Annotated in this window: 52 protein-coding genes (1 of these 52 running past the window's edge); 24 read left to right on the top strand and 28 right to left on the bottom strand. The window is 70.0% G+C overall.

Annotated features, from left to right (window positions below; all coding sequences use genetic code 11):
- Together AB0L53_RS51630 and AB0L53_RS51625 are read right to left on the bottom strand one after the other, a co-directional pair.
- Positions 1–392: the 5' portion of a methyltransferase domain-containing protein gene (locus tag AB0L53_RS51630; protein ID WP_364011931.1), read on the bottom strand. The gene continues 238 nt to the left of window position 1, outside the view; the window shows 392 of its 630 coding nt (coding positions 1–392); it begins with the start codon at positions 390–392; its stop codon lies off the left edge, out of view.
- 35 nt (positions 393–427) lie between these two features.
- Entirely contained in the window at positions 428–1,291 is an 864-nt protein-coding gene (locus AB0L53_RS51625; protein ID WP_364011928.1) for a methyltransferase domain-containing protein, read from the bottom strand.
- Positions 1,292–1,359: 68 nt separating this feature from the next.
- Here AB0L53_RS51625 and AB0L53_RS51620 point away from each other — a divergent pair, with 68 nt between their 5' ends.
- The 4 genes from AB0L53_RS51620 to AB0L53_RS51605 all read left to right on the top strand — a co-directional run bounded on the left by AB0L53_RS51620 (position 1,360) and on the right by AB0L53_RS51605 (position 3,681).
- Positions 1,360–1,746 (top strand): BlaI/MecI/CopY family transcriptional regulator, encoded by a 387-nt coding sequence (locus tag AB0L53_RS51620; protein WP_364011925.1) that lies wholly within the window; start codon positions 1,360–1,362, stop codon positions 1,744–1,746.
- Positions 1,743–2,540, top strand: a complete 798-nt coding sequence (locus tag AB0L53_RS51615) for a M56 family metallopeptidase (protein WP_364011922.1) — start codon at positions 1,743–1,745, stop codon at positions 2,538–2,540. The genes AB0L53_RS51620 and AB0L53_RS51615 overlap by 4 nt, the downstream gene beginning before the upstream one ends.
- A complete protein-coding gene (locus AB0L53_RS51610) occupies positions 2,537–2,671 on the top strand; it encodes a hypothetical protein (protein ID WP_364011920.1) in 135 nt (44 codons plus the stop codon). Before AB0L53_RS51615 ends, AB0L53_RS51610 begins: the two co-directional genes overlap by 4 nt.
- A 98-nt stretch (positions 2,672–2,769) precedes the next feature.
- Positions 2,770–3,681, top strand: coding sequence for a CAP domain-containing protein (locus AB0L53_RS51605; RefSeq protein ID WP_364011918.1), 912 nt, complete (start codon positions 2,770–2,772; stop codon positions 3,679–3,681).
- Positions 3,682–3,700: 19 nt separating this feature from the next.
- Here AB0L53_RS51605 and AB0L53_RS51600 read toward each other — a convergent pair whose 3' ends face one another.
- Positions 3,701–4,012, bottom strand: a complete 312-nt coding sequence (locus tag AB0L53_RS51600) for a hypothetical protein (RefSeq protein ID WP_364011915.1) — start codon at positions 4,010–4,012, stop codon at positions 3,701–3,703.
- 166 nt (positions 4,013–4,178) lie between these two features.
- Here AB0L53_RS51600 and AB0L53_RS51595 point away from each other — a divergent pair, with 166 nt between their 5' ends.
- Positions 4,179–4,649 carry a hypothetical protein gene (locus AB0L53_RS51595; RefSeq protein ID WP_364011912.1) on the top strand — a complete coding sequence of 157 codons (471 nt, stop codon included), beginning with the start codon at positions 4,179–4,181 and terminating at the stop codon, positions 4,647–4,649.
- A 25-nt stretch (positions 4,650–4,674) separates the two neighbouring features.
- Here AB0L53_RS51595 and AB0L53_RS51590 read toward each other — a convergent pair whose 3' ends face one another.
- The 3 genes from AB0L53_RS51590 to AB0L53_RS51580 are packed head-to-tail and all read right to left on the bottom strand — an operon-like array spanning position 4,675 to position 6,793.
- Positions 4,675–5,313 carry an alpha-ketoglutarate-dependent dioxygenase AlkB gene (locus AB0L53_RS51590; RefSeq protein WP_364011909.1) on the bottom strand — a complete coding sequence of 213 codons (639 nt, stop codon included), beginning with the start codon at positions 5,311–5,313 and terminating at the stop codon, positions 4,675–4,677.
- Positions 5,310–6,110 carry a hypothetical protein gene (locus tag AB0L53_RS51585; protein WP_364011907.1) on the bottom strand — a complete coding sequence of 267 codons (801 nt, stop codon included), beginning with the start codon at positions 6,108–6,110 and terminating at the stop codon, positions 5,310–5,312. The genes AB0L53_RS51590 and AB0L53_RS51585 overlap by 4 nt, the downstream gene beginning before the upstream one ends.
- Positions 6,107–6,793 (bottom strand): 2OG-Fe(II) oxygenase, encoded by a 687-nt coding sequence (locus AB0L53_RS51580; RefSeq protein ID WP_364011904.1) that lies wholly within the window; start codon positions 6,791–6,793, stop codon positions 6,107–6,109. The genes AB0L53_RS51585 and AB0L53_RS51580 overlap by 4 nt, the downstream gene beginning before the upstream one ends.
- A gap of 137 nt (positions 6,794–6,930) precedes the next feature.
- On the opposite strand from AB0L53_RS51580, the gene AB0L53_RS51575 reads away from it, so the two are divergent.
- Positions 6,931–8,160, top strand: coding sequence for a transposase (locus AB0L53_RS51575; protein WP_364011901.1), 1,230 nt, complete (start codon positions 6,931–6,933; stop codon positions 8,158–8,160).
- A 12-nt stretch (positions 8,161–8,172) separates the two neighbouring features.
- Here the strand turns inward: AB0L53_RS51575 and AB0L53_RS51570 are convergent, their stop codons facing one another.
- Positions 8,173–8,646 (bottom strand): methylated-DNA--[protein]-cysteine S-methyltransferase, encoded by a 474-nt coding sequence (locus AB0L53_RS51570; RefSeq protein ID WP_364011899.1) that lies wholly within the window; start codon positions 8,644–8,646, stop codon positions 8,173–8,175.
- A 107-nt stretch (positions 8,647–8,753) separates the two neighbouring features.
- Between AB0L53_RS51570 and AB0L53_RS51565 the strand changes: the two genes are divergently transcribed.
- Complete coding sequence (locus tag AB0L53_RS51565; RefSeq protein ID WP_364011897.1) at positions 8,754–9,155, top strand: hypothetical protein; 402 nt, start codon at positions 8,754–8,756, stop codon at positions 9,153–9,155.
- Between the two features lie 11 nt (positions 9,156–9,166).
- On the opposite strand, the gene AB0L53_RS51560 is transcribed toward AB0L53_RS51565, so the two are convergent.
- Complete coding sequence (locus AB0L53_RS51560; protein ID WP_364011895.1) at positions 9,167–9,730, bottom strand: TetR/AcrR family transcriptional regulator; 564 nt, start codon at positions 9,728–9,730, stop codon at positions 9,167–9,169.
- Positions 9,731–9,798: 68 nt separating this feature from the next.
- On the opposite strand from AB0L53_RS51560, the gene AB0L53_RS51555 reads away from it, so the two are divergent.
- From AB0L53_RS51555 to AB0L53_RS51540, 4 genes are all read left to right on the top strand, one after another.
- Positions 9,799–10,968, top strand: coding sequence for an FAD-dependent monooxygenase (locus AB0L53_RS51555; RefSeq protein ID WP_364011892.1), 1,170 nt, complete (start codon positions 9,799–9,801; stop codon positions 10,966–10,968).
- Positions 10,969–11,147: 179 nt separating this feature from the next.
- Complete coding sequence (locus AB0L53_RS51550) at positions 11,148–12,056, top strand: thiamine pyrophosphate-dependent dehydrogenase E1 component subunit alpha (RefSeq protein ID WP_364011889.1); 909 nt, start codon at positions 11,148–11,150, stop codon at positions 12,054–12,056.
- Positions 12,053–13,033 (top strand): transketolase C-terminal domain-containing protein, encoded by a 981-nt coding sequence (locus AB0L53_RS51545; protein WP_364011887.1) that lies wholly within the window; start codon positions 12,053–12,055, stop codon positions 13,031–13,033. The genes AB0L53_RS51550 and AB0L53_RS51545 overlap by 4 nt, the downstream gene beginning before the upstream one ends.
- Complete coding sequence (locus tag AB0L53_RS51540) at positions 13,026–14,081, top strand: 2-oxo acid dehydrogenase subunit E2 (protein ID WP_364011884.1); 1,056 nt, start codon at positions 13,026–13,028, stop codon at positions 14,079–14,081. Before AB0L53_RS51545 ends, AB0L53_RS51540 begins: the two co-directional genes overlap by 8 nt.
- On the opposite strand, the gene AB0L53_RS51535 is transcribed toward AB0L53_RS51540, so the two are convergent.
- The 4 genes from AB0L53_RS51535 to AB0L53_RS51520 are packed head-to-tail and all read right to left on the bottom strand — an operon-like array spanning position 14,055 to position 28,586.
- Complete coding sequence (locus tag AB0L53_RS51535; protein WP_364011881.1) at positions 14,055–19,427, bottom strand: amino acid adenylation domain-containing protein; 5,373 nt, start codon at positions 19,425–19,427, stop codon at positions 14,055–14,057. The genes AB0L53_RS51540 and AB0L53_RS51535 overlap by 27 nt on opposite strands.
- Entirely contained in the window at positions 19,427–25,693 is a 6,267-nt protein-coding gene (locus tag AB0L53_RS51530) for an amino acid adenylation domain-containing protein (RefSeq protein WP_364011878.1), read from the bottom strand. The genes AB0L53_RS51535 and AB0L53_RS51530 overlap by 1 nt, the downstream gene beginning before the upstream one ends.
- Complete coding sequence (locus tag AB0L53_RS51525) at positions 25,690–27,174, bottom strand: condensation domain-containing protein (protein WP_364011876.1); 1,485 nt, start codon at positions 27,172–27,174, stop codon at positions 25,690–25,692. The genes AB0L53_RS51530 and AB0L53_RS51525 overlap by 4 nt, the downstream gene beginning before the upstream one ends.
- 2 nt (positions 27,175–27,176) lie before the next feature.
- Positions 27,177–28,586 carry an AMP-binding protein gene (locus tag AB0L53_RS51520; RefSeq protein WP_364011874.1) on the bottom strand — a complete coding sequence of 470 codons (1,410 nt, stop codon included), beginning with the start codon at positions 28,584–28,586 and terminating at the stop codon, positions 27,177–27,179.
- 145 nt (positions 28,587–28,731) lie between these two features.
- Between AB0L53_RS51520 and AB0L53_RS51515 the strand changes: the two genes are divergently transcribed.
- From AB0L53_RS51515 to AB0L53_RS51505, 3 genes are read left to right on the top strand one after another with little or no spacing between them, the layout of a single operon-like run.
- A complete protein-coding gene (locus AB0L53_RS51515; protein WP_357942352.1) occupies positions 28,732–28,971 on the top strand; it encodes an acyl carrier protein in 240 nt (79 codons plus the stop codon).
- The gene (locus tag AB0L53_RS51510; protein ID WP_364011870.1) at positions 28,964–30,208 is read left to right on the top strand and encodes a condensation domain-containing protein; all 1,245 of its coding nucleotides are present in this window, start codon (positions 28,964–28,966) and stop codon (positions 30,206–30,208) included. Before AB0L53_RS51515 ends, AB0L53_RS51510 begins: the two co-directional genes overlap by 8 nt.
- Positions 30,205–32,034 (top strand): N,N-dimethylformamidase beta subunit family domain-containing protein, encoded by a 1,830-nt coding sequence (locus AB0L53_RS51505; RefSeq protein ID WP_364011867.1) that lies wholly within the window; start codon positions 30,205–30,207, stop codon positions 32,032–32,034. The genes AB0L53_RS51510 and AB0L53_RS51505 overlap by 4 nt, the downstream gene beginning before the upstream one ends.
- Positions 32,035–32,042: 8 nt before the next feature.
- Here AB0L53_RS51505 and AB0L53_RS51500 read toward each other — a convergent pair whose 3' ends face one another.
- From AB0L53_RS51500 to AB0L53_RS51490, 3 genes are all read right to left on the bottom strand, one after another.
- Positions 32,043–32,450, bottom strand: coding sequence for an ester cyclase (locus tag AB0L53_RS51500; protein ID WP_358426609.1), 408 nt, complete (start codon positions 32,448–32,450; stop codon positions 32,043–32,045).
- A 236-nt stretch (positions 32,451–32,686) separates the two neighbouring features.
- Positions 32,687–34,516 carry an NAD-dependent epimerase/dehydratase family protein gene (locus AB0L53_RS51495; RefSeq protein WP_364011863.1) on the bottom strand — a complete coding sequence of 610 codons (1,830 nt, stop codon included), beginning with the start codon at positions 34,514–34,516 and terminating at the stop codon, positions 32,687–32,689.
- A 17-nt stretch (positions 34,517–34,533) separates the two neighbouring features.
- Positions 34,534–35,466: a methionyl-tRNA formyltransferase gene (locus AB0L53_RS51490; protein WP_364011860.1), complete on the bottom strand. Its 933-nt coding sequence runs from the start codon at positions 35,464–35,466 to the stop codon at positions 34,534–34,536.
- Positions 35,467–35,603: 137 nt separating this feature from the next.
- Between AB0L53_RS51490 and AB0L53_RS51485 the strand changes: the two genes are divergently transcribed.
- Positions 35,604–36,833 carry a transposase gene (locus AB0L53_RS51485; RefSeq protein ID WP_364011857.1) on the top strand — a complete coding sequence of 410 codons (1,230 nt, stop codon included), beginning with the start codon at positions 35,604–35,606 and terminating at the stop codon, positions 36,831–36,833.
- Here AB0L53_RS51485 and AB0L53_RS51480 read toward each other — a convergent pair.
- Complete coding sequence (locus AB0L53_RS51480; RefSeq protein WP_364011854.1) at positions 36,816–37,496, bottom strand: PIG-L family deacetylase; 681 nt, start codon at positions 37,494–37,496, stop codon at positions 36,816–36,818. The two genes, AB0L53_RS51485 and AB0L53_RS51480, sit on opposite strands and share 18 nt — an antisense overlap.
- A 10-nt stretch (positions 37,497–37,506) precedes the next feature.
- Positions 37,507–38,628, bottom strand: coding sequence for an NAD-dependent epimerase/dehydratase family protein (locus AB0L53_RS51475; RefSeq protein ID WP_364011851.1), 1,122 nt, complete (start codon positions 38,626–38,628; stop codon positions 37,507–37,509).
- A 90-nt stretch (positions 38,629–38,718) separates the two neighbouring features.
- On the opposite strand from AB0L53_RS51475, the gene AB0L53_RS51470 reads away from it, so the two are divergent.
- Positions 38,719–39,528: a lysophospholipase gene (locus AB0L53_RS51470; protein WP_364011848.1), complete on the top strand. Its 810-nt coding sequence runs from the start codon at positions 38,719–38,721 to the stop codon at positions 39,526–39,528.
- 25 nt (positions 39,529–39,553) lie between these two features.
- Here AB0L53_RS51470 and AB0L53_RS51465 read toward each other — a convergent pair whose 3' ends face one another.
- The 5 genes from AB0L53_RS51465 to AB0L53_RS51445 all read right to left on the bottom strand — a co-directional run bounded on the left by AB0L53_RS51465 (position 39,554) and on the right by AB0L53_RS51445 (position 43,243).
- Complete coding sequence (locus AB0L53_RS51465) at positions 39,554–39,943, bottom strand: hypothetical protein (protein ID WP_364011845.1); 390 nt, start codon at positions 39,941–39,943, stop codon at positions 39,554–39,556.
- 255 nt (positions 39,944–40,198) lie between these two features.
- Entirely contained in the window at positions 40,199–40,540 is a 342-nt protein-coding gene (locus tag AB0L53_RS51460) for a hypothetical protein (RefSeq protein ID WP_364011842.1), read from the bottom strand.
- 126 nt (positions 40,541–40,666) lie between these two features.
- Positions 40,667–41,149, bottom strand: a complete 483-nt coding sequence (locus tag AB0L53_RS51455; protein WP_364011840.1) for a hypothetical protein — start codon at positions 41,147–41,149, stop codon at positions 40,667–40,669.
- A gap of 249 nt (positions 41,150–41,398) precedes the next feature.
- Positions 41,399–41,545, bottom strand: coding sequence for a hypothetical protein (locus AB0L53_RS51450; RefSeq protein ID WP_364011838.1), 147 nt, complete (start codon positions 41,543–41,545; stop codon positions 41,399–41,401).
- Between the two features lie 69 nt (positions 41,546–41,614).
- Complete coding sequence (locus AB0L53_RS51445; RefSeq protein WP_364011835.1) at positions 41,615–43,243, bottom strand: CocE/NonD family hydrolase; 1,629 nt, start codon at positions 43,241–43,243, stop codon at positions 41,615–41,617.
- 356 nt (positions 43,244–43,599) lie between these two features.
- Between AB0L53_RS51445 and AB0L53_RS51440 the strand changes: the two genes are divergently transcribed.
- Positions 43,600–44,250, top strand: coding sequence for a hypothetical protein (locus tag AB0L53_RS51440; RefSeq protein ID WP_364011833.1), 651 nt, complete (start codon positions 43,600–43,602; stop codon positions 44,248–44,250).
- Between the two features lie 8 nt (positions 44,251–44,258).
- Positions 44,259–45,017, top strand: a complete 759-nt coding sequence (locus AB0L53_RS51435; RefSeq protein WP_364011830.1) for a hypothetical protein — start codon at positions 44,259–44,261, stop codon at positions 45,015–45,017.
- Positions 45,018–45,170: 153 nt separating this feature from the next.
- Here AB0L53_RS51435 and AB0L53_RS51430 read toward each other — a convergent pair whose 3' ends face one another.
- Together AB0L53_RS51430 and AB0L53_RS51425 are read right to left on the bottom strand one after the other, a co-directional pair.
- Positions 45,171–45,788, bottom strand: coding sequence for a hypothetical protein (locus AB0L53_RS51430; RefSeq protein ID WP_364011827.1), 618 nt, complete (start codon positions 45,786–45,788; stop codon positions 45,171–45,173).
- An 82-nt stretch (positions 45,789–45,870) separates the two neighbouring features.
- The gene (locus tag AB0L53_RS51425; protein ID WP_364011824.1) at positions 45,871–46,863 is read right to left on the bottom strand and encodes a helix-turn-helix domain-containing protein; all 993 of its coding nucleotides are present in this window, start codon (positions 46,861–46,863) and stop codon (positions 45,871–45,873) included.
- Positions 46,864–47,317: 454 nt separating this feature from the next.
- On the opposite strand from AB0L53_RS51425, the gene AB0L53_RS51420 reads away from it, so the two are divergent.
- Both AB0L53_RS51420 and AB0L53_RS51415 read left to right on the top strand, forming a co-directional pair.
- Positions 47,318–48,007: a maleylpyruvate isomerase family mycothiol-dependent enzyme gene (locus AB0L53_RS51420; protein ID WP_364011821.1), complete on the top strand. Its 690-nt coding sequence runs from the start codon at positions 47,318–47,320 to the stop codon at positions 48,005–48,007.
- A 36-nt stretch (positions 48,008–48,043) separates the two neighbouring features.
- Complete coding sequence (locus AB0L53_RS51415; RefSeq protein WP_364011817.1) at positions 48,044–48,640, top strand: helix-turn-helix domain-containing protein; 597 nt, start codon at positions 48,044–48,046, stop codon at positions 48,638–48,640.
- Positions 48,641–48,966: 326 nt separating this feature from the next.
- Here AB0L53_RS51415 and recQ read toward each other — a convergent pair whose 3' ends face one another.
- Entirely contained in the window at positions 48,967–50,775 is a 1,809-nt protein-coding gene (recQ, locus tag AB0L53_RS51410; protein WP_364011814.1) for a DNA helicase RecQ, read from the bottom strand.
- A gap of 4 nt (positions 50,776–50,779) precedes the next feature.
- Positions 50,780–51,973: an MFS transporter gene (locus AB0L53_RS51405; protein ID WP_364011811.1), complete on the bottom strand. Its 1,194-nt coding sequence runs from the start codon at positions 51,971–51,973 to the stop codon at positions 50,780–50,782.
- Positions 51,974–52,028: 55 nt separating this feature from the next.
- Here AB0L53_RS51405 and AB0L53_RS51400 point away from each other — a divergent pair, with 55 nt between their 5' ends.
- From AB0L53_RS51400 to AB0L53_RS51390, 3 genes are all read left to right on the top strand, one after another.
- The gene (locus AB0L53_RS51400; RefSeq protein ID WP_364011808.1) at positions 52,029–52,577 is read left to right on the top strand and encodes an SDR family oxidoreductase; all 549 of its coding nucleotides are present in this window, start codon (positions 52,029–52,031) and stop codon (positions 52,575–52,577) included.
- A 28-nt stretch (positions 52,578–52,605) separates the two neighbouring features.
- On the top strand, positions 52,606–52,851 hold the full coding sequence (locus AB0L53_RS51395; protein ID WP_219526926.1) for a type B 50S ribosomal protein L31: 246 nt from the start codon (positions 52,606–52,608) through the stop codon (positions 52,849–52,851).
- A gap of 85 nt (positions 52,852–52,936) precedes the next feature.
- Positions 52,937–53,170, top strand: a complete 234-nt coding sequence (locus AB0L53_RS51390; protein WP_364011805.1) for a DUF3040 domain-containing protein — start codon at positions 52,937–52,939, stop codon at positions 53,168–53,170.
- 115 nt (positions 53,171–53,285) lie between these two features.
- On the opposite strand, the gene AB0L53_RS51385 is transcribed toward AB0L53_RS51390, so the two are convergent.
- Together AB0L53_RS51385 and AB0L53_RS51380 are read right to left on the bottom strand one after the other, a co-directional pair.
- Positions 53,286–53,993 carry a maleylpyruvate isomerase family mycothiol-dependent enzyme gene (locus AB0L53_RS51385; RefSeq protein WP_364011802.1) on the bottom strand — a complete coding sequence of 236 codons (708 nt, stop codon included), beginning with the start codon at positions 53,991–53,993 and terminating at the stop codon, positions 53,286–53,288.
- A 153-nt stretch (positions 53,994–54,146) separates the two neighbouring features.
- On the bottom strand, positions 54,147–54,752 hold the full coding sequence (locus AB0L53_RS51380) for a hypothetical protein (protein ID WP_364011799.1): 606 nt from the start codon (positions 54,750–54,752) through the stop codon (positions 54,147–54,149).
- 324 nt (positions 54,753–55,076) lie between these two features.
- Here AB0L53_RS51380 and AB0L53_RS51375 point away from each other — a divergent pair, with 324 nt between their 5' ends.
- A complete protein-coding gene (locus AB0L53_RS51375; protein ID WP_364011796.1) occupies positions 55,077–55,949 on the top strand; it encodes a sugar kinase in 873 nt (290 codons plus the stop codon).
- The last annotated feature ends 216 nt before the right edge of the window (positions 55,950–56,165 follow it).

Genomic DNA, 56,165 nt, shown 5'->3' with positions numbered 1-56,165 from the left:
ATCTCGGCGATCGCTCGCCGATCATCAGGGATCGCACAAAGGGAAAAGGTGCCGACAACCGTGTCGAAGCTCTCGTCCGGAAAGTCGAGCGCCTGAGCATCCCCCTCACGCAGGTCCACCTCCCGGCCCAGGGAGGCGGCCTGGCGCCGGGCGATGTCCAGCATGGCCGGGCTCCAATCGATGCCGGTCAGCCGTACGTCCTCCGGGTAGAGGGGGAGGTTCAGGCCCGTCCCGATGGCGACCTCAAGGGTGTCGCCGCCGGCCTGCCCGCAGATCCACGAACGGGTGTCTCCGAACACCTTCCGGTCGAGGAAGGTCATCTGCTTGTCGTAGGAGCCGGAGTGCTTGTCCCAGTAGCGGCGCAACCGTTCGTCGCGTGGCCTCGATTCCATCCATCTCACCTCTCGCCGGTCTCAATATCGGGAGCTCATCCGGGGCGTCGAGCGGTGACCAGCCAGGCCGCGCTCCTGAGGAAGACTCCGGCCGCCGTCTCGTGCGAGGCGAGGCGCTCATGGAGGGCGTGGAGCATCTTGGCTCTCGTCTCTTCGTCGGCCTTGTCGAGCAGGCTGCTGACCAGGCCCATCTGGGAGACGAAGTCCAGCACGTCGTTCGCGTCGTCCCCGAGTCTCATGGCCTCGTCCACAGGGTCCACGCTGATCTGGGTGTAGCCGGCTGTATGCAGGAGATCGGTGATCCGACTGGATGCCGCCAGGGAGAAGGGCCCCGGGCCGTCGTTGTCGAGGGAACCGGACAGGGGGACGTACGAGGCCAGGACCGCGCCCAGTTCGGTGATCCATTCGTTGTCGAGCGGCTTCCGCCAGCACAGGAACGCCAGACGCCCATCGGGGCGAGTCGCCCGTGCGATGTTGGTGAAGGCCGCCACAGGATCGTTGAAGAACATCACCCCGAAACGGCTGATCACCACATCGACGCTCGCCGCGGCGAAGGGGTGAACCTGTGCGTCGGCCAGTTCGAAGCGCGTGTTGACGAGGTTCTCGCCCTTGGCTCGGTGCCGGGCCTCCTCCAGCAGGGGAGCGGACACGTCGATGCCGAGTGCCTGGCCGTCCTGCGCGCCCCGAGCGGCCGTGCAGGTGGTCTGGCCGCTTCCGCACCCGATGTCGAGCACGTGGTCCTCGGGGGCGATGGCGGCCGCCTCGAACAGGTGGGAGCTGATCCTTTCCATCATCTCGTCGTAGCGATCCCGGTGGGCGACCCAGTGCCGGCCGTCGCCCTCGTTCCACGCCTTGGCCTGCTCGGGGTTGGCGACAGACGCACGTTCGGTGCGCGACATAGAAGCTCCTCTGGTTGGATGATCTACTATTCATAGATAGTACTCACAGTGGATAGTAGTATGACGTCGTGCAGGATGAACTGGATCGGGCGGTCGCCGTTCTCGGCCCGCTGGAGGGCCGGCTCATGCGGGCCGTGTGGACTGGAGCGGTCACTGAGCCGTTCGTGGTCCGGGACGTGCAGGGATTGGTGCCGGAGCTGGCCTACACCACCGTGATGACCACGTTGCGACGGCTGGCCGACAAGGGAATGCTGGCGGCTCACGCCGAGCCGGGTCGCCGAGCCCATGAATACCGGGCCGCGGTCACGCCCGCTCAGTTCCTCTCCCAGTCGAGCCGGCAGGCCGCCGCGGGCTTCGTGGACAAGTACGGCGACGCCGCACTGGTCGCCTTCGCCGCCCACCTCGACGGCCTGCCGCCCGAGCAGCGGCGCCGCCTGCGGGAGCTGACCGAGTGATCGTCTACCTGTGGCGGCACAACCGCATCGGCCTGGCAGTGCTGGCCGGACTGATAGGCGTCCGCCTGGTGTGGCACCCCAGCGTTTCCGCCGGGATGACGATGGCCCAGTGCTGGCTCGTCTCCATCGCCGTCGTGGCCGGGGCGAGCCTGCTGGCTGTCGCCGCCCGCGCCACCTGGCTCGGCGTCGCCGCCGCCCGCAGTCTGGCCGCACTCCCGCGGGCGGCCGAGCCGGCCGATCTTGAGGCCGCGGTGCGGCGAAGCGGCGTTCCAGGTGTCGTCTGTCTGGCCGGTGCGAATCCGGCGGCCTTCTGTGCTGGAGTGCTGCGGCCACGCCTCTACCTCACCGCCGGGGCCGCCGGGGCGATCCCCGCCGAAGAGCTCGACGCGATCCTCGTCCACGAGGCCGCACACGCGCGGCGCCGTGACCCGCTGCGCCGTCTCATGCTCCGCGCCGCCGCTGACGTCCTGTTCTTCCTGCCGTTGGCGGGATGGTGGTTCGGGCGGCAGAGCGAACGGGCCGAGCTGTCAGCCGACCGGGCCGCGATCGACCGGCTGGGCGCCAAGGCGGTGGCACGGGCACTGACCCGGATGGACGGCGCCGGCCCCGCGCCGGCGACAGCCGCGGCTTTCGACGGCGCCGCCGAGGCCAGGATCGCTCAACTGCTGGGCGACGACCTGCCGATCCGCAAACCGTCCAGGGCCGGAGTGATCTTCTCCCTGACCGGTCTCGTCGTGGTCGTCAGCCTGGTCATGTGCATCGGGCAGGCATTGTGGGGCGCCTTGACGGCGTGACGGCACCCGTGCGGGCGCTGCCGCAGGAGGCCATCACCGTGCTCCGCGCCCACGCCCATTTGGGCAACACCGTCGCCGTCAGACTGCTGGCCGACCGCGATGTCATGCCTGAGCGAAGGCCAATCGCTTGACATTAATCACAAGGGGAAATGTCCAGTTTTGCGTGACAAGTCCGGTAATGGGGCGACAGAATGCGGGACCACCAGCCGCTCCGCCACTGGAGGAACCCATGCTGAGACCCCTGGGGGTACTCGCCACTGTCGCCAGCCTCGCCGCCTGCACCCCGTCCGCCGACCTGCCGCCGGGCGGAGCGGCCGGAGCGGTGCCCGAGGCGACCGTGCCCGCGGACGGCGCGGCACCGGCGTCGACGCCGGCGCAGCCGGTTCCCCGGCCGACCCCTGGATCGGACGAGTGCCACGTGAGCGTGGTCAGGCCGGACGTCTCCGCGCTCAGGATCCGGACCTCGGCCGCCCGCCGTGGCTGTGTGCACCCGGCACTGTTGCGCATCCGAGTCAAGCGCGCCGTCCCCGGCGCCGATCCGGTGGTCAAGAGCGGCGCCACCAGGAAGGGCCGCATCGCCCTGCAACTGCCCTGCGCGCCGGGTACGTACTACGCGGTCGCCACGGACTACCGGGGCGGCACAGCCAGGTCCAAGGCCGTACGGCTGGCGTGCGTCACCCCCACCCCCACCCGCGCAACGCGGGAGACGAAGGCGCCGACGGTTCCTGAGGGAAAGGCGTCCATCGCGTCCGTCGGCACGGCACTAGAGAACGACGTCGTCCGGCTGACCAACGCCGAGCGGGCCAAGGGCGGCTGCCACCCCCTCAAACACGACGCGCGACTGCGCAAGGCCGCGTTCGGGCACTCAGCCGACATGGCGAAGAACGACTACTTCGACCACGACTCTCAGGACGGCCGCGACATGGTCGACCGCATGCGCGCGACCGGCTTCACCGGCTCGTCCTGGGCCGAGAACATCGCCATGGGTCAACGATCGGCGGCCGAGGTGGTCAAGACCTGGATGAACAGCGCCGGCCACCGGCAGAACATCATGAACTGCTCGTACACCCTCATCGGGGTGGGCGCGGTCAAGGACGCGCAGGGACAGGTCTACTGGACGCAGGACTTCGCCGCCCGCTGACGCATGGGCGTTTCCGGGGTCAGACGGCGAGGGTCGAACCGCGTACGACAAGTCTGGTGGCGAGTTCGATGTGGCTGGATTCGATTTTCTCGCCGGCGGCCAGGCGCAGCGCGGTGCGCAGGGCGACCGCGCCCATCTCGCGCAGCGGCTTCACCCGGTTGCCTGGTAGGCGGTGGTCCAGAAGTCGCGGTGGAGGCGGGGCGTGTGGACGGAGTCCATCGCGCCTGCCCCACGACACCCACCGGAGATAGGCGGCCTCCAGGCCGTCCCAGAGATTACGGGGTCCGCGCTGTAGTGCTGCCACGCCCTTGTAGTCGTGGGCATAGTGCATCTGAGCGTCGGAATCATCCGACCACGGCGACAGATGAAATTCACGCCTTCTTGGTTTTCGTGCGTGCCGTACAAATCCGGCAGCATTCCCGCGATGGCGGCATCCGCGCAACCACCGGTGCGGGTTGTTGAATGGTGATCACCAGACGAGCTTTCTGGAGGATGGCATGGTCCTGATCGAGGCAGCTCCAGAGGCGTTACCGAAACAGCGAAGCAGGTGGCCGTTCTTCGTGGGCCTGGCGCTCCTCGCCTCCGTCGTCGCCTACGTCCTGGTGTTCGAGGTCCCCGAGTGGCGCAACGACGAGAAGCTGGCCCGGCTGGAGGAGCGGGTGAGCATGCTCCCGCTCCCGCCCGACACCGAGCAAGGTGATCCCAGCGTGCAGGGCACGGTGGGTATTCAGTCGGGCAACAGCAATCATTGCGACTATCTGGTCCGCATGTCCCTGCTCACCAAGCTGCCGGACGCCGAGATCGCGCGCTTCTACGAGTCCGCTGCGGTCGAGGGTGTCGAGGGTCGCGAGCTCTCCGGCACGGTGTACGTCAACCCGAGCGGATCATGGCGGGACGGGTATAAGGGCGTCATCGTGGAGTTCTTCGACGGATATCACGAAGCCGGGTTCGACATGCGCTGCCATTGACGGAAAGCGCCCTGGCAGCACTCCGTCATAGACCGGTCACCCGCATGGTGATGTTGAGGCGGCCCGAGGTCAGTCCGGTGGCGGGGTCTCCGGTGCCTGGGTAGACCTTGGGCACGCCGTGGTAGGCGAAGCGCGAGGGGCCGCCGAAGACGAACAGGTCGCCGCTGCCGAGCCGCACGTCGGTGTACGGCCTGCCGCGCGTCTCCGTGTTGCCGAAGCGGAACAGGCAGTCGTCGCCGATGCTCAACGACACCACCGGGGCGGCGGATCGTTCGTCCTTGTCCTGGTGCATGCCCATTCTGGCCTGGTCGTCGTAGAAGTTGATCAGTGCCGTGTCGGGTGTGTAGTCGTCGCCGGGTTCGCCGTACGCCGCTGTGAAGGCGCGGCGGCCCAGGGCGACCATCCAGTCGGGGAAGTCGGCGACCGGGAGGCCGTTCACGTCGCCCGCCACGCGCGTGTACTTGTACGGCTGCCAGTGCCAGCCGACGCATACCGTCTGCACCGACATGACGCCGCCTCGGGGGAGCACGGTGTGCCGGATCGGCACCGGGCCCACCGCCCATTCGCGGCACGCCCGTACCAGGTGTCGCTGTTCGTCGAGCGTCAGCCAGCTGGGCACATGGACCGCGCCTGGCGCGACCTCCCGCATCGGCAGCGGCATCATGCGGGCTCCCGGTGGATCAGGTTGCGGCCGATTCGCCAGGTGGTGCCGTCGGTGTCCGCTCCGCGCATGCCCTCCAGTGTTCCAGGCGGGGCCAGGGCGACGGCTTGCGCGGTGGAGGCGAAGCCGAACGTACGGCCGGGGTCCCAGTCGGTGCTCTGACGGAGGCGTTCGCTCATCCGGGCCCAGCCCAGCGGCGCCCCCGCCACCACCCACGCGTCCGGCGGGCCCGCCACGAACCGCCTGGCCTGGCGAAGCCACGACGCCGCCTCCTCCGGCCAGTCGACCACCGCGAGCACGGTCCCTTCCCACGCGATGTCCATTTGTGCGCCGCCTTGCCACGGGCTGCCTGTCTCTGCGGCGCCTTCCCACGGGCTGCCTGGCTGCGGGCCGCTTTCCCACGCGGCGGCCAACGCCTTCGCGGAGAGGGCGGCGTCGCGGCCGTGACCGATCACGATGGCCGTCACGCGCGGCCGGGCCGCGGCCAGCTGGCTGAGCAGCCCGGCAAGCTCGGCCGCCGTATGACCAGCCATCGCCTGTTCGGCCGCTGTCTGTTCGGTCTTCCATACCTGGTACGCCTGCGGCAGACAGACCGCGCACGGCCGGTACCCCGCCGCGATGGCCGTGACCTCGTCCGCGAAGAACACCCGCTCCCGCACGTACCCCCCACGTGAGATCGCCCGCAGCGCCGACGGGCAGTCCAGCCGCCCGTACAGCCGCGCCCGCCGATGCCCGCCCAGCGTCCCGGGCAGCACGCTGACGTACGGCCAGCCGTCGGCCCCGATCAGCGTGTACGTCACGAGGCGTCGTGGAAGACGAGGCCCAGCGTGTGCCGCAACCCCGAGCGGACGGTGCTGACCCCGTGCCGCACCGGCGACGCCGACCACCCGCGCGAGGACCGCACGGGCCGGTCCCGGGTGGTGAAGATCAGCCCGTGTCCCTGCGGCAGCAGGGTCACCGTCCCGCGCGACTGCGCCCGGGGGCGCTGCTCCACCAGTAGGAACTCGCCCCCGGTGTAGTCGTCGCCCGGCTTGTCGAGCCCGATGACCACCTGCAGCGGGAACACCAGGTCCCCGTACAGGTCGCGGTGCAGGGCGTTCCAGTCGCCCTCCTGGTAACGCAGCAGGATGGGCGTCGGCTTGGTCTGCCCGGCTTCGTGGCACATGTCCAGCCACTCGGCGAAGTCGTCCGGCCAGGGCGCGGGCTGTCCCAGGCGGGCGGCCCAGTCGCGGGCGATGGGCAGCAGATGCGGGTAGAACGCCGCCCGCAGCTCCGCCACCAGCGACGGGAAGGGCTCGCGGAAGTAGCGGTACTGCCCGCGGCCGAACCGGTAGCGCTCCATGTCGATCGTGGAACGGAACCGGCCGACCTCGCCGTACAGGTTCGCGATCTCCTTGCAGTCGGCCGGAGAGAGGACCGGTGGCGTCAGCGCGCAGCCATACGCGTTGACCTCCTCGGTCAGGGCCGTCCAGTCAGCCTTCATCTGAATGGTGGCGCGGAGACCCGGTCCTTCAGGGCCGGGAGGAGGCGCCACTCCTCCTTTCGAAAACAGTATGGAAAGTCTCGGTCACGTTCGGTAATGTGTGCGGTGGGTGAGGCCACTGTGACAGGAGGTGCGCGATGGCGATCCGCCGCTCCGCCACCAAACGACACGGCCTGCCCACGGTCGTACAGCTGCGGCTCGCACCCGCCCCGGCCCAGGGCGACGCTCTGGCCGCAGCGGTGCGGCTGTGTAATGAGGCGGCTACTGTCGTCTCCCGTCTGGCCTGGGAGCATCGCACTTTCGCTGTGGTGGAGTTGCATCGGCTGGCCTACTACGAGGTGCGTGGGCAGGTGGCCGGGTTGGGCGCGCAAGCGGCCGTGCGGGCGATCGCCCGGGTCGCCGGCGCCTATGCCAACCGGCGCGCCAGCAAGAAACGCGCGCACATCTTCCGCCCGCGCGGCGCCGTCCCTTACGACGCCCGGTTGATGAGCTTCAACCGTGACGCCCGCACGGTGTCGCTGTGGACCCCCACCGGCCGCGTCACCATGCCCTACACCGGCAGGCCAGAAGACCTGAAAGCCGTGGATACGCTGCCGGTGGGAGAGGCCGACCTGATCTGCCGACGCGGTGTGTGGCTGCTGCAGGTCCCCGTAACCCTGCCCCAGCCGGTGGTGCGTGAACCGGTCAGCGGGTTTGTGGGGGTGGATCAAGGGGTGGCGAACCTGGCGGTCACCTCCGATGGCGCGGTGCTGCCCGGCCCGGCACTGCCTGGCCCAGTCGGCGGTAACGGCCACGTCTGCACCCTGCGGGAGCGGCGCCATCGCCAACGCCGCCGATTGCAGAAGAAGGGGACTTCTGCGGCGCGGCGGGTGCTGCGTCGCCTGTCCGGTCGTGAGCACCGGATGATGACCGACCTCAACCACCAAATCTCGACGTTCGTGGTGCGTGAAGCCGAACGCACCGGCCGTGGGATTGCCCTGGAGGATCTTCAGGGCATCCGCGGCCGGGTAAGGGCTCATCGGTTCCAGCGGCGCACCCTGCACGGCTGGGCGTTCGCCCAGCAGATCGCCTTCACCCGCTACAAGGCCGCCCGAGCCGGGATCGCCTTCCTGCTGGTCGACCCCGCGTATACGTCGCAGGTGTGTCCGGAGTGCGGGCATGTCAGCCGGGCGAATCGGCCGGCGCGGGGCCGGTTCGTCTGCACCAGGTGTGGCCTCGCTGGGCACGCCGACCACATCGCGGCCCGCAACATCGCCACACGCGCCGTCGCGGGCTGGGCTGCCATCAACCAGCCACACGCTACCGGCCTCCCTTCAGCCAGACGGGACCGTGAGAGCGAACCACCAGCTTCAACCGGTGGTAGTTGATGATGACCTCCATCAGATGAGCTGCGGCTGCAGCGCGCCTTCGAGCGTGAGCAGCGCGTGCTTGCGCTCGACGCCGGCCGCGTAGCCGGTCAGGGAGCCGTTCGCGCCGACGACGCGGTGGCAGGGGCGGATGACGAGCAGCGGGTTCGCGCCGATGGCCGCGCCGACCGCGCGGATCCGGTCGCGTGTCACGCCGATGCTCGCGGCGAGCTCGCCGTACGTCGTGGTGGTCCCGTACGGGACGGCGTCCACGGCGGCCCAGACCCGCTCCTGGAAGGCGGTGCCGCCGGAGGCGCGGTCCAGGTCGAAGGCGGTCCGCTCGCCCGCGAAGTACTCGCGAAGCTGACGCTCGGCCTCGGCGAACGCGCCAGGCTCGCGCTGCCACTCGGGACGTACGGCACCACCGAACGCCACACGGGTCAGTACGGGGTCGCCTACGAGCAGGATCTCGCCCAGCGGGCTGTCGATCGTTGTGTAGATGCTCATACTCTCTACAACACCGTCGCCAGCCAGAAAGTCAGCGGTTTTCGGACCTTTGGGCATACCGATGCCCGCACGTTCGCAGGCATGGACGGGGACGGTATGTTACGCGCGTGCCCTCCACATCGCGTCCGGACGACCGCGTCGCATCCGCCTTCCGATTCGCCACTGAGCTGGTCGCCTGGGTCGCGACTCCGTGGGCCCTGGCCGCCCATTCGGTGCCGCTGGCCGTGCTGTCGGTGGTGGTGCTGATCGGGTTGCCGACGCTGTTCTCCACTCCGGGTGACAAGCGGAATGTGATCGTCGCGGTGCCGGGGGCGGTGACGATCGCGCTGGTCGTCCTGCAGGTCGTGGCCGCTGTGGTGGCGGCGTGGGTCGCCTGGCCGGTGTTCGTCGCCGTGCTGGTCTCCGTGCTGGCCGTGGTCACCGTAGTGCTGGAGCTGCCGCGCTGGCGGTGGCTCGTCTCAAACGCTCGCGTTCACGGCGCTGTTGATGATGGCGGTCGTGAACGGTGAGGGCGAGGCCGTCAAGGGCGGAGTCCGTCCAGCAGGACGGTGAGGTAGGCGTCGGCGAGCTCCTGGGACGGCGGCTGAGTACGAGCGACCGCTAGGGCGGTCTGGCCGATCAGAGCCGTGATGATGGCGGGGTCGATGTCGGTGCGGACCGCGCCGTCGCGGCGTGCCCCGTCGATCATCTCCTCGACGGCGCGGACGAGGTCGGCGCGCAGGGCCGTGGTGGCGGGTAGGTCCAGGCCACCTAGCTGGTCGTTGATGGCGTAGTGCGCGGCCTGGAAGGCGATCAGCTCGCGGAGGAAGATCCGCAGGGCCTGCGTGGGCGTGGTCTCGGCGAGGAGGTCGCGGGCGTGCTGCACCACCGGTTCAAGGAGCCGGGACACAGCGGCGTCCAGGAGTGCGTCCTTGCCGCCGAAGGCGCGCACGACAGTCGCCGCCCCCAGGCCCGCCTTCTTGGCGATGGCCTCGACGGTTAGCGATACGCCCGGCTCGGTCAGTAGCGCGGTGGCCGCGTCCAGGGCGAGCCGGCGATTGCGAACGGCGTCGGCCCGGCGCGGGGGTTCAGTGGATGTTGACAACTGGAATGCTCATTTCACATAATCAAATGGAACGTCCATTTCAGTTATCGTAGCGCGAAGGAGCCCCCATGAACGAGCGGATCCTGATCTCCGGCGCGAGCATCGCCGGCCTGACCCTGGCCCACTGGCTGGCCCGGCACGGCTTCAAGCCCACCGTGGTCGAGCGCGCCCCGGCGCTGCGCCCCGGCGGCAACGGGGTGGACGTGCGCGGCAACGCCGTCGAGGTGATCGAGCGGATGGGACTCCTGCCACGGGTCCGCGAGCTCGCCACCGACGTACACGGCATGAAGTTCGTCGACGCCGCCGACCGGGCCGTCGCCCGGATCGATACCCGGGATCCGGCCTCCGTCGAGATCATGCGCGGCGACCTGGTGGCCCTGCTGCACGAGGTGACCGACGCCGAGTACTTGTTCGGCGACTCCATCCTCGGCCTGCGGCAGGACGACGACGGGGTGACGGTCACCTTCGAGCACGCGCCTGCCCGCCGCTTCGACCTGGTCGTCGGCGCCGACGGCATGCACTCCAACGTCCGCCGTCTCGCCTTCGGCACCGAAGAGCAGTTCGTCCAGTTCAAGGACCACTACTTCGCCTTCGCCAATGCCGACGCCTCGCTCGGTGAGGACCGCTGGGTGACGATGTTCAACACGCCGGGCAAGATGACTGGAATCTACCGATCCGGCAACCACGCTCAGGCCAAGGCGTATTTCATCTTCCGCTCCGCGCCGCTGGAGTTCGACCACCGGGACGTCGCCGAGCACAAGCGACTGATCGGCGAGGCGTTCGGGGACGACCCGTCCTGGCGGGCCGGGGAACTGCTCGACACGGCCCTGGCCGACCCCGACTTCTACTTCGACGCCCTGGGCCAGGTGCGGATGGACTCCTGGTCCAGCGGCCGCATCGCGCTCGTCGGCGACGCCGCCTGGTGCGCGTCCCCCGCCTCGGGCGCGGGCGCGGAACTGGCACTGGTCGGTGCCTACCGCCTCGCCGGAGAACTCGCCGCCGCAGGCGGCGACCACCGCATCGCCTTCACCCGCTATGACCTCGCCCACCGTCCGCTGGTCGACAACAAGCAGCAGATCGGTCCTAACGTCCGCCTCATGGTGCCCAAGACCGAAGGCGGCCGGTGTGTCCGCGACGTCGTCGCCCGCCTGCCGTTGATGAAGGCGATCGGCGCGGTGGAGCGCCGGGTGCAGGCCAGGAACGCCCGGCCTCTGCCGGAGTACGCCCCAGCCCGCTAGGTGGTGTGGCTGCGGTCGGGCTGGCCTGGCGGCCCAGGGGGCGCCGGCCGCCGCTGTCATCGGGGATATGGCCGAGCTTTGACGTCTACGGCCTTTCGGTTCGCCACTGAGTAGCCGTAGACGTGATATGTCGCTGTTGTATAGCCTTTCTGGAGGTTCTCCCGGGACTCAAGGGGCCTATGAACAGGCTGGCTGACGAGGACTTGGCGCTGCTGCTGCTGATCCGGTCCTTCGAACGGAAGCTGCTCGCGCTCTTCGAGCGGGGCGAGCTCAACGGCACCACCCACACCTGCCTCGGGCAGGAGTACGTCCCCGTCTCCCTGCGCCCGCTGCTGCGTGACGGTGACTGGGTCTTCAGCAACCATCGCGGTCACGGCCACTATCTGGCCCGGTTCGAGGATCCCGAAGGGCTGCTGGCCGAGATCATGGGCCGGAAGGGCGCCGTGTGCGACGGTGTGGGCGGCAGTCAGCATCTGCGCCGCGACCGCTACCTGTCGACCGGGGTACAGGGGCAGAGCCTGCCGGTGGCCACCGGGGTCGCCCTGCACCTGAAGCGGCGCGAGCCCGGCGGGCTCGCCTGCGTCTACATCGGTGACGGTACGTGGGGCGAGGGGGCGGTGTACGAGGCGTTGAACATGGCGCAGCTCTGGCGGCTGCCACTGCTCGTGGTGGTCGAGCACAACGGCATCGCCCAGTCCACGCCGACGGAGCTCCAGATGGCGGGGACCATCGCGGGGCGGGCGGCGGCCTTCGGGATCGAGCACACCCGGGTGACTAGCTTGGATATTTCCGAAATAAGGCGGCATCTCGCGCCTTTGGTGGAGACGGTCAGGGGAGGTGCGCCGTTGGTGGTGGAGTTCGCCACACACCGCCTCGGCCCGCACAGCAAGGGCGACGACACCCGCCCGCCGGACGTCGTACGGCCCGACTGGTACGCCGCCTACCAGGCCGAACACCCCGAACAGTCGGCCGGCCTCGAAGCGGCGGCCCGTGCCCGCGTCGACATGATCGCCGAAGAGGTGGCCGCCCGGCCCCCAGCCGTCTGGAATCCCACCGCCCGGCCCTCAGCCGTCGGGACGCCCGCGTGAGGGTCGGTGAGAACCTCAACCAGGCCCTGCACGGTCTGCTCGGCGACGACCCCGCCGTCTACATGCTTGGCGAGGACCTTCTGGACCCCTACGGCGGCGCCTTCAAGATCACCCGTGGCCTGTCCACCCGCTTCCCCGACCGCGTCCTGACGACGCCGCTGAGCGAGGGCGCGATCGTCGGCGCCGCCTCCGGCCTCGCGCTGGCGGGGGAGAAGGCCGTCGTCGAGATGATGTTCGGCGACTTCGCCGCGCTCGCCTTCGACCAGATCGTGAACTTCGCCGGCAAATCGGTCTCCATGTACGGCCATCGCGTCCCGATGCCGCTGGTCATCCGCTGCCCCTCGGGCGGCAACCGCGGCTACGGTCCCACCCACAGCCAGAACCTCCAGAAGCACTTCATCGGCGTGCCCGGCCTCTCGCTGTTCGAGATGTCGCCGTTCCACGACAACCGCGCCGTCCTCGACCGCATGCTCGCCCTGGAAGAGCCCTGCCTGCTCTTCGAGGACAAAGTCCTCTACACCCGCCGGATGTACGAGGTGGACGAGCTGTTCTCCTGGGACCTGGTCGAGGACGTGGCCGTGGTGCGGTTCGACGGTGACCTCGACTACGTGGTGATCGCCCCTGGCGGCGTGGCGCACCGGGCCATCGCCGCCATGCGCACGCTGCTGCTCTCCCACGACCTCGCCGGGGCGGTGCTCGTCCCGTCGCGCCTGTACCCGTTCGACCCAACCGCCGTGCTGCCGCTGCTCGGTCAGGTGGGGCTAGTCTGCGTGGCGGAGGACGGCAGCGCGGGCGGCACCTGGGGCAGCCACCTGGCCGCCGACCTGCACACCAGGCTGTGGGGCTCGCTCCGGCGGCCGATCCGCCTGGTCAGCTCGGCCGACAGCGTGATCCCCACCGCCTCGCACCTGGAGCGTGCCGTGGTGCTGCAGGACAGCACGATCAGCAGGGCCGTACTGGAGGCGCTCGATGGGTGAGATCCGGGTCCCGAAGCTGAACAACAACGACTCGGAGTACACGCTGCTGGAGTGGCTGGCGGCCGACGGCGCGCGGGTGTGGCGGAATGACCCGCTGGTGACGCTGGAGACGTCCAAGGCGGTGGAGGAGCTGGTCAGCGAGCAGGACGGGGTGCTCACCCAACTCGTAGGGGCCGGCGCGTCATGCGCCCCCGGCCAGCTGATCGCCCGAATCGGCCCGAAGCCGACCCTGCCCGATGCGGAGGAGCCGGTGCCCGCCGTCGAAGGCGGGCCGATCATCACGGCACCGGCCCGCGCGCTGCTGGACGAACTCGGCCTCGACCCCGCGCTGGTGGCCGGGCTGGAGGTCAAGGTGGTACGCCGAGCCGACGTGGAACGGCTCGCGGCAGCACCTCCCAAAAGCGGCCAGGCCCACACGCTCTCCAACCACCAGCGCGCAGTCGCCAGGACCGTGACCCTGTCGCACCAGACCATCCCCGCCGGATACACCGCGATAAAAGTAGACGTGACCCCGGCCCAGAAGACGGCCCGGGCCCTGACCAGACGGCTACGCAAGCTGATCGGCCTGCCCGACCTGCTCGTCGCCGCCGTCGCCCGGCTGCACGCCGACTTCCCGATGTTCTTCGCCGAACTCATCGACGACAGGACTGCCCGCATCCCTGACCAGCCACGCGTAGGCGTCACGATCGACATGGGCGCCGGCCTCTACGTGCCGGTGATCCGCGACCGTCTGGCCGTACCGGACATCGCCGACCGCCTGGCCGAATTCCGCGGACTCGCCCAGCACGGCGGTTTCACCGAGGCCCACCTCACCGGCGGGAACATCGTCGTCACCCTCCACCACGACGCCGACATCATCATGGCCATTCCGATCATCTTCCCCGGCCAGACCTGCGCCATCGCCCTCACCTCACCGCAGCCGGACGGCGAGCGGATGGCAGCGGCGATCGGCCTGGCCTACGACCACCGGCTGATCAACGGCAGGGACGTCGTCCTGTTCCTCCAGGCGTTGAAGGAGACCCTAGAGACTGCGCCCGAGGGCCTGTAGTCCGACCAGGTCGTCCGGGGTCGCGTCGGCGCTCTGGTCGAGCAGGCCCGGCAGCCGTGACCGCAGCGCCACTGCCGCGAGCACCGCCATCGCCACGGCGAACAGTACGTACATCAGTCCCACTCCGCGCCCGGCGCCGGTGCCGATGAGCGCGCCGACGGTCGGGGCGAGCGGGCCGTGGGGGGCGAGCAGCGGGTCGAACACCGCCGCCCCGTACGGTGCCACGAGCCCGAAGCCGAGCGGCAGTGTGGACCAGGCGATCAGCGTGTTCAGCGCGAACACCCGGCCGTGGAACCGCTGGGGCACCTTCACCTGCACGATCGTGGCGTAGACACCGTTCAGCAGCGTCAGCCACAGCGACATCCCGAACGCCCCGATCCCGATCGTCACCAGATCCGCCCGCAACCCCGTCACCAGGCAGAACGCCGCCAGCGCCAGCGTGCACCACAGCACCGCCCGCATTCGGCCCCGGCTCGGCCCGCCCCAGGCCGTCATGGTCAGACCGCCGAGGAAGACCCCCAGCCCGGACACGAACGAGATCCGGCCCACGTCCTGCAGCGTGCCGAAAGAGAGCACCAGCGGCGAGATCAGCAGGAACAGGGGAGACAGGAAGACGTTCAGCACCGCGAAGTAGAGGAGCATCTGACGGAAGCCCAGGTTGCCCCAGGAGTAGCGGAACCCGGCCGCCATCTCCGCCAGCACCGGCTCCTTCCGGCGCCAGGCCATCGCGGCGGGGAAGCGCACCAGCAGTGTCACCCCGATCGCGAACACGTAACTGGCCACGTCGAGCACCAGGATCCCCTCCAGCCCGATCACGGCCATCAGCCCGACGGCCGCGAGGGGGACGAGCAACTGCGTCATGCCACCGGCCATCTGGACGATGCCGTTGGCGTGCCCGAGGTACCGCTTGGGGACGAGCTGCGGCACCGCCGAGGTGTAGGCCAGCCGCTGGAACGTCAGCGCCACCGACAGCAGCGCGAGGAGCGGATAGACGTGCCAGGTCTGCAGGTTCCCGGTCCAGAGCAGCGTTCCGAAGGCGAGTTGGGTGCCGACGGCGGCGGCGTCACCGCCGAGCATGACGGCCCGCCGGTTCCCGCGATCGACGATCGCCCCCGCCAGCGGCGCCACCACCATCCCCGGCACCAGCCCGACCACCGACAGCAGAGCGAACTGCGCCAGTGAGCCCGTGGTCAGATAGATCCAGATGGGGATGGCGAACCCGGTCAGCGCCGACCCCAGAAGGGACACCAGCTGACCACTGGCAACGGCCGTGAACCGCTTCATGCTCGGCTGCGGCCCGGTCGCGACAGCCCGTTCCCGGTCCCGCGACACCTCCCGCACCCGCCAGCTGACCCCGGCCGGCCGGCTGGGGTCCTCTAGGGCGACGTGGGTACGGGTGACGATCTCGGCGAGCTCGGCCGCCCGATATTTCAGGAAAAAGTGTCCGGCCTCGTCCAGCTCCACCACGGCGGCGGTGGGCGCGAGGAAGTGCCACTCGCGGTACCGCTCCTCGAAGTACTCGGTCGCCGGATCGTGCTCTCCCGCCACGCTGACGATCGGCGCCCGCAGCCGCTCCACCGAGCTCGCGAACAGCCCGGTGAAGTACTCCTCTGCGGCCTCGCTGTCGCGCCGCATGTTCCTGATGATGTGCCGAGCCTGCCCCGGCTCCAGCTCGCCCATGTCGAGCCCCATGGACATCAGCCAGTTGACATAGCTCCGGTCACTACGCAGGAACTCGCGCCTGGCCAGCTTGGACAGCAGCGCCATGGGCCCCTTACCAGGGCGGGCGAAGGGGAAGATCGCCCCGATGTACACCGCTTCGAGCTCGCGGCCCGCCGCCTCCAGCCGTCGCGCGATCTCGACAATCAGGGCCGACCCCACGCCACAGTGCCCGTACAGCGCCACCGGCCCGCGTACCTTCTCCTGGATCTCACTCACGCACCGGGCCGCCACCTCGTCCAGGGGCAGCCGCTCCTCGTCCAGGCCGACGTCGTGCCCGGGGATGGCCACCGACCACAGGGCGTAGGTCGAGGGCAGGGCGTCGGCGAGCGGCTGGTAGACCACCGCCGCGCCGCCGCCGTACGGTACGCACACATAGGTGAGCTCGGCGGGAGAGGTACGGCGTGGCGTCAGCTCGTGCAGGAGCCCGCGCGAGGCGGTGGCGGTGCCGTCGACGAGCGCGGCCAGCTCGCGGACGGTCGGGTGCTTGAACAGGTCCACCACTGCGATCGGCGCGGCGCCGGGCGGCAGCGCCCTGCGCAGCCTGGCCACCACCTTGATCGCCAGCAGCGAGTGCCCACCCATGTCGAAGAAATCGTCGTCCACTCCGAAGTCGGCCATGTCCAGCGCCTCGGCCCAGACCGCGGCGACCAGGCGCTCCGCCTCCGTGGCCGGTGGGACGCGCCGGCCCGGTTCCGCGCCGTCCGCCGATGACGTGGGGGCGGGGAGGCGGCGCCGGTCCACCTTGCCGTTGGCGGTCAGGGGCAGCTGGGGGAGGGGGACGAAACGGGTGGGGATCATGTACGCGGGCAGGCTCTCGGCGAGGTGGCCGCGCAGGCGGGCCGGATCCGCCTGACCCACCACGTACGCCACCAGCTGCGCCTGAGTGCCCGAGCCATGGGTGGTGACCACGCACTCGGCCACGTCCGGATGGCGGGCGAGGTGGGTCTCGATCTCGCCCAGTTCGATGCGGTAGCCGCGGATCTTCACCTGCGCGTCGGCGCGGCCGAGGAACTCGATCGTGCCGTCCGCGGTGTAGCGGCCCAGGTCGCCCGTTCGGTAGAGGCGCTCACCGGTGCGGGGGTGGCTGATGAAGGCGGCGGCGGTGCGTTCCGGGTCACGCCAGTAGCCGGTGGCCACGCCGACGCCGCCGATGTACAGGTCACCGGGGACGCCGATGGGCACGTCACACCGGCCGCGGTCCAGGATGTGGAAGGACTGGTTGGCCAGCGGGCGGCCGTACGGGATGGACGACCAGCCCGGCTCCACCTCGCCGATCGGATAGGAGATGGACCAGATCGAGCCTTCGGTGGCTCCGCCCAGGCTGATGATCTCGGCCGCCGGGGCGAGGGCGCGGATCCGGTCGGGGAGGGTCAGCGGGATCCAGTCGCCGGACAGCAGCACCAGGCGCAGCGAGCTCAGATCGGTGCCTTCGTGCTCGGCGTGGTCGACCAGGAGCTCCATGAGGGCGGGGACCGAGTTCCAGACGGTGACGCGGTGCTCGGTGACCAGGCGGGCCCAGGCGGCGGGGTCCTTGTCGGCCGACGGCTCGCCCATGACGAGGGTGGCGCCGGTGGCCAGGGCGCCGTAGACGTCGTACACGGACAGGTCGAAGCTGAGGGCCGACAGGGCGAGGATCCGGTCGTGCGGGCCGACGTGGAAGCGGTGGTTGAGGTCGCGGACGGTGTTCAGGGCGGCCTGGTGCTCGATCATCACGCCCTTCGGGGCGCCGGTCGAGCCCGAGGTGAAGATCACGTACGCGAGGTCGTCGGGCGCGGCCGGGCAGTCGGGGGGCGCCAGGGGAGCGGACGAGGGACTAAGCGGGGGAGTCAAGGGCGTGGACGGAGGAGTCACTGAAAGGCGGGTCATGTCGGCGGGCCAGGTCAGGTCCAGCCACGGCTGGGTCACCGCGACCCGGCACTCGCCGCGTGCCATCAGCTCGAATCGCCGCTGGTCCGGCAGATCGCAGTCGATCGGCAGGTACGCCGCCCCGGCCATGTTGATGCCCAGCACCGCCACGACCTGCTCCCACCCCCGCTCCATCACGACCGCGACCAGCTCCCCGCGCCCGACGCCCGCCGACGTCAGCTCGGCCGCCAGCAGCCCGGCCCGGCGGGCCAGCTCCGCGTAGGTGATCTCGCCGCCGGGATGGGCCACCGCGACGGCATCAGGTGAATGCGGCACCCGCTCCTTGAACGGGCGGTGGAGGAGGCCGGGGTCGCCGAGGTCGAGCCCGGTGTCGTTCCACCGCTCCCGCTCCTCTCGCTCCGGCGCGGTGAGCAACTCGATCGTGGAGACGGGGGCCGACGGGTCGGCCACGATCCCGCTGAGCAGTGCGGTGAAATGCCCGGCCATGCGCGAGATCCGCTCGGCCCCGAACAACGCGACGTTGTACACGAACAGGAACGAACCATCGCCACCCGTGTACAGCTCCAGATCGAACCGGGTGGCCCACACCCCCGGCGAGAACCCCTCCACGGTCAGCCCACCGGACGACGGCTCGCCGCCGTAGTTCTGCATCGCGAACAGGACCTGGAACAGCGGCGACCGTGACACCTCCCGAGGCACGTTCAGCTCCGACACCAGCCGCTCGAACGGCAGCTCCTGATGCGCGTACGCGTCCATGGCCAGGTCACGCACCCGGTGCAGCAACCCCAGGAACGACGGATCCCCCGACAGATCCACCCGCATCGCGAGCATGTTGATGAAGCAGCCGATCAGCCCGTCCAGCTCCGGCAGCGACCGACCGGCCACGGGGGAGCCGATGGCCACGTCCTCCTGCCCGGCGTACCGGCCGAGGAGTGCCGCGAAGGCGGCCAGCAGCACCATGTACGGCGTGGCGCCGTGCTCCCGCCCGAGCTGCTCCAGCCGCGCGACCAGCGCGGAGTCGATGGTGAACGAGTGCGCCGCGCCGAGGTAGGTCAGCTCGGGCGGCCGGGGGAAGTCCGTGGGCAGCTCCAGCGGCGACAACCCGGCCAGCCGTTCCCGCCAGTAGGCCACATCGGCCGCGTCGCCGGGCCGCTCGCGCTGCCAGGCGGCGAAGTCGCCGTAGGTGACGGGCAGGTCGGGCAGGGGGTTCCGGTCGTAACCGGTCAGGAGTTCGCGGAGCAGGATGTTCGCCGACCAGCCGTCGGCGGCGATGTGGTGGACGGCGATGGCCAGCACGTGGTCGTCGGCGCCCAGCCGTACCAGCAGAGCCCTGATCACCGGCCCGGTCACCAGGTCGAACGGCTCGGCGAGGAAACGGTCGACCAGCGCCCGTGCCTCGTCCACGTCGTCGGCGGCGGCCACGGTGAACGGGACGGCGGCGTCGGCCGTGACTGTCACTGTGGGCTGTCCGTCGTCGCCGACCGGGAAGCGGGTCCGCAACGCCTGGTGCCGGGCGGCGACCCGGTTCAGCGCGTCGGCCAGCACGGAGGTGACGAGCGGGCCGCGCAGCCGCCGCACGAACGGGACCGTGTGAGCGGGGTTCCCCGGCGCGTACTGCTCCATGAACCACAGCCGCTCCTGCGCGTACGACAGCGGCGGCGCCTGGCCGTCCGGCAGCGCCGGAATCGTCGGCACGCTCTTGCGCCGTCGTAACCGCTGGGTCAGCAGCGCCCGCTGGGCCTCGGTCAGCTCGGTCACTACGCGTCCTCCGGGTCGAGCATGCTGAGCGCCTGTTCGTCGGACAGCCCGGCCACCTCCGCCACCAGCGCCTCCTCGACGGCGCGTGCCAGCTCGGCGACGGTACGGCGGGCGAACAGCGTACGGATCGGCAGCTCCACACCCGCGATCGCCCGCAGCCGGGCCGCCACCCTGATGGCGAGCAGCGAGTGCCCGCCGAGCGCGAAGAAGTCGTCGAACGCGCCGACCTTGTCCGCGCCGAGCACCTCGGCCCAGACGTCGGCGACCAGCTCCTCCGCGTCCGAACGCGGCGGCGTGGCGTCCGTGCCGGCGGCGCGGCCGGGATCCGGCAGCGCGCCCCGGTCGAGCTTGCCGTTCGCGGTGAGCGGCAGCGCGTCGAGCACCACCCAATGAGCGGGGACCATGTACGGCGGGAGCCGCCCGGCCACGTGGTCGGCCAGGTCGGCCGTCTCGCCCACGACATAGGCGACGAGCTCGCCGTCCCTGGCGACCACCGCGGCCTGCCGTACGTCCGGACGCATGCGCAGGCAGTGCTCCACCTCGCCCGGCTCGATGCGGAAGCCCCGCACCTTGACCTGCTCGTCGACACGCCCGAGGAACTCCAGCAGCCCGTCGGGACGCAGCCGCACCCGGTCTCCGGTACGGAAGTACCGGTCGCCGCCAGGGAGCCGGACGAAGCGCTGGCCCGTCAGCTCGGGCGCGCCGAGATAGCCGCGGGCGACGCCGGGGCCGCCGATGTACAGCTCGCCGGGGGCGCCGGGCGGAGTGGGCGTGCCGCGCGGGTCGAGGATCCGGACCGTGGTGGCCTGGATGGGGCGGCCGATCGGCGGGTGCGGGTCGTCGCCGGTCAGGTCGGCGGCGGTCGCGACGATCGTGGCCTCGGTGGGGCCGTAGGTGTTGACCAGGCGTACCCGGTCGCCGAACCGTCGCCGCCAGCGGGCCACGGCGGTGGCGTGTACCTGCTCGCCGCCGATGACGACCAGGCGGAGGGCCGTCGGCCAGGCGATCTCGTCGATCAGGTCCACGAGGTGGTGGAAGTACGCCGTCGGCAGGTCGAGGACGGTGATGCCGGGCCGTTCGGCGAGCAGGTCGGGGAGGGTGGCGCCGCCGTCGGGCACCAGTACGACGGTGGCGCCGGTGGTCAGGGCGGGGTAGAGCTCTTCGGCGTGGGTGTCGAAGCTGAGGGAGGCCAGCTGGACGACCTGGTCGCCGGGGCGCAGGCTGTACTCGTGACGCATCCACCGGACCCGGGCGGCCAGCCCGGCGTGCTCGACCGCCACGCCCTTGGGGGTGCCAGTGGAGCCGGAGGTGTAGATGACGTAGGCCAGGCCCGGCGCCTGGGCACGGGGGTCGTCCACAGCGGTCAGGCCGTATGCGGCTGCCAGGTCGTCCGCGGCTCTCTGGGCGTCTGCGGCTCTCCGGGCGTCTGCGGCTCTCCGGGCGTCTGCGGCTCTCCGGGCGTCCGAGACGACCGGGCCGGTGCTGCTCGTGGTGGTCAGGTCGTCCGGGACGATCAGGCGGGCGCCGCTCGTGGCGATCATGTGCTGCAGACGGACGGACGGGTAGGCGGGGTCGAGCGGCAAGTAGGCGGCTCCGACGCGCCAGATCGCCAGCATCGCCACCACCGCGTCGACTGACCGGCCGAGACGGAGGCCGACTATGTCGCCAGGGCCCGCGCCGCGCTGGGCCAGTTCGGTGGACAGCCGGGCCACCCGCTCGGCCAGCTCGCCGTAGGTGACGCTCTCGGACCCGCAGACGACGGCCGTCTCACCGGAGTGCGCGGCGACGGCCGACGCGATCATCTCCGGCACGCCCGGCTCGATGGCCCCCTCGCCACCCGCTTCGATCATCCCGTTGCCAACGTCGCCCCCGGCCGAGGCGATCAGCGCCGAATCGGCCACAGTGAGCATCGGCAGGGCCGACACGGGGGCATGCCGGTTGTCCGGGTCGGCGATCCCGCGTAACAGCACCGCGAACCGCTCCGCCAGTCCCGCCACCGTTTCCGCGTCGAACAGCCCCGTGTCGTACCCGAACGCCACCCGCAGCCGCCCCGGCGCCTGCCACGCCTCCACCACCAGGTCGAACTTGGCCTGCCGATACCCATCGTCGAAGTACGACATTTCCAGATCGTCGGCGAGCCGATCCCGCTCCCCATCGGGCGTCTGGCTGTTCAGCGTCAGCATGGTCTGGAACATCGGCTTCCTGGTGACATCCCGCTCGATGTCCAGCTCCGCCAGCAGCCGCTCGAACGGCACGTCCTGATGCGCCATCGCCTCCAGCACCGTCCGCCGCGTCCTGATCAGCAGCTCGTCCAGCGTCGGGTCGCCCGACAGGTCGCCGCGCAGCACCAGCGTGGTGCTGAGGTAGCCGACGATCGGCCCCAGCTCCACCCGATCCCGCCCCGCGGTGGGCGAGCCGACCATGATGTCCGTCTGCCCGGTGTGCCGGGCCAGCAGCACCTGGTAGGCCGCCAGCAGCACCATGAACAGCGTGCACCGCTGCCGCCGCGCCGTCGCGTCCAGCGCCTTGGCCAGGTCGTCGGGGATGTCCAGCAGGTGGAAGTCGCCGCGCGCCGGTCCCGGCGTGTGCGGCCGGTCGGTGTGCAGCGCCAGCGTGGGCGGGTCGGCGAGGCGCTCCCGCCAGTAATCCAGTGCCGCGCTCCCGTCCTGCTCCCGCTGCCAGCGCGCGACGTCCCCATGCTGTACGGCCAGCGGCGCCAGGCCCCCCGACCCGGCGTACAGCCTGGCCAGGTCGTCCAGGAGGACGGTGATCGACCAGCCGTCGGCGATGATGTGGTGCAGCACCATGCACAGCACGTGGTCGTCCTCGCCCAGGCGGATGAGCGTGATCCGGAGCGGCGGTGCCGCGCCGAGGTCCAGGGGAGCGTTGGTGCGGGCGGCGACCAGCGCGCGGGCCTCCGCCTCGTCACCCGCGTCGAGCAGCTCGACGTCGGCGGGCCGTCCGGCGTGCTCGACGACGGCGACCGGCCGCCCGTCCACCTCGGGAAAGCGCGTGCGCAGCGACTCGTGCCGGGCGAGCAACGCGGTCAGTGCCCGTCGCAGAGCCTCGGGATCGAGAGGGCCGCGGAGCCGGCGCACGATGTACATGTTGTACGAGGCGTCGTCCGGATCCAGCCGATGCAGGAACCACAGCCGCTCCTGGCCCGCCGACAGCGGAGGCAGCGTGCCGGGCGGGCGCGGGGCGAGCGAGAGGCCAGGGCCCTCCGGCAGCCCCTCCAGCGTCGCCGCGAACCCGGCCACCGTCGGCTGCCCGAACAACGTCCGCAACGGCACCGTCGTCCCCGCCGCCGCCAGCCTGGCGATGACCTGGGTGGCCAGCAGCGAGTGCCCGCCCAGGGCGAAGAAGTCGTCGTCCGCGCCGACGTCACCGATCCTGAGCACGTCGCCGAAGATCCTGGCCACCTGCCGCTCGCGAGCGGTACGCGGCGGGCCGCCCCGCCCCGCCACCGGCCCGGCCGGCTCCGGCAGCGACAGCCGATCGACCTTGCCGTTGGGCGTCATCGGCAACGCGTCCAGCACCACCACGACACCGGGCACCATGTAGGCGGGCAACCACCCGGCCGCGTGTTCGAGCAGGTCGGTGGGGTGGTCCGAGGTGGTCTCCACCTCCGGCCTGGTCGCCACGTCCGGGGTGGTCTCCACATAGGCGACCAGTTCGTCCCCGCGGACGACGACGGCCGCCCGCCGTACGCCCGGATGTGACTCCAGCGCGGCCTCGATCTCGCCCAGCTCGATCCGGTGCCCGCGCAGCTTCACCTGTCCGTCGCCCCGGCCCAGGAACTCCAGGGTGCCGTCGCCGAGCCACCGGACCCGGTCGCCGGTCCGGTAGAGCCCGTCCGCGAAGCGTTCGGCGGTCGCTTCCGGCCGGCCCAGGTAGCCGAGCGCGAGCCCGGCCCCGCCGATCGCGAGATCACCGGGTACGCCGATCGGCACCGGTCGGCCGGAGCCGTCGAGCACGTGGACTCGGGTGTTGGCGATCGGCCGCCCGATGCTCACCCGGCCGGGCTCGGCGGGCACCTCCCAGGCGGTGGACCAGATCGTGGTCTCCGTCGGCCCGTACATGTTGAACAACCGCGCCACCCGCCGCCGCAGCCGCCGGGCCAGCGCGAGCGGCAGCGCCTCGCCGCCCGCCAGCGCCACCAGCCCGGAGGCGTCGAGCCCGGCGGAGAGCAGCATGTTCCAGCCCGAGGGGGTGGCCTGGACGTGCGTGACGCCCGACGCGGAGATCAGCCCGGCGAGCGCGGCACCGTCCCGCACGGTCTCGTCGTCGGCCAGCACCAGCCGCCCACCGGTCACCAGCGGCAGGTACAGCTCCAGGCCCGCGATGTCGAAGGACAACGAAGTGCTGCCCAGCCACACGTCCGCGGGCCCGGAGCCGAGCAGGTGCTCCAGCCCGGCCAGCAGGTTCACCAGCGCCGAGTGAGGCACGACCACCCCTTTCGGGCGGCCGGTCGAGCCGGAGGTGTAGAGCACGTAGGCGGCCGACCCGCCATCGGGCCCGACGGTGACGGACTCAGGGGCGGGCTCGGTGGTGGCAGCTGGGAGCCAGGCGTCGGTGTCGGCGGCCGTGAACCGGGAGTCGTCCAGCGTGAACCGGGCTCCCGAGTCCGCCAGCATGTAGGCCACCCGGTCATCCGGCAGCGCCTGGTCGATCGGCAGGTAGGCGGCCCCCGCCATCAGCACGCCGAGCAGCGTGCCGGGCAGCTCCACCGACCGCCGCCCGCGTACGGCGACCACGGATCCGGGCCCCGCGCCGCGCTCCCGCAGCTCCCCCGCCACCCGCACGGCCTGGGCGACGAGCTCCGCGTAGGACAGGCAGTGGTCGCCGCACGAGACGGCGGTCGCGTCCGGCCGCAGCTCCGCCTGCCGCATGACCAGGTCCACCACGGTCGCGACCGGTACGTCCAGGGCGGTGCTGTTCCAGGTCTGGTCGAGCAGCTCGCGTTCGGCGGCGGGCAGCAGGTCCAGCTCCGACAGACGAGCCTCGGGAGCCGCGACGATCGAGGCGAGCAGGGTCTGGAAGCGGGCCACGAGCCGGGTCACCGTCTCCCGGCCGAACAACTCGGCGCTGTAGAAGAGCGCCCCGTGCCAGCCCCTGCCCGACGGCCACAGATCCATCCGCAGATCCACCATGGCCGGCGGCGCCCCGTGCGGGAACGGCAGGCTCTCCATCCCGGCGAACGACTCCGCCTCCGCGTACCCGACCGCGGAGTTGTGCAGCGCCAGCATTGCCTGGAACAGCGGCGTACGCGACAGGTCGCGCTCGATGTCGAGCGCGGACAGCACCCGCTCGATCGGCACCTCGCGGTGCGTCATCGCCTCCAGCACGGTCCGGCGGGTACGGCGTAGCAGCTCACTGAACGGCGGATCCCCCGACAGATCCCCCCGGAGCACCAGCGTGGAGGCGAACAGCCCGACCATCGGCTCCAGCTCCGGCCGGTCGCGTCCGGCGGTGGGCGAGCCGACCACGATGTCGTCCTGCCCGGCATGCCGGGCCAGCAGCACCTGGTAGGCGGCCAGCAGCACCATGAACACCGTCGAGCGCTCGGCCCTGGCCAGCCGGGACAGCGCGCCGGCGACTTCGGGCGGCAGGTCGAAGTGCACTTCGCCGCCCGCGCTGCCGCGCTGCGCGGGACGCGGCCGGTCCGTGGGCAGTTCCAGCGGCGTCGCCCCGGCCAGCTTGGCCGTCCAGTAGTCGGCGTCGGTGTGGGAGACCCGCTGGGTGCCGGCGTACTCGGTGTAGCTGACGGGCAGCTCGGGCAGCGCGGCCGGTTCGCCCTCCGTGCGGGCGAGGTAGTAGGCGGCCAGGTCGCTCAACAGCACGTTCAGGGACCAGCCGTCGCCGATGATGTGGTGCAGCACCACGCACAGCACGTGGTCGTCGTCCGCCAGCCGGACCAGCGTGATCCGCAAGGGCGGAGCGGCGGCCAGGTCGAAGGGCGTGTTGACCCGTTCTTCGAGCAATCGCGCGACCTCAGGCTCGTCGGGGACCGCCCGATCGAGGACCACGAACTCCACCGGCACCACCGCCCCAGGCGGGTCGATCACCGCGATCGGCAGCCCGTCCTGTTCGGGGAACCTCGTACGCAACGACTCATGCCGCGCCACCACATCCCCGAACGCCCCCGTCAGCGCGCCGGCGTCGAGCGCCCCCCGCAACCGCCGCACCGCCGCCACCCGATAGGCCGCGTCCGACGGATCGAGCCGCTGCAGGAACCAGAGCCGCTCCTGGCCCAGGGAGATCATGGCCGCAGCTCGCCGATGGCCGCCGCCACACCGGTGATCGTCGGATCATCGAGGAACACGTCGAACGGCACCTCCACCCCGAGCCGTTTCCTGATCCGCGCGCTGATCTGCGTGATGGTCAGCGAGTGCCCGCCGAGGTCGTAGAGGTCCTCGTCCGGCGCGATGTGGTCCATCCGCAGGACCTCCATCCAGATCAGCCGCACCTGCTCGACCAACTCCGCGTCGACCTCGTCATGCGCGGGCCCGGCTTCCGGCGGCGCCTCCAGAGTGATCTGGGGAACGACCTGGGGGACAGCTGGGAGCAGATCGGCGAGCCGTACGTCCGGATCAGCGGCGACCGCCCGCAGCACCGCCCTGAGGTGGTCCCCGGCCAGCTCGACATCCCTCCGGGGAATGACGTCCGGGCTGTAGTGCAGCGTCAGATGCAGCCCGTCGTCGCCGTCGACGGCCTGGAGGTGGAGCGCGTTCCTGACCGTATGGCTGGACATCTTCCATTCCACCGACAGCTTCAGCCCGGGGAAGATCTGTTCGGGCGCGCGCCGCCGGAAGCTGATGGACACCGGCGCCAGTGCCACCCTCGGCTTGATCCCGCCCACCGCCCTGGCCACGGGCACCTCGCGGAAGGCGTTCAGCTCGCGCAGTTCGCTCCGGATATCCAGGGCCAGCTCACGGAAGGAGTCTTCGGCCGAGAACGACGCGAACACCGGCAGTTCGGTGGCGAACAGGCCGATGTCGTCCCGGGTCTCGGCGGTCCGGGTCGACATGGCCACGGCCACAGGCGTGTCGGCGTTGCCGTACCGGTGAAGGAGGGCGTGCACGGCGGCGAGGAAGACCTCGAATCTCGTCACGCCGGATAAGTCGGGCATGTCATCAGTCAGGGTGAGCAGGACGGTCTCGCCGCGCTCGGCCAGCCGCGGCGAGCGCGTCACCCCGTTGATCACCACCTGCGGCACCTCACGCCAGCGCGCCCGCCAGTACGCCTCCGCCTCCGGCGACGGCTTCTCCTCCGCCCCGTACGGCATGGGCAGCGGCGGAAGCGGCGCCCCGGAGTAGGCGGCGGCGAGATCCCGTACGAGCAGATCCTTGGACATGCCGTCGAAGACCAGGTGATGCGCCACGAACAGCAGCAGGTGCCGCGACGGCGAGACCTCCGCCAGCGTGAACCGGGCCAGCGGCCCGGCGGACAGCTCGAAGGGCCGCGCGATCTCCCGCTCGATCAGCGCCTCCGGGTCCGGCTCCACGACGAACGCGACCGGCGGGAGCTCCCTGGCGGGCAATAGGTGCAGCACGCCGTCGCGCTCCTCGAAGGCGTGGCCCAGCACCGGGTGCCGTGCAAGCACCGTCCGGCACGCCGCCAGCATCGCCTCCCGCTCCAGCGGTCCGTCGAACCACATGGCGAACGGCATGTGGTACGCCGTGCCGGTGCCGTGCAGCACCTCGGTGATCCACATCCCGTGCTGGGCCTGTGACGCCAGGACCATGCTCACCCCTCTGCCATACTGCGCAGTTCTCGCTTGATCACTTTTCCGGCGGCGTTCCTGGGTAATGTGTCCATGCACAGCAGCCGGGTCGGCAGCTCGTGCTGGGCGAGCCGCTCGGCCAGGAAGGCGCGTACGCCGGCCAGCGTCACCGGCTCGCGGGACACCACCGCCGCCGCCACCACCATGCCCATGACCGGATGCGTCACCCCGAACACCGACGCCTCGGAGACGGCCGGATGCTCGTGCAGCGCGGCCTCGACCTGGAGCGTCGAGACCTTGAAGGCGCCCGACTTGATGACGTCGCTCTCCCGGTCGACCAGGTACAGGTAGCCGTCGTCGTCCAGGTAGCCGAGGTCGCCCATGCGTACCCAGCCGTCCTGGAAGGTGTCCTGCCGCTGCTCGCGGTAGTAGGACCGGGAGTGCGCGGCGGCGCGCAGCCACACCTCGCCGGTCTCGCCGGGCGGGGCCGGGTCGCCGTCGGCGTTCATGATCCGCAGGCTGCCGGCGGCGTGCCCGAGCGCGCCCGGCCGGTCGGGGTCGTAGATCATGACGGTCTGGGCGGGCGCCGCCTCGGTCGAGGTGTAGTAGTTCGCGACCGTCGCGTTCGGGAACGCCTCGGTCAGCTCGGCCGCGACCCTCGGTGGCAGCGCGGCGGCGGCCGAGCCGAGCAACAGCACGCTCGACAGGTCGTGACGGTCCTGGACACGCGCGCCGAGTAGTTCGATGGCCATCGCGGGCACCACGAACACGGTCCCGGCAGCGTACGACTCGATGAGCGCCGCGAAGCGGGCCGGCGTGAACAGCGGCAGCGTGACCACGGTGGGGGCGGCGCTCAGCGCGTGGAGCAGCATGACCTGGCCGGCGTTCGTGCCGATGGGGAAGGCGTGCACGAGATGCCTGGAGTGAGCGAACGGGCGGCGTTTGGGGTGTACGGGCGGGGAGGTGAGGTTCGCGTGGCTGGCCGCCACGCCCTTGGGCTGCCCGGTGGTGCCGGAGGTGTAGAGGATCTGGGCGTAGCCGAGCGGATCGACCTTGACCGGGACCGGGCCGGTCGGGCCACCGAGCTCGTCGCCGCTCCGGATCATCGTCGTCGCACCGCAGTGCTTGATCAGGCGAGCCAGCTCCGGCTCGGCCAGGCGGTCCGACAGCGGGACCGCGACCGCGCCCGCCTTCAGCACCGCCATCCAGCTCACCGCGTAGTCGAGCCAGTCACGGCCGCCGAACACCAGCGCGACTCGGTCTCCTGGCCGTACGCCCTGGTCGAGCAGGCGATGGGCGGCGGCGTCAGAGCGCTCGTCCCACTCGCCGAGTGTCAGGCCGCCCGTTCCGGCGACGATGAGGGCCTCGTGGTCGGGGTCGGTGGCGGCTCGTGAGCTCAGCAGAGCAGGGACAGGACGGGCCGACTGAACCACCCCCCAAAATTATTATCGGGATGTCGCAAGACGCTAGAAAAAATGCACAATTGCGTCAACCCCTTACCGCCAGCCGCTTGCCGCCGTCAGGCCCCGCGTGACACACTCGCCCCGGATTTCCCTGGAAACGGGAGGGCTTGGCCAGGTGCAGACGGACGGGGATCTACGCGGACGCCTCGCGGACATGGTGGCCGAGGCCACCGACGGCGCGGTCGAGGCCGCCGAGGTGCTGGCCGGGGAGGCCAGGCTGGCCGATCTCGGCGTCACCTCGCTCGGCTATCTCAGGCTGATCGACGCGGTGGAGGCGGAGTTCGGCATCGAACTCGACATGACCTCGGCCGACAGCCTGGACGAGCTGGTGGACTACTTACGGCTCCATGCTTGAGTCGCCGCTGACCTGGGGGCAGCAGGACATCTGGCGGGCCGTGGTGGCGGCGCGGCCCCAGGAGCACTATCTCAACATCGGCCGGATCTTCGCCGCGCCGAAGCGGCCCGTCACCGTCGAACGCGCCGTCAAGGCCCTGGACGACCTGGTCGCCCGGCACGAGGCGCTGCGCACCCGGCTCAGCGGGCCGCGCGACTGCCCACGGCAGCGGATCTCGCCCATCGCCCGGCCGTACGTCGAGGTGACGGACGAATCCGCTCAGGTGGTGTGCGACCGGCTGTCGGGTGAGCCGTTCGACTACTGGGAGGAGTGGCCGCTGCGGGTGGCGTTCCTCGTGACCGGCGACTATGTCCGGCATGTCGTGCTGGTGCTCTGCCATCTGGCCGCCGACGGGCACGCGGCCGATCTCCTGGTGAAGGACTTCCGGCTGCTCCTGCTGCGCGACTCGCTGCCCCCGCCGGAGAGCGCCACGCCGCGCGAGCTGGCCGAGTGGCAGCGCTCGGCCGAGGGCAAGCGTACGTCCGACGAGGCGCTGGCCTTCTGGCTGTCCGAATACCGGCGCATGGATCCCGTGGCCCTGTCGGACGTCCCGCGGCGCCCGCGGTTCTGGGAGGTCACGATGACCTCGGCGGCCATCGCCGCGGCGACGCAGGCCGTGGCCGCCCGCGAGCGGGTGAGCTCCTCGACGGTGCTGCTCACGGCGGCGATCCGGCTCGCCGGACGGCTCACGGGCCAGCGGTTCTGCGGCATGCGGGTGATCGTCAACAACCGATTCGCGGCAGAGCGCCGCGACGTGGTCTCCACGATCTCGCAGGAGGGGCTCGTCCTGCTCGACTTGCGTACGCCGGACTTCGGGGAGTTGGTACGGCAGGGCTGGCAGGTGGCCTTACGGGCCTACCGGCAGGCCCAGTTCGACCCGTACGCGATGGAGGAGGCGGTGTCGGGCATGGGGCCGGGGATCAGGTCGTTCGGCTGCTTCAACGACCAGCGGCTGGTGCAGCGCGACGAGGCGACAGGTCTGGACGAACGGGCCGTACGCGCCTCGATGGAGCGGACCGAGCTGGTCTGGACGGACACCATGGACCGCAACATCTGCGACTTCCGGCTGCACGTCGGCGGCGAGCCGGGGCGGATGGAGGTGTCGCTGTACGCCGACACCGGGCTGCTCGCGCCGCCGGGGATCGAACGCTTCCTGTACGACATGGAGTCGACGCTGGTCGAGGCGGCGTTCGCATGAGCCTGTACGCGGCGGCCACGTCGTGCGCGCAGGGGGAGTCGCTCCGGTTCCACCTGCTCGGGGGCGGCGGCCCGATCACCGTCGAGGACGTGCCGTCGGGGCGGGTCATGCTCCGGGACACGGCCGAGGGCGACACCTGGACGCTGAAGGTGGGCGCGGACTGGCCCAGCTCCCTCTATCGCGCCGTCGTCGGCGACGGGTCCGCATATTTCGTCGTACGTGCGGCTGTTCCCGCTTCGCCGGTGATGGTGGCGATTCCCTTTCCCACCTGGGAGGCCTACAACCGGCCCGGCGTGCCCGGTGAAGGGCTCTACCAGGCCGAGCAGCCCGATCGGGCGGTCAAGGTCAGCTTCGACCGGCCGGGGGCGGGGCCGCAGATCGAGGAGTGGGAGCTGGGGCTGCTGCGGTGGCTCGGGCCGTCGGGCCATCCGGTCGACTACTGCTCGGGGCTGGACCTGCACGACGGTCTCGACCTGCTGAGCCGTTACCGGTTGCTGGTGATCAACGGGCACGACGAGTACTGGTCGTGGGAGATGCGGGACGCGGTGGAGGCGTTCGCGCGGGCCGGTGGAAATATCGCCATATTCTCCGGCAACACCTGCTGGTGGCAGGTCCGCTTCGAGGACGACCTCCGCACGATGGTCTGCTACCGCGACGCCGTCGCCGACCCCCTCGCCGCCACCGACCCCGGCCGGGCCACCGTCGAATGGCCCAGCGAACCCGTCAACCGCCCGGAGAACACCCTGACCGGCCTCACCTTCCGGAACGGCGCGGGCTGCTGGGTCGACTCACGGGTGATGGCCCACGAGTCGTACACGGCCCGCTTCGCCGACCACTGGGTGTTCGACGGCACCGGGCTGGCCGACGGCGACGCCTTCGGCACGGGCGCGCTCGGCTACGAGACGGACGCCGCCGACCTCGAATGGGTGGACGGGGTGCCGAGGGCGACGGGCCGCGACGGCACACCGCCGTCGTTCGTCGTCCTCGCCACAGCCGACCTGAGCCACTGGCGCCGGTACGGGAAGGGCGGTGCGGCCACGATGGGCGTACACCGCCTCGGCGCGGGGACCGTCTTCAACGCCGGCACCATCAACTGGGGCAACACCCTCCACGACCCCGTCCTGGACAGAATCACCCGAAACGTCCTCGACCGCCTGTCCCACCCTCCAAGCCACCCACCCTCCTGGGACGCGATCGGCCCCGCCCCAACCTGCCCGCCTGCTCGCGAGTCGTCTCATGGTGCCGGTGGCGGCACGCGTGCTCTGGTCGCCTGCGACAGCCGGCTCTTCGCCGCCTGCTCGGACGGGACACTCGCCGTCCGCGACATCTCCGGACAGAACCTGCCATGGCAGATGATCGACGAGACCGACGTGATCGCTCTGGCGGCCCCTCGGGAGGCCCACGGCGGCCCACCCGCCGGCCTGTACGGGGTGGCTCCAGACGGAACGATCCGCTACCGCGCCCCCGTGTTGGCCAGATCCACTTGGCAGGACGTCAGCCAGGCCCCCGAGGGCACCACCGGCTTGGCCGCAGTGGACGAGGGCCTGTTCGCCGTCACCTCGGCGGGCGAGCTGTGGCACCTCCCGATCCGGCGGCTGGACACCCACGACTGGGCCCGAGCGGGCTCGGCCGGTGGCGCGGTGAGCCTGACCGCGATGAACGGGCGCCTGTTCGCCGTCTCCGCCGACCGGATCCTGACCAGACCCGCTGAGCGACACGAGACCGCCTGGCAGGACCTGGGCCCGGCGGGGGGCCACACCGTCCTCGCCGCCTCCGCCGGACGACTCATCGGCACCGGCCCGGGGACCGGCCTCTCCTGGCGGTGAGAGCGGGGTCAGAGGAGACCGAGCCGGCCGAGCATGCCGAGCTGGTCGCTGCTGCCCCACCGTTCCACCAGCTTGCCGTCGGCGAAGCGGCTGATCTGCATGCCGCGATAACTCACCTTCTTGCCGGTGGCCGGATGGCCCATGAGGTCGCCGAGGTGGGTGCCGCTGATGGTGTAGGCGAAGGCCAGCTCGTCATCGGTGGCGATCAGGTGCTCGACCTCGACGCGCAGATCTGGGAACGCGGTGCGCATCTCGCCGAACATGGCCTTGTAACCGTCGGGACCCGGCCCTTGCCCGGGGGCGGGATCGTGGTCCACGGCATCGGGCGCGACCACTTCGTCCAAGATGGCGAAGTCGCCGCTCATCACCGCGGTGGCGAAGCGTTGCTGGGCGGCGAGGTTGGCTTCGTAGGTCATGTCTCTCCGTACAGTCAGTCGGCGATGGCCGGTCACGTCCCACGGACAGTGGATCTTTGTGCGACTCTGTTTCTGCAGGTTAGGCGGCGAGCGTCTGCAGGGGTGGGTCTTGGACGGGGCGTGTCGCCGGGGATCGCACGGAGGCCGCTTCTATGGACGGTCACTCGCGTAGGCCGTTTCTACGGACGGTCGCTCACGAGCGCCGCTTTGGGAGCGGTGGCTTTCGCAGACCGCTTCTACGGGCGGTCGCTTTCGTAGGCCAGCCACTGCGCGCAGGTGTGCAGCCCGTAGTCCAGTGTCACGCTCGGCCGCCAGCCCAGCTCGGCGGCGGCCCGCTCGACATCGACCAGCGGCTTCGGCGGGCCGTCGGACGTTTCGACGTCCAGCGGCCGCACGGCCCCTGACACCGCCTCGGCCAGCTCCCGCATGCCCAGCCGTTCCGGATTGGCGATGTTGAACACCCGCGACACCGGATTCCCCGCCAGCGCCGCCAGTACCGCGCGAGCGACGTCCTGGACGTGCACCAACTGCGTGGGAGAGCCCGTGACGGGCGCGGGACGGTTGAGCGACGACCGCAGCACCAGCTCCGCGACCGCGCCTTGCTGCGGCATCCCAGGCCCATAGGGCTCGCCCAGCCGCAACACCACGGCGCTGCCCGCCTCCTCCTCCACCTGCCGAATGGCCCGCACCAGCGGCGCGTCCCCGAGTGGCGGGGAGGTCGCGTGCTTCCCATCCCCGTAGACGGCGCACGAGCTGAGCAGGACGCCGCCGCGTCCGTCGGCGAAGGCCGCTCGCGCCAGCCGCAGCTCCTTCTCGGGGTCGACGTCCTCGTCCCAGCCGAGCGCGCAGACATGCACCACCGCGGCGGCGCCGGCCTCGGGACCGACTGTTCGATAGCCGTGGTCGGCGAGCGCGCCCGCCAGATGGTCGCGGACGAACGTGTCGCCGCCCGTCAGAGCCACCACGGGGCGGTCGGCGAAGGCCCTGGGACGGTGTCCGGGCCGGTCGGCCAGGCCCGCCTCCAGGCCCGCGCGGGCCACCTCGTGCAACTCGGGCGCGAGCCGGGCGAGCTCCCGGGCCCCGAGCTCATGGCAGAGCCCGCCGGGACCCATCGTGGCGAGCGCCCGGTCCAGCACGCGCGGATCGGCACGGTCCACACCGCGCGGATCGTCGTCGTCCCCAGTGTCGTCCGGGGCACCGTCTCGATCGGTCTGGCCGTGAACGATGCCCATTGTGTAGGCCGTGAGCCAGAGCGGCCAGTGCCGGGTCGCCGCCCTGGTCCGCAGCGACTCGGCGTCGATGCCCCGCCCCGCCAGGTAGTCCTCGCAGCCGATGTCACGCCACCGTCCGGTACCGGGGACGCGGATGGCGCACTGGGCCACCCCACGCTTGAAGAACGGGATCACCGGCAGCCCCCCGAGCACGCGCTCCTCGGAGCGCCGATCCGCCTGCGGGCCGTTCGGGAAGAAGCCCTCCGAGCCGTCCGGGAACAAGCCCTGCGGGTCGTCGGCAAAGAAACAGGGAGAGCGGCGCAGCCCCTGGAAGTCGTTGTCCACCAGGCTCGCCAGGTCCTCGTGCTCGGCCAGGCTAGGCACCGCCACGAACACGGGCACCCCCGCCTGCCTCAGGTACCGCCCCATGAGCACGTCGTCGGGCCAGGTGTCGCCCCGGTCGCGGGCCCATTCCACGTACCCGCCCGCGACCTGTCTGGGCAGCAGCAGGGCCGCCACCGGCGTGTACTCGCCGGCCCCAGGCACCCACCGCGCCCCGGCGAGCGCGCCCTGCCGGACGGCGGCGCCGTTGCGCGAGTTCCAGAAGGCGAACAGGGCGAGCGCGGCGTGCGGCATGGCGCGGGCGGCACTTTCGGCGCGTTGGAAGAACGTGCTCGAGAGCACCATGTCGTCGTGCAGCAGCAGATGGTGCGTGGCGTCCGACGGGATGCTGGACCAGGCGAGCAGCGAGGTACGGAACGCCGAAGGACGCCCCGCCGGATCGGGATCGGTGACGACGTCGAAGACGCCACCGGCCAGCCGGATGGCCGCCTCCCTGCGCTGGGGATGCGCCATCACAGCCCCAGTCAGCTTCACGTGCCCAGGCATGCGCCTACCGCGAGCTCGCCCGACTCCAGCAGGTCGAGGGCGTCGCGCCGCTCCCCGCCGTCCCACTGCACCTCGCGGACGACCAGCAGCCCCGAGCCGCACGCCACCAGCACCCCGGCGACGCCGGTGGACCAGACGGGGGCGAGTACGGTGCCGGGCGGTTCTTGGCCGCCGTATTCGATCAGGTCGGCGCTGTGCACGAACAGCTTGCGGCCACCGACGAAGGTGAAGGCCCCCGGGTACGGCGCGGCCAGCGCGCGGATCCAGTCGTAGAGGTCGTCGGCCGGCTTGGACCAGTCGATCACCCCGTCCTCCGGACGGCGCTTGTCCCACCACGAGCCGCCCGGGGGCTGCGGTCGTGCCACCACTTGTCCCGCCAGCAGCAGCGGCACGTACTTGGCGAGCAGCTCGATGTTGATCTCGGTGACCTTGCGGTACACCTCGGTGACGTCGTCGCGGCGGCTGATCGTGAACTCCCGCTGCGCGATGAGGTCCCCGGTGTCGGCGCCCTCGTCGAGGAAGAACAGGCTCACCGCGCTCGTCGTCAGCCGCTTGATGATGGTCCACGGCAGCGCGGCGCGTCCCCGGCCCTCCGGCAGGCGGGTGGGGTGCAGGCCGATCGAGCCGAGCGGGCAGACCGACAGCAGCGGCTCGCGGACGAGCTGCGACCACCCGGCGATCACGAACAGGTCCATCTCCTTGACCCGCTCGTACGCCTCGCCGTCGTTGATGTCGGCGGTCTCCAGCAGCGGGATGCCGTGCTTCTCGGACGCCTCCCGCAGCGGCGCGTACCCCGAACGATGCTGCAGCTTCGGCGGATAGCCGATGAGCAGCGACGGGGGAGCGCCCTGCGCGGCCAGTACGTCCACGGCGGGGGCGGCGAACTCCATGCCCGTGGCGAACGCGAACGTCTTCACCTGAATTGTGGCGCGGAGACCCGGTCCTTCAGGGCCGGGAGGAAGCGCCACCCCTCCTTTCGAAAACAGAATGGAAAGTCTCGGTCACGTTCGGTAATGTGTGCGGTGGGTGAGGGCGCTGTTACAGGAGGTGCGCGATGGCGATCCGCCGCTCCGCGACCAAACGTCACGGCCTGCCCTCGATCGTGCAACTGCGGCTGACGCTGGCCCCGGCCCAGGCTGAGGCGCTGGTGGCGGCGGTGCTGTTGTGCAATCAGGCGGCCACCCTCGTGTCCCGGCTGGCCTTCCAGCATCGCGTATTTGCCGCAGTGGAGTTGCACCGCCTCGCCTACTACGAGGTGCGGGCGCAGGTGGCCGGGCTGGGCGCGCAAGCGGCCGTGCGGGCGATCGCCCGGGTCGCCGGCGCCTACGCCAACCGGCGCGCCAGCAAGAAACGCGCTCACATCTTCCGCCCGCACGGAGCCATCCCCTACGACGCCCGGCTGATGAGCTTCAACCGGGACGCCCGCACCGTGTCGCTGTGGACCCCCACCGGCCGCGTCACCGTCCCCTACACCGGCCGACCAGATGACCTCAAAGCCGTGGATGTGCTGCCGCTCGGCGAGGCCGACCTGATCTGCCGACGCGGCGTGTGGCTGCTGCAGGTCGCGGTCACCCTGCCGAAGCCGGTGGTGCGTGAGCCGGTCGGCGGCTTTGTGGGGGTGGATCAGGGGGTGGCGAACCTGACGGTCACCTCCGACGGCGCAGTGCTGCCCGGCCCCGCCCTGCCGGGACCGGTCGGCGGTAACGGCCACGTCCGCACCCTGCGGGAGCGGCGCCATCGCCAACGCCGGCGCCTGCAGAGGAAGGGGACGTCTGCGGCGCGGCGGGTGCTGCGCCGTCTGTCCGGTCGTGAGCACCGGATGATGACCGACCTCAACCACCAAATCTCGACGTTCGTGGTGCGTGAAGCCGAACGCACCGGCCGCGGGATCGCCCTGGAGGACCTTCAGGGCATTCGCGGGCGGGTAAGGGCTCATCGGTTCCAGCGGCGCACCCTGCACAACTGGGCGTTCGCCCAGCAGATCACCTTCACCCGCTACAAGGCCGCCCGGGCCGGGATCGCCTTCCTGCTGGTCGACCCCGCCTACACCTCGCAGGCGTGTCCGGACTGTGGGTGTATATCCAGGGCGAATCGGCTGGCGCGGGACCGGTTCGTCTGCGAAAGGTGTGGCCTCGCTGGGCACGCCGACCACATCGCGGCCCGCAACATCGCCACACGCGGCATAGCGGGCTGGGCTGCCATCAACCAGCCACACGCTACCGGCCTCCCTTCACCCAGACGGGACCGCGAGAGCAAACCACCGGCTTCAGTCGGTGGTAGTTGATAAGACCTCCCTCAGCACCCCGAACGCTTCGGCGTGCGTGACACCGATCTCCGCGCCGCGCAGTGTCGCCAGCGCCGTCACCGACTCCTCGCTCCTGATGTGCGGGGAGGGCCGGTGCTGGCTCTTGTAGCCGCGCAGCGCCTCTAGTTTGCGTTCTATGTGGGGGCTGATGTCGCAGAATGCCGTCGATCGCGGCATCGGTTCGGCGGCCCACTGGATCTTCGACATCTCGTACAGCAGCACGGTCGGCACCAGCCACTTGCCGAACTGCTGGGCGATGGGCCGGGCCGCCGCGAACCCGGCGCCGAACACCGCGAGATGGTCCTGGTCGTAGTCGGCGAAGCTGGGCAGCAGGAGCAGGTCGGGTCGCCGCTCGTTCAGCGTCCGTTCGAACAGGTCGACCAGCTCCCTGCGCGGCAGCGTGTCGAGCCGCTCGGTCAGGTCCATGTCGCCGTACGCGATGTCGTACGAGAAGCCCAGCGTGGCCTGTACGGCCTCGATCTCCTCCAGCCGCTGCTGATAGCTGGTGGCGCCGTCGAGGCCGTAGTGCCGCATGCCGTCGACCGCCAGATACAGGACGTGGACCTCGGCACCCGCCTCGACCTGCGCGGCGATCAGGCCGCCGCAGCCGAGTACCTCGTCGTCGGCGTGCGGAGAGATCACCAGCACACGGTCAAAGCGGCGCATTCACTGCCCTCCGGTCTTCGCGGGCGCGATAGTACTCGGCGGTGCTCAGAATCAGCTCGTCGAGCGCGATCCGGGGTCGCCAGCCCAGGTCGGTCGCCGCCCGCAGCGCCGGGATCTTGTGGAACGACTCGGCCTCGGCGTAGTACGGCCCGTGTACGCTCCTGCCGTCGACGCTGACGATCGGCGACGGGCTACCGAGTAACTCCTTCACTCGCTGGGCCAGCTCCATGATGGTGACGGCGTTCGCCGGGTTGCCGACATTGATGATGATGTCATCGCAGTTCAGCGCCGCGTCCATGTAGTCGATGAGGAACCCGGTCAGGTCGCTCGCCGCGATGAACGCCCTGACCTGCTCACCGCCCGCGAACACGGTGATCGGCTTCTCGGCCAGCGCCTGCTGGACGAACGTGGGCATGACGAACCCGCCCGCCCGCGACTGCCGCGCCCCCGCCACGTTGAACGGCCGGATGACCACTCCGCGCAGCCCGTGCTGGCGGCTGTTGGAGACCATCGCCTCGGCCAGCGTCTTGGCGATCGCGTACTCGATGCGGGTGTTGTACTGCGTCGGTACGACGATGTCGTCCTTCTCGTCGAGCACGCCGCTGCGGCCGTACACCTCGGCCGAGCTGAACAGGCATAACGGCGCGTCTGCCCGGATACAGGCGTCGATGACAGGGGCGGTGCTGCCGATGATGTCGTGGCCGAGCCGGCCCGCCCTGGACAGGATGCTCGCGGGGCCGACATAGGAGGCCGCGTGGATGACGCGGTCGGCGCCGGCGAAGTCGCCGCCCGCCGTCAGGTAGTCCTCCACCCGCTGCCGGATGACCGTGCAGCGAGGGTCGGTGTCGTAGTCCTCGCCGTCGATCACCGCACCCGCGTTGGAGTCGATGATCGTTACTCGGTGGCCCGCGGCGAGATACGCGTCCACCAGATGTGAGCCGATAAAACCGAGACCGCCCGTGACGATGACTTCGCCACTTGGAGCTCCCACGGGCCTGCCTTTCCCACGAAGCCGTGATTTCGAGGAAAAACGGTCACTCGGGGCCTGTGCCGCCCCGGTGGCACCTAGCGTGGGATTAAAACAGTTTTCGCCACGCTTGTCACGCATGGCACAAGTTTTCATGGTTCGGCGCAGACTTCCTGGACCGATCAGCCGGATCGGGCGTACGCTCGCCGCAATTCGGGCACAGGGAGTGACATGGCCACGTCGAGGGAACGCACCTTCACCGGCACCCGCGCCGCGAACGTGGTGCGCGAGTGGCCCCACGAGCAGCCGCGCTATGTCGCCGTCCTGGTCCACGGGTACGGCGAGCACATCGGCCGCTACGAGTACGTGGCCGACACCCTGGTCCGGCACGGCGCCGCGGTGTACGGGCTCGACCACGTCGGCCACGGCAAGTCGGAAGGCGACCGGGTGCTCGTCGTGGACTTCGAGGACGTGGTGACCGACGTACACGCTGTGGAGGAACAGGCCCGCGCCGACCATCCGCGCGTACCGGTCGTGCTGATCGGCCACTCGATGGGCGGCATGATCGCCGCCCGCTACGCCCAGCGCTACGGCGACGGGCTGGTCGCGCTCGTGCTGTCGGGCCCGGTGATCGGCGAATGGGAGGTGATCCCCGTCCTGCTCGCCCTCGACGAACTGCCCGACATCCCCATCGACCCGGCCACGCTCTCCCGCGACCCCGCTGTGGGCGTCGCCTACGCCGAGGATCCGCTGGTGTGGCACGGACCGTTCAAGCGGCCCACGCTGGAGGCGTTCGCGACGACGATCGCCACGATCGCCAAGGGCGGCTCGCTCGGCAGCCTGCCGACGCTCTGGATCCACGGCGCCGACGACCAGCTCGTGCCGCTGACCTCCAGCCGTACCGGCATCGAGACGATCCGCGGCGACGACCTGACGGAGCGGATCTATCCCGATGCCCGGCACGAGGTGTTCAACGAGACGAACCGGGACGAGGTTCTGACGGACGTCACGACCTTCATCGACCGCGTCCTCGGCCACTGACGGCGTCCGTCGCGGTGGGGTCGTTTCACCGCACCGGCAGCCACAGGTGTCCGGATCCGCGAGTCCGCGTCAGATCCACGCGATAGCAGCCGGCCTTGGGAAAGACGAAGCCCGTGCCCCACTCCTCACCCGGCCGCCGCCAGGACGAGCCCCCGTGCTGCTCGGGACCGAACGTGGGCTTCGCGGGGGTGCCGTCGGGCAGCGCGGCCGTGACCTTCAGCGGCCCTTCACCGGTCATCCGCCACACGATCTTGACCTCCTTGCGCTGCTTGAACGGAACCGGAGCGAACAGCAGCCCCCACACCTCAGCGTCCCGCGAGGTGCCTTGTACCTCGGGAAACCCGTCCTGATAGGTGAGCAGCGGCGTCCCATGGCACGCCTCCCTGGTGGCGGCGGGCGTCGGCTTCTGTGACACGGCCGGTGTCTCCGCCCTGGTTGGCGTCCCGGCCTCAGTCGGTCTCGGCGACCCGGTCCCGCCTGCGGCGCACCCCGCGACCACTATGAGCACCGCTCCGATTGTCATCCGCCTCATCGAACCTCCTTCGCTCTCACGACACGTACTCCGGGGAGCGGCCAGAGGTTCCTGGTTCAGGGGCCGGCGCTGATCTGGAACGGCCTACGGGCCTCCCGCCCGTGGAGCGAGAGGCCCGTACTCAGCCGGCACCCGTACTCAGCTAGCGCCCAACGAGGCGTCCTCGCAGCGGACCGTGACGATCGCGAACCACACATGCGAACGCGCGTCCTGGGACGTCACCGACTCGAACACCTCGCACGACGTGAACCCGTGGTTCAACGCGTTCTGCCTGGCAGCGGCCTCGGCGCTGGCGAGCGCGGTGTCCTCCTCGATGCCCTTGCCGAACCCGTCGAACAGCGCGCCGATCCCGGCGTTGATGGTGGTGGAGGTGTCGGCGGAGGCGGGCAGAGCGGCGACGAGGGCACCCGCGACGATGCCGGAACCGGCCAGCGTCGTCGCAGCCAGCGCGACCAGCAGCTTTTTGGTCAGGTACTTCATAGGATCTCCCCGAGCTTCGATCGTTGGGGCTTACGTCTGAGAGGCGTTCCATCCCGTTCCACCGGATGCCTTCGCGATCAGTGGCCGGAGCCGGCGGCGCCCCGTCTCGCGGAAGCGGTCAAGGTCCTATTCCTCTCCCGATTCAAAAATGCGCCATCTCTCCGTGGGCGACTCTCTTTCGAGCCAGTAACCCCAGCTGAAATCATCAGGCGCTTCTCGACCGCGCTTTTGTAGCTCGAGTTTCACGGACACCTGTATAACCGTGGTGTACCTGCCTGCGCCATCCGAATCCGGATGCCCCGGCCAGATCGTCATGGCCGTGATATCGGTCCAGTCGCAGAAAGAACTGTCGGCGAAGGACTCCTCGCGATCGGCGAATTCTGGGGTGGACAAGCGGCGGGCGACGTCGATGTCCCTCGCCACGACCGCCTGCAGGTAGGCCCTCACCGTGTCTTCGGGAGAGGCGCTATCCGCCGGCGGCCGGATGTCGTGAAGCTTGCGGGGAACGCAGTAGAGGCCAGTGAATTCGCCGATCGCCGGATAGAGCAGGCCTAATGAGGCAGTGAACAGCACTGCTGAACCAGCGGCGACATAGGTTTTCGGCTTCAAGGCCGCTCCCCGGACCAGTGCTTTTCCGGCACGAACGCCGCATGCATGAGATGTGAGGCGCTCGCGTCACCATCGTTGAGGCATCCCCAGCGCCTTGTCCGCCGCGCCGCCGTACTGACCGTGCGACTGCCCGCAGTCGTCACCCTATGCCGTGAGCGTAACGGGCAGTGACGTCCGCCGCGGGACATCTGCCCCACCGCAAGCATGAAGATCTCTCCACCCAATCCGCCCCAAGGCCCTGGGAGAGCTTTATGATCGTAAAAAGAAATACCAGATCATGCCCAGGGCAATGAGCCAGATAATGGCGCCGATGCCGCAGACCACCAGGCAGCCTGTGATGACTGTTCGTTTTCTGCCTCGATCGCCCCATTCGTGACGACCACGATCTGGATCCATGCTAAGAGGCTACTTCTTTCCCGCCCCGGCTAATTGACCATAGCCGAGCTGTAGGGGCATTTGTGGCTTTTATGTATTTCCGAGGATGGGAAGGATCAATGCGGAGGGATATTCCTGACCATGAAAGATCTCGAACCGGGTACGCCGGGTCCGCACGGCCACCGCCGCCGGCTCCCCGGTCCCATGGTTGCGCGCGAACCTCGGAAACGCGCCCCCCGCCACCTGCACCCGCAGGCGGTGGCCCTTGCGGAAGCGGTAGCCGGTCGGATGGAGTTCGACCTCCGCCCGGGTCACACTCTGCGAGTCCTGGGGCAGGCGCACGATGCCGTCCGTGACGTTCCGGGAGACGCCCGCGGGATCGACGTCGCAGAGCCGTACGAACAGGTCGGCATGCCCCGTGTCGGTGCGTACGTGCACGACCGCCGAGACCGGACCGACCAGGTCGAGATCGCGGGGGAGCGGTGCGGTGGTGTGGACGAGCACGTCGGACCGGCGCTCCACCTCCCGGTTGTCGCGCTGGCCGGTCTCTTGAGCGGAGAGCATCGGACCGCCTGGTGACCGCGTGGGGTGCGCCGGGTCATAGACGAACGTGTCCGACGAGCTCTTGTCCGGCACCTCCCAGCCGAGCCCCCGGCCGTGGCCCAGATAGAGCGGAGTGGGCGTGGACTCCGGAGGCGGCCACTGGTCGAAGTCCAGCCAGCGGTTGGCCTTCTGCAGGTAGAGGCGTACCGGTGCCTGGTGCAGTTGGGCGGTGTCGCCGAGCAGGTACGCCGACAGCCACGACACCTGGTCGATCAGCACGGCGCGCAGCGCGCCCGGATCATGGCCCCATGGACCGATCGTGATCCGGCTGCGCCGCCCCGCCTCCCGCAGCGCGGTGAAGTCACGCAGCTGCGCGGGCAGGAACAGGTCCCACCAGCCGGTCACCATGCTCGTCGGCGTGGTCATCTCGGCCGCCGCCGCGCGGTGGTCGGTGGCCGCCCAGAAGTCGTCGCCCGGCTCCGCGTGCGCGGCCACCTCGCGCAGGAACGGCACCGGCTTGCCGATCGCTGCCAGGTCGGAGGTGCTGATGGGGACGTGCGCCATGGCCCGCCGTACGCGCCGCTCCTTGCGGGGGTCGGGCAGCAGCCCGACGAGGGGCGCCTCCTCCTGGGTGCCGATCAGCGCCGACCAGGCCAGCGTGTTGTGCAGGCCCATCACGCCGCCCGGATAGAACGTGCTGACGAACTCGCTGGTCGTGATCCCGAGCCCCATCGCCTCCAGCGGCGGATCCAGGTAGGGCCCGACCGCCCACTGCGTGTACCCGAGATAACTGGCCCCCGCCATGGCCAGCCGCCCGTCACACCACGGCTGCGCGCGTAACCAGGCCGCCGTGGCAAGGCCGTCGTCCTTCTCCTGGTGAAAGGCGTGGAAGCGGCCACCGGATCCGAAGACGCCCCGGGTGTTCTGGACGACGACCTGCATCCCGCGCCTGACCAGCACGCTCGCGAACGCCTTCGCGTCGATCCGGTGCTTTCCGTACGGCGTGCGCATCAACACCACGGGCAGCGGCCCGGCACCGCGCGGCCGGTAGCGATCGGCGAGCAGCGCCACGCCGTCGGGCATCGAGACCCGCAGATCACGAGTGACCGCCACATCATCGACCACCGCCTCCGGCAGCCCGAGGAACCTGTCGAACAGCCTGCCGAGCACGCTCATGAGATGTCCTCCCGCTCGATCCCCAGAGTAGAGCTCCGAGGCCTCGTGACCGCAGTCTTGCGGGCCCGAGCACTCGGCAAGAAGTGATGGCGCTGACCGACCGTACACGGGAGGTGCCTTGCCGGGGAGCCCATGCCGTGTACCGATCGTCAAGAAACTGTGCACTGTGTGCTAACGACGCGCGCACGTTCTTCGACCATTCTGTTGATCTGGCAACAATGACCAGGCCGGCGGGTAAATCATGAATGATAAGGAAAAGGCGGCATCGTCGTCGGCGCGGTAACTTTCGACATTCTTAGTCGTCCATAACAGCCACCCCCGCGCGCACATCTTCGACAAACCCGTAAAGGAAAACAATGTCAGCATTCCACGGCAAGCCGGTCCGCCGGCGGGTCGTCGGCGTCATCGCCATGGCCCTCGTCCCCCTGATGGTCGCAGTGGGGGTGGCCTGGGCCGCCGCCACCGACAACATGTTCCCCACCCCGGTCACCGGCGGCCTATGCGTGAAAGGCATGCACAGGGGGTTTCCCTGCCAGACCGATAATTCCGCCGTCTACTACTACATGGACAGCAGCGGTGACTTTAAGCTGGAGTCCGTCGACAAGAACATGGTGAGAAACGCTCTGAGCGGCGAATACTCGCCCACCCGCCTGGCCATTCACTACGACTCGACGCCGGTTTTCACAGGAAGCGGTGAGACCGACATCGTGTACCAGGAGGGCTCCAGCGGCCTGAACGACACCGCCGCCGGAATGACGTGGTGCGACGCGACAGGCAACGACCTCCTGGACTGCGATCAGCAGGTCGTCCGCATCCGGGGCAACGGCCGCTACACCTACGCGCGGGTGTGCCACGAGACCGGGCATGCCGTCGGTCTTCAGCACGGCGACAACTCCAGCCCCGAGCTGTCCAAGACGGACGGTCGGCTGGGCTGCCTGGTGACGCCGTCGACCGGTCACAACGACCTCGGCGCCAACAACGTCGAGAACATCAACGCCACTTACTAGGGGGAACCGTGAGACGTCGTTTCGCCATCGCCGGCGCGGGGATCGCCGCCGTGCTCGTCACGGCCACGGCCGCCATGAGCGGCTCGATGGGCGCCGCCGCCGGCGGCTCAGCCGCGCAACCGTACAAGATGGTCATGGCCGAGGCCGACGACCGTCTGCCCAGCGTCACCGCCACCGACTGGGTGACGTACGCCGACCACGTGGTCGTCGTCAGCGCCGCCTCCGAACAGCGGCTCCAGCCCACCCAGACCGAGCTCGAACGCGGCGAAGGTCTCATCGGCCGCGCGGTCGACCTGCGGGTCAAGGAGGTCGTGTGGTCGCGCGAGGGCGCGCCCAAGCCCGCGCCGGACGGCTGGACCTACAACGCCGCGGGTTTCGCCTTCAACGACGGCAACGTGACCGAAGCCGTACCGATGGCAGTGCACGATCGCCCGCGCATCGAGGCAGGCCACGACTACATCATGGCCATCGTGTGGGAGGAGGCCCGTTGCTCGGATGGTGACGAGCCGGAACCTGGCAAATGGTGGGGGCTGGGCGAGGGCTCCGAGGTCCCTTATGACGGCAGCGTCATCGGGCAGGGCGAGCAGGAGGGCCAGGTACAGACAGTCGCCGACGCCCGCACGCTGGCCGCTCAGGCCGGGCCTAACACCGGAGTCGAAGAGGAGATGGCGGGTGACAACGCGGCAGCACTGGCCGCCAGGCTGAAGGCGACCGCACCGGGCGAGAAGCGGGTCGAAGCCGAGGCGGCCCAGACCAGCTGCGGATGAGTCCACCACGCACGCGCGCGATCGGATCGCCGACAGAGCCGATCTGACTGACCGAGTCACGCGCGACGATGTGCGTGCCGCCACCATCTCGGCGCCGAACCCCTTGAAAGCCCGTGTGGCCGCCGACTTCTGGCCGTTCGTCAGGTGTGGGTGTCAACGGCGCCACTCCACGGGGTCCTCGCGGTAGTTGTCCTGGTCGAACTTCGCGCCGACGATGTCGATGCCGGAACGGGCGGCCGCGAGCCGGCAGGTCTCGAAGCTCGCGCCGGCCCTGGCGAAGTCCTTGGGCGCGGACTGCCGCTTGCAGCCGGGCATGTTGCCCGTCACCACGGCGCCTGTGCCCCCGCCGTCCGCGGTCACTGGCTGCAGGAAGGGGGCGGACATGAACGACATGTCACTGCCGTCCACGTTCTCGACGGTGTAGCGGATGTAGTAAGGCTGGATTCCCTGCACCCGCTGCCCGAACTGCCGCTCGAACTCGCCCTGGTCACCCTTCACCACGGCGGTGACGGTGATGCCGATCGAGCCCTTCCGATGCGGCAGGACCGCCCTGTGGCCGATCTTGAGTTTGGTCCCGGTCGCGGTGGTCTCCTTGCTCGCGGTCGTGGCCGGTTCTGAGGTCTCGGCTGGTTCTGAGGTCTCGACGGATGGCACTTCTGACTGGCTGGGAGCCTGGCGGGCCACGTTCTCGGTGGGTCCGATGTTGCCGCACGCGGATACCGCGACGGCGACCGCTCCAAGAACTCCAAGGAGTGCACGTCTCAAGGGCATGACAAAGGATCTTTGAGCATCGTAGGGAAGGAAGTCGATGGCAGGGAGTCCACAACCTCTTAACACCACGTCCACGGCGCCCTCAGTGAGGTCCGGAGCGGAGCGTGTCGTGCCTGAAGTCCTTGGGTGAGGTGCCGAATGCCTTGCGGAAGGCGCGGCTGAAGTCCGCAGGGTGGGAGAAGCCCCAGCCGGCGGCGATGCTGTGGATGGGGATGTCGCGCATGACGGGATCGGCCAGGTCGCGGCGGGCGCGTTGGAGGCGCTGGGCCCTGATCCAGGTCGAGACCGTCGTGCCCTGCTCCTGGAAGAGCCGGTGCAGGTAGCTGGGGGAGATGTGGTGCGCGGCGGCGAGCGCGCCAGGGGTGAGGCCGGGCTCGCGCAGGTGCTGTTGGATGAAGGCCTGAATGCGCAAGGCGAGGGTGTGCCGGTGTGCCCCGGTGGCGGGAAAAGCGGGGTCGGTTTCGAGGGCGTGCGCGAACACGGCGTCGACCAGGCCGAGAAGCACCATGCCCACGCGCGGGCCGTCGGCGGGGCGGTAGGAGCTCGCGCCGTTGTTGGCCAAGGTGGTGACGAAACCGGCAAGTAGGGCGCCGACCCCGTCGTCGCCGGGGATCCTGCTGCCGAGAATCCGGTCTGTCTGGCTGGTCGGCAGTGACAGGAGCGTCTTGGGAATGACAATGGTGGCGTGTTGGAACGGGGTCCTGCCGTCGGCCGTTAGGAAGTCGCACTGTTGCAGGCGCGAGATGTCGTGGACGAACAGGTCCCCCCTCCCGGAGGCGACCTGCCTGTCGTTCCAGGTGGCGTGCAGGGTGCCCCATAAGGGGATCTGGAGCTGGTACGCCTCGTCGTGCGCGAAGTCACGGGTCGGGGTCGGGTTGCGCCACATGTGCATGGGCGCGAAGGTCTTCTTGGCCACGCGCAGGGGGCCGAGTTCCGTCTCGTGGTCGTCGGCGTAGAAATCCTGTGCGTGATCGCTGGTCATCTCGAAGTCCGACCCGTCGCAGACGCGCTCGCGCCAGCGGTCGAAGCGTTCTTTCGTGGGGATGTCATCGATCCGGAAACCGTTCTCGAGCACATTGTCCTTATGGTTGTTACTGGGGTCCGCCCAGGTCATCGGGCAGACTTCGCACCTTCGCCGGGAACGATCCGGCATCCGCGATTCCGCACGGGGTGGTCAGCCTCGACCTCAGCGTGGCGGGGGACTTCAGATGCGGCGTCTACGGCCGGCGCGCGCTGGGTGTCCCGCTCCTTGTCTCGGCAGGGGTCGTCACGAGGTGCTCGCCGAAGGCGTTCGACAGCCGCTGTTGCACGGGGTCAAGTCTGCCAAACAGGCGCGGCACGTGCCGCCTGGCTCTGCGGGCGGCCAGCGTGCTGCCGGTGGCGACCTGTGTGGTTGTCGAAGACGCGGGGCGATCCAGCGCGGGGAGCCGGCGGGTTGAGCGGGCGGTCCTGCCTAGGCGATCTTGACGGTGCCTGACCGGTGACTTTCTGCCCGCCGCGTTGTCTGAACGGGCGAGAGGGAGGCAAAGATGCGAAATTCCCGGCCCACCACTCGCGCTGACGTCGATGCCCGGGTTGGCGGGGTCGCCCTGCTGGGGCGGGCCATCCACTACGCGCTGGGCTGCCTGAGCCTGGTCACGCCCGGCGACCTGGACCGTCCCACTCCGTGTGAGGGCTGGGATCTGCAGGCGTTGCTGGCGCACGCGAACGACTCGTTCGCGGCACTGACGGAAGCCGCAGCGTTTGGACACGTCGCCCTCGTCCCCCCGCTGAACAACGACGGCCACGGCCACGACTGCTGCGACGGACACGATGGCGGCGACGGCGGTCACGGCGGTCACGGCGGTGGCGGCGGTGGCGGTGATGACGATGGCGGCTTGCGAAACCGCGCCACCAGCCTCCTTCGCGCCTGGGCGCGGTCCACGGACGTGATGGTCACCGTCGGCGGTTGCCCGTTGACGGCCGCGATGGTGTCCGCCGTCGGCGCCGTCGAGGTGGCCGTGCACGCCTGGGACGTGGCCCGAACATGCGGCCACCGCCGTCCCATCCCGGAGGACGTGGCGGCCGAGCTCCTCCCGCTGGCCCGGCTCTTCGTCACGGACGCCGACCGGCCGGCCCGATTCGCCGTACCCCTGAACGCCGCCCCCCGGGCCACAGCTCAGGACCGTCTGCTCGCTTACCTGGGCCGCGACCCTCACTGGGCTGACAACAGGAAGTAGCTTGACAGCATTAATTGTCGGTGTCAGCGTGGAGCCATGTACGAAGTCGCGGTGATCGAGGATCCGGCCGCCGCCGAGGCGTCGCTGGATCCGGTACGCGCCCGGCTGCTGGCCGCACTCGCCGAGCCGGGCTCGGCCACGATGCTGGCTGCCAAGGTCGGTCTGGCCAGGCAGAAGGTGAATTACCACCTCCGAGCCCTGGAAAGCCACGGTCTGGTCGAACTCGTCGAAGAGCGGCGCAAGGGCAACTGCACCGAACGCGTCATGCAAGCATCGGCCGCCTCCTACGTCATCTCGCCGACGGCCCTGTCGGCGGTCCAGCCCGACCCGTCCCGTTTCCCCGACCAGCTCTCGGCCCGCTGGCTGCTCGCCCTGGCCGCTCGCCTGGTACGCGACGTGGGCGCCCTCATCACCGGGGCCACGAAGGCCAAGAGGCGGGTGGCGACGTTCGGCATCGACGGCGAGGTCCGCTTCGCCTCGGCCGCCGACCGTGCCGCCTTCGCCGAGGAGCTGTCCGGAGTGGTGACTGCGCTGGTCAGCAAGTATCACGACGAACAGGCCGAGGACGGTCGGCCCCACCGTCTGGTCATCGCTATCCACCCATCTGTTGGGAAACAGAGCACTGATGGGTGATCTGTCAGTCAATCAGGGGGTTCACCGACGGGTGATCCGGCCGAGATGCGGGTACGGATAGCGGCGCATGAGTGCGAGGGCGGCCCTTTACCCCAGGCCGTACCAGACCGATGAGTGCATGTGCGGCCCTGTCGACGCGGCGGTGAAGCCCAGCGTCGAGACCAGGGCGAGCAGCGTGGGGGCGACGGCCGATCTTCGTGCGGCCGTCGCCCCCACTAACGGCCGCCCACCAGCAGACCGCCACCCCGCCACAAGCCGCCCGTAACAAGCCGTCCGTAACAAGCCGTCACCCGGCACGAGCGAACCCCGTCACGAGCGAAACCCTGTCACGACGCGAGCGTCTCCAAAACCTGTTCGCCATACTTGGCCAGTTTGTTCTCGCCCACCCCGTTGACCGTCCCCAGCTCCGCCAGCGTCGACGGCGACAGTGTCGCGATCTCCCGCAGTGTCGCGTCATGGAAGATCACGTAAGCCGGCACCCCCTGCTCCTTGGCCGTCGCCGCCCGCCATGCGCGCAGCCGTTCGAAGATCGGCGCGGCGTCGGCGGGCAGTTCCACCACAGGGCGGTCCTTGCCGGAGGTCTTGGCGGTCTTCGCCCGCGCTACCCGCTCGGGGTCGCGGCGCAGCCGCACCTCGCGCTGCCCGCGCAGCACGTCGGCGCTCGCGTCGGTGAGCACCAGCGCACCATAGTCGGACTCGACGGCCAGCAGCCCCTGCGCCAGCAACTGGCGCACCACCCCGTGCCACTCGGTGTTGCCCAGATCGGCGCCCACCCCGAACACGCTCAGCGAGTCGTGGCCGTGCTGCAGCACCTTGGCCGTCTTCTTGCCGAGCAGGATGTCGGCGATCTGCCCGACGCCGAACTTCTGCCCCCGCTCGCGGCGCAGCCGCAGCACCGTGGAGAGCACCTTCTGGGCGGGGACGGTGCCGTCCCACGACTCGGGCGGCGCCTGGCAGGTGTCGCAGTTGCCGCACGGCTTGGAGTCCTTCTGCCCGAAGTAGTCGAGCAGCATCACCCGGCGACACTCGACCGTCTCGCACAGGGCCAGCATCGCGTCGAGGTGGAGCACCTGGCGGCGGCGGTGGGCCTCGTCGCCCTCCATGGCCAGCCGCCGGTGCTGGACCACGTCCTGTAGCCCGTAGGCCATCCAGGCGGACGCGGGCAGCCCGTCGCGCCCGGCCCGGCCGGTCTCCTGGTAGTAGCCCTCGACGGACTTGGGCAGGTCGAGATGGGCGACGAAGCGTACGTCGGGCTTGTCGATGCCCATGCCGAACGCGATCGTGGCCACCACGACCAGCCCGTCCTCACGCAGGAAGCGCGCCTGGTGCGCGGCGCGGGTGCGGTTGTCGAGGCCCGCGTGGTAGGGCACGGCGGCGATGCCGTTGTCGACCAGGAAGGCCGCGATCTTCTCGACCGAGGAGCGCGACAGGCAGTAGACGATGCCCGCGTCGCCCTCGTGCTCGGTGCGCAGGAAGTCGAGGAGTTGGCGCTTCGGCTCGCTCTTGGTGGCGATGCGGTAGTGGATGTTGGGCCGGTCGAAGCTGGCCACGAAATGCCGGGCCTGCTCCAGCCGGAGCCGCGAGGCGATCTCGGCGTGGGTGGCCGGGGTGGCGGTCGCGGTCAGCGCGATGCGGGGCACCTCCGGCCAGCGCTCGTGCAGCTCCGACAGCGCCAGGTAGTCGGGGCGGAAGTCGTGTCCCCACTGCGACACGCAGTGCGCCTCGTCGATGGCGAACAGCGAGATCTCGCCCTTGGCCAGCAGCCGCAGCGTCGTCTCGACCCGCAGCCGCTCCGGCGCCAGGTAGAGCAGGTCGAGCTCGCCGGCGAGGAAGGCCGCCTCGACCCGTTGTCGCTCGTCGAAGTCCTGGGTGGAGTTGAGGAACCCCGCGCGCACGCCGAGCGCCGTCAGCGCGTCGACCTGGTCCTGCATCAGCGCGATCAGCGGTGAGATGACCACCCCGACCCCGGCGCGGACCAGCGCGGGGATCTGATAGCACAGCGACTTGCCGCCGCCGGTCGGCATGAGCACCAGCGCGTCGCCGCCGTCGACGACGTGATCGATGATCTCCTGCTGTCCGGCCCGGAAGGTGTCGTAGCCGAACACGCGGTGGAGAGCCTCGGTGGGGGTATCCATGCGGCTACCTTACGTGTTCGCCGGAGGCCGTTCGCTCTGTTCGCCCACGGCGATCGTAGGCCACCAGGGAAACAGCGCCGAGCCCGCAGGCCGCCGCCAGCGCCACCATCACCGCAGGGTACCCGGCCAGCTGCGCGACGCCCGCCGCGAGCAGCGGGGTGACGGCCTTGGCCACGGTGATCGGCAGGGCCAGGGCCCCGCTCAGCGTCGCGTACGCGCTGGTGCCGTACCGCTCGGTGAGCAGCGCGGGACGGGCGATCGTCGCCACCCCGAACCCCAGCCCGAACAGGACCACCCCGCAGACCGCGCCCGCCACGCTCCGCCCGGCGACCGGCAGCAGCAGCGCGGCGGCGCCCTGCAACCCGAACACGGTCGCGGTGATCAGCGCGACCGGCCACCGCCCCTGCAGGCCCGTGGTCACCAGCCGTCCGGTCACCGACAGCACGCCGAGCAGGCCCGCCACGGTCGCCGCGAAGAGGGGCGAGTGGCCGAGCGCGATCAGGTACGTCACCAGCAGCACGCCCATGACCGACACGGCGCCCGTCTGCGTCAGGAACGCCGCCGCCAGCAGCCAGAACGGCCGCTCCCGCAGCGCCGCCCCGACGACGCCCCGGTCCACGACCTTGGAAGAGGGACGGCTCCGTACCGCCAGGAAGTGCAGGGGTACGGCCGTCAAGGCGTATCCGATGGCCAGGATGACCAGGGCTTGTCGCCAGCCGTACCGATCGACGAGAAAGCCGGTCAAGGGCAGGAAGATGCTGGAGGCGAAGCCGGCCACCACGGTCACGGCGAGCAGGGCCCGCGAGCGTCGCGCCGCGTCGAACCAGGCGACGATCACCGCGAACGCGGCCTCGTACAGCACCATTCCGGAGGCGACGCCGAGCACCACGCACACCAGGTAGAGCTGGGGCAGAGTGTGCACCTGGGACCAGGCGAGCACGGCCAGCGCGCCGAGCGCCGAGCCCGCCGTCATCAGGCCCCGCCCGCCGTGCCGGTCGAGCCAGCGGCCGATGGGCGGCGCCACGAGCGCCGACACGAGTACGGCCAGCGTTATCGCGCCGGTGAGTTCGGCGACCCCCGTGTGCATATCGCGAGCCATCGGGGTGATGAAGACCGAGAAAGCGTAGTAAAGGATGCCGTATCCGGCGGTCTGGGTGATCGCCAGCGCGCCGACCAAGCGAGCAGACGAGGCGATCACGAATGGTTTCGTTCCCGTTCATCAAGCTATGGACACTGTGACATGAATCGCACCTATGTCGTCACAGGTGGCGGGCGCCGCCGTCTTCAGGGACGCCTCCGTGCACACCGCCACGACCGCGGAGATCCGCGCCCTGATCGCCGTCAACCTGGACCTCGCCGTCGTCGGCTGCGCCACCGCCGTGCGGCGCTTCCTCCGGTCCGGTACGGGCGGCGCCATCGTCAACATCACCTCCCACCAGACGCGCAGAGCGGTGCCCGGCAGCCTGCCGTATTCCACCGCGAAAGCCGCCATCGAGGGCCTGACCAGGGCGTTAGCCGTCGAGTACGGCAGGCGCGGCATCAGGGTCAACGCGGTGGCGCCCGGTTCGGTGGCGACGGAGAGGTACGCCGAGTTCCTGGCCGCGCAGCCGCCCGAGGTGGCGGCGGGAATCGAGGCGGAGATGGCCAGGTTGCACCCCCTCGGCAGGGTCGCGGGAGCGGACGAGGTGGCCGACGCGGTGGCGTACCTCCTCTCGGACGGCGCCGCCTTCGTCACGGGCACGACCCTCCCGGTGGACGGCGGCCGCGCGGCACTCGGACTCGATCCCGAATCAAGGGAATGAAAACCATTGTCGTCTGGTTGCAGGGGGCATGAGAAAGAACCTGCACCCCTCGTACCAGCCCGTCGTCTTCCGCGACCCGAGCGTCGGGTTCGCCTTCCTCACCCGCTCGACCCTGACGAGTGACAGGACCGTCGAGTGGGAGGACGGGCACACCTACCCGGTCGTCGACGTCGACGTCTCCTCGGCGAGTCACCCCTTCTACACCGGGCGCGGACGGGTCCTCGACACCGCCGGTCGTGTCGAGCGCTTCAAGCAGCGCTACGGCAAGGTCTGATCGCTACTTCCGCCGGTGGAAGCCCGCATGTGCCGGTTACTAGTGGGTACATGGCTTTCACCGGCGTGGAGTGATGGTGGTCAGAATGAGCCTATCTGGAAGGGAACGCCGCATCCTCGGGGAAATCGAGCAGGCACTTGAGCTGGAAGACCCCGACATGGCGCGGCGGGTAGCCGCAATCAACAAGATTGAGACAGGGTCGGACGCGGGGGCGTACCGCGAGCGCATGCAGTCGTGGGCCGGGGGGCACATCTGGCTGATCGCGCTGCTCGGGGTGATCGCCGTACTTTTGCTCGTGCTAGCTGTCATCACCGCCTGAGCGAACGCCTCCGCCTTCGCACAAAACGCAGCCTTCGCACAAAACGCAGCCTTCGAACAAAACGCAGCCTTCACACAAAACGCACCTGAGCCCATGCACCTCAAAGCCCGGTAGCTCAGGCCAGGCACCTCAGGGCCGAGGCGATCCGCGGGTCGAGATCGTGGCCGACCGGCAGGCGCCCCACCGTGGCCTCGACGAACTCCTGCGGCGACAGAGCCGCGCTCAACCCGTCCGTGCGTACCACGACCCGCTCTTCGGCCGTCTGCTCCACCTGAACCTCCGCCTCCTGCTCCGACAGGGCGAACCGGCCGACCGCCACTCGCCAGCGCGTCCGGCCCTCGGCCTCCTCCTCCGTCACCGGCGCGCCGACGTCGTCGGCGTGCGTGGCGTACTCGGAGTCGTAGTGGAAGGCCTGCAACCCCACCGGGTACGGGCCGGCCATCGTGTCGAGCGAGGCGTCCCGGCCGAGGTCGCGCATGCGGCGCCGGGTGTCGGCGTTCTCGGTCCGCCATTCGGCCAGCACCTGTTCGACGGGCATGTCCCGGCGCTGTCGTACGCTCCACTCGTTGAAGTCGTGGAAGCCGTTGACGCCCTCCCTGGCGAGGCGGGCCAGCAGATCCTGTACGTTGCCGTCGAGGCAGGCGTGGTTGTACAGCTCCTCACCTGCCAGATGACCCAGGACATCGCGGACGGACCATCCCTCGCAGCGCGACGGCCGCGCCCATCCGGCGTCGTCGAGACCGGCGAAGAAGCGGTCGAGCCTGGCCGCCTCCGCGTCGAAGATGTCGAACGGATCGAACTCTTTCAACAGATCATCAGCCATACCTCGAAGCTACCCGTCGGCTGTCGTCTCTCACGAAAGGCGCGGCGCAGAACGGTCAAGCTCCGGACAAGACGGAAGCCCGGCCCCCACACGGGGACCGGGCTTCCGCTCAGATGTGACTAGCCGAGCTTCCGCTCAGCGGAGCCAGCTTGTTCAGCGGAACCAGCGCGGGACGACCCGCACGTAGTCGGTGCCGCTCGTGGCGCCCTCGAGCTCGTCGTCGCCGGCGTACACGGCCTTGAACACGCCGCTCTTGTAGGCGCGCGTCTTGGCCTCGATCTTGCCGTTCCAGCCGGTACGGTCGGAGGCGACCCACTTCCAGCCGCTGGAGCCGTTGGCCTTGTAGAAGATGCTGACCCGCTCACCGCGGACGCCCTTCCAGCGGTCGTCGTCGTTGACCTGGAGACGACCGGAGAACCAGATGGTCCTGCCCTTACGGACCTTCGACGGGTCGGCGCTGAAGCGCGAGATGCGCGTCTGCGCCTTGCCCTGCTGGATCTCGACGGCGAAGAACGCGGTGTCGGTGTCGACGACCTTGCCGTCCTTGTCGTACGCCTGGGCGACGGCCTTCCACTTGCCGTCCTGGTCGTTCTCGTTGAACGGGACGGAGAAGCGCCAGCTCTCGACCTTGTTGACGTCCTTGGCCCTCAGGGTGCGGGCGCGCGGGTTGACCGGCTCCACACTGAGCTGGACCTTCTCGACGTCCGAGCTGGCGTCGACCTTGAAGAAGGCCTCCGTCTCGCTACCGGCCTTGACCACGACCGGGTTCGGTGAAATGTCCCTGATATCGACGGTCGGAGCCTTCGTCGTAGCCGACGCGGCCCCGGCGCCCGAAATCAGAAGTGTCCCGCCCACAAGGGCAGAGACGAGTCCTACAGCGATGTTCTTCATGAGGGTGCTGATTCCTCTCGTATCCCCGTTTCGCTGAGGCCGGCTCGGGATAGCCAACCTCCTCTACTACTTTGAGGCACAAAATGGGGAAAAAGTTCGCTAAAGTTACAGAAAATCTTTGATCACGGTCTTGACCAGGACCGTTACCCAAAAATCCGATTTGTGATTCCCTGACCGACTACAGTCTGCGCCATGACCGACGTCTACACGCTCGGTGAGGCACTGGGGGTCGTGTCCAGCGGCCGGGTACGTCATGAGACCGAAGCCCGGTTGGACGTCACCGGCCCGGAGTTCAACCTCGCCATCGCCCTGTCCCGGCTCGGACACAGGGCCGCCTACCTGGGCAAAGTCGGCAACGACGAGCTGGGGGCCAGGGTCCTCAGCGTGCTGAGGGGCGAGGGCGTCGACGCGGCGGACGTCAGGGTCATCGAGGGCGCGCACACCGGGCTGCTGCTCAGGGAGGCGCGCGTGGGCCGCGAGCAGCGCCTCACGCACTACCGCACCGGATCGGCCGGTACGAGCCTGAAGCCCGGCAACGTGCCCATCGACCGGATCGGCTCCGCGAAAATGCTGCACGTCACCGGCCTGACGGCGGGGCTCGGCAGGGACACCCTGGAGGCGGTCCGCACGGCCGTGAGCGCGGCCAAGACCGCCGAGGTGGCCATCTCCTTCGCCGTCGACTACGTACCCGAGCTCTGGCCGTCGGTACGCGAGGCCGAGGAGGTGCTGGGCGAGCTGGCCTGCGCCTCCCACCTGCTCTTCCTCGGCCAGGACGAGCTCGACCTGGTCAAGCCCGCGCTCACGCCGGAGCGTGAGGTCGTGGTGAACCGCGGCCTGAAGGGCGCGAGCGTACGGGCGGACCGCATGCGCTACGACGCGCCCGGCCTGCAGGTGCCGATCGTCGACACCGCGGGCGCGAGCGACGCCTTCGTGGCCGGCTACATCAGCGCGGCTCTGGACGGCCTGACCCCGCCGGAGCGCCTGCACCGCGGCACGCTGCTGGGCGCCGCCGCGGTGACCAGCGCCAGTGACTGGCAGGGCCTCCCCATCAGGGCCGACATCTAGCGCGGCATCCGTTCTTCCGCTCCCCCGAAGAGGGTGCCCTCCCTAGGGGCCTCTGCCACGACGGGCCGTCTTGTTCCACTCCCCCGAAGGGGGTACTCCGCCCAAGGGACACCAGCCGTCACCGTCGGAAGCCGCGAGGGGACCAAGGTCCTCAAGCTGCGGGTCGTACGGCACTGCCCCGGGTAGGGGGCACGCGGTGTGCTTTAGAGGTGACGA

Origin of the sequence: Nonomuraea sp. NPDC052129 (assembly GCF_040680095.1) — a bacterium.
Taxonomy (GTDB): Bacteria; Actinomycetota; Actinomycetes; order Streptosporangiales; family Streptosporangiaceae; genus Nonomuraea.
Note: the sequence above shows the minus strand (reverse complement) of the source record. Positions and strands in the feature narration are given on the sequence as shown.

Excerpts from the sequence above, each read along its gene's own strand:
- AB0L53_RS51625 (WP_364011928.1), bottom strand. The coding sequence starts at position 1,291 with ATGTCGCGCACCGAACGTGCGTCTGTCGCCAACCCCGAGCAGGCCAAG.
- AB0L53_RS51605 (WP_364011918.1), top strand. The coding sequence starts at position 2,770 with ATGCTGAGACCCCTGGGGGTACTCGCCACTGTCGCCAGCCTCGCCGCC.
- AB0L53_RS51600 (WP_364011915.1), bottom strand. The coding sequence starts at position 4,012 with ATGCACTATGCCCACGACTACAAGGGCGTGGCAGCACTACAGCGCGGA.
- AB0L53_RS51595 (WP_364011912.1), top strand. The coding sequence starts at position 4,179 with ATGGTCCTGATCGAGGCAGCTCCAGAGGCGTTACCGAAACAGCGAAGC.
- AB0L53_RS51590 (WP_364011909.1), bottom strand. The coding sequence starts at position 5,313 with ATGATGCCGCTGCCGATGCGGGAGGTCGCGCCAGGCGCGGTCCATGTG.
- AB0L53_RS51580 (WP_364011904.1), bottom strand. The coding sequence starts at position 6,793 with ATGAAGGCTGACTGGACGGCCCTGACCGAGGAGGTCAACGCGTATGGC.
- AB0L53_RS51575 (WP_364011901.1), top strand. The coding sequence starts at position 6,931 with ATGGCGATCCGCCGCTCCGCCACCAAACGACACGGCCTGCCCACGGTC.
- AB0L53_RS51570 (WP_364011899.1), bottom strand. The coding sequence starts at position 8,646 with ATGAGCATCTACACAACGATCGACAGCCCGCTGGGCGAGATCCTGCTC.
- AB0L53_RS51555 (WP_364011892.1), top strand. The coding sequence starts at position 9,799 with ATGAACGAGCGGATCCTGATCTCCGGCGCGAGCATCGCCGGCCTGACC.
- AB0L53_RS51550 (WP_364011889.1), top strand. The coding sequence starts at position 11,148 with ATGAACAGGCTGGCTGACGAGGACTTGGCGCTGCTGCTGCTGATCCGG.
- AB0L53_RS51540 (WP_364011884.1), top strand. The coding sequence starts at position 13,026 with ATGGGTGAGATCCGGGTCCCGAAGCTGAACAACAACGACTCGGAGTAC.
- AB0L53_RS51530 (WP_364011878.1), bottom strand. The coding sequence starts at position 25,693 with ATGATCTCCCTGGGCCAGGAGCGGCTCTGGTTCCTGCAGCGGCTCGAT.
- AB0L53_RS51525 (WP_364011876.1), bottom strand. The coding sequence starts at position 27,174 with ATGGTCCTGGCGTCACAGGCCCAGCACGGGATGTGGATCACCGAGGTG.
- AB0L53_RS51510 (WP_364011870.1), top strand. The coding sequence starts at position 28,964 with ATGCTTGAGTCGCCGCTGACCTGGGGGCAGCAGGACATCTGGCGGGCC.
- AB0L53_RS51505 (WP_364011867.1), top strand. The coding sequence starts at position 30,205 with ATGAGCCTGTACGCGGCGGCCACGTCGTGCGCGCAGGGGGAGTCGCTC.
- AB0L53_RS51500 (WP_358426609.1), bottom strand. The coding sequence starts at position 32,450 with ATGACCTACGAAGCCAACCTCGCCGCCCAGCAACGCTTCGCCACCGCG.
- AB0L53_RS51495 (WP_364011863.1), bottom strand. The coding sequence starts at position 34,516 with ATGGCGCATCCCCAGCGCAGGGAGGCGGCCATCCGGCTGGCCGGTGGC.
- AB0L53_RS51485 (WP_364011857.1), top strand. The coding sequence starts at position 35,604 with ATGGCGATCCGCCGCTCCGCGACCAAACGTCACGGCCTGCCCTCGATC.
- AB0L53_RS51475 (WP_364011851.1), bottom strand. The coding sequence starts at position 38,628 with ATGCGTGACAAGCGTGGCGAAAACTGTTTTAATCCCACGCTAGGTGCC.
- AB0L53_RS51470 (WP_364011848.1), top strand. The coding sequence starts at position 38,719 with ATGGCCACGTCGAGGGAACGCACCTTCACCGGCACCCGCGCCGCGAAC.
- AB0L53_RS51460 (WP_364011842.1), bottom strand. The coding sequence starts at position 40,540 with ATGAAGTACCTGACCAAAAAGCTGCTGGTCGCGCTGGCTGCGACGACG.
- AB0L53_RS51450 (WP_364011838.1), bottom strand. The coding sequence starts at position 41,545 with ATGGATCCAGATCGTGGTCGTCACGAATGGGGCGATCGAGGCAGAAAA.
- AB0L53_RS51445 (WP_364011835.1), bottom strand. The coding sequence starts at position 43,243 with ATGAGCGTGCTCGGCAGGCTGTTCGACAGGTTCCTCGGGCTGCCGGAG.
- AB0L53_RS51440 (WP_364011833.1), top strand. The coding sequence starts at position 43,600 with ATGTCAGCATTCCACGGCAAGCCGGTCCGCCGGCGGGTCGTCGGCGTC.
- AB0L53_RS51430 (WP_364011827.1), bottom strand. The coding sequence starts at position 45,788 with ATGCCCTTGAGACGTGCACTCCTTGGAGTTCTTGGAGCGGTCGCCGTC.
- AB0L53_RS51420 (WP_364011821.1), top strand. The coding sequence starts at position 47,318 with ATGCGAAATTCCCGGCCCACCACTCGCGCTGACGTCGATGCCCGGGTT.
- AB0L53_RS51415 (WP_364011817.1), top strand. The coding sequence starts at position 48,044 with ATGTACGAAGTCGCGGTGATCGAGGATCCGGCCGCCGCCGAGGCGTCG.
- recQ (WP_364011814.1), bottom strand. The coding sequence starts at position 50,775 with ATGGATACCCCCACCGAGGCTCTCCACCGCGTGTTCGGCTACGACACC.
- AB0L53_RS51400 (WP_364011808.1), top strand. The coding sequence starts at position 52,029 with ATGTCGTCACAGGTGGCGGGCGCCGCCGTCTTCAGGGACGCCTCCGTG.
- AB0L53_RS51395 (WP_219526926.1), top strand. The coding sequence starts at position 52,606 with ATGAGAAAGAACCTGCACCCCTCGTACCAGCCCGTCGTCTTCCGCGAC.
- AB0L53_RS51390 (WP_364011805.1), top strand. The coding sequence starts at position 52,937 with ATGAGCCTATCTGGAAGGGAACGCCGCATCCTCGGGGAAATCGAGCAG.
- AB0L53_RS51385 (WP_364011802.1), bottom strand. The coding sequence starts at position 53,993 with ATGGCTGATGATCTGTTGAAAGAGTTCGATCCGTTCGACATCTTCGAC.
- AB0L53_RS51375 (WP_364011796.1), top strand. The coding sequence starts at position 55,077 with ATGACCGACGTCTACACGCTCGGTGAGGCACTGGGGGTCGTGTCCAGC.